Source organism: Streptomyces sp. NPDC048254, assembly GCF_043201895.1.
GTDB lineage: Bacteria > Actinomycetota > Actinomycetes > Streptomycetales > Streptomycetaceae > Streptomyces.
Genome location: NZ_JBICZJ010000003.1, coordinates 55,987 through 112,590, shown reverse-complemented (window position 1 = coordinate 112,590; position 56,604 = coordinate 55,987). Strand labels below are relative to the sequence as shown.

Sequence of the window (56,604 nt, the reverse complement as noted above, 5' to 3'; positions counted from 1 at the left end):
GCGACGCCCCGGCCCTTGCGGGTGCGGGCGAGGATCACGGTGGGCTGTCCGGCGGTGGCCGCGGCCTCGGCGCAGGCGCGGTCGACGGCGTCCACGTCATGGCCGTCGATCTGTACGGTGTGCCAGCCGAACGCCTGGAAGCGGCGGGCGTAGGCGTCCAGGTCGTGGCCGTGCCGGGTGGGGCCGCGCTGGCCGAGCCGGTTGACGTCGACGATCGCGGTGAGGTTGTCGAGATGCTCGTACCCGGCGTGTTCGGCGGCTTCCCACACGGATCCCTCGGCCAGCTCGCTGTCCCCGCACAGCACCCAGGTCCGGTACCGGCCGTGCTCCAGCCGCTTCCCGGACAGCGCGATGCCGACGCCGACCGGCAGACCCTGGCCGAGGGAGCCGGTGGCGGTCTCCACCCAGGGCAGCCGACGCGGGGTGGGGTGCCCCTCCAGATGAGAGCCGAGCTTGCGGAAGGTGAGCAGTTCGGCGTCGTCGATGGCGCCGGCCGCCTTGTAGGCGGCGTACAGCAGGGGCGAGGCGTGGCCCTTGGAGAGGATGAGACGGTCGTTGCCGGGGTGGGCGGGCCGGTCGAAGTCGTAGCGCAGATGGCGGGCGAGCAGGACGGCCATCAGATCGGCGGCGGACATCGACGAGGTCGGATGCCCGGACTCGGCCGCGGCCGCCGCCCGCACGCTGTCCACGCGCAACTGCTGGGCGAGTTCGACGAGTTCGGCGGTGTTCATGAGACTCCTTCGGAGGGAGTGTCCGTAGCGGTTCCGGAGGCCTTCAAGCAGCTGCCTGCGAGTCCGTGCCCAGCGGCCCCGGCCAGGACGGTACGAGGCTCGACGAGGGCGGACACGGAAAGTGGTCGGTGGGGGGCGGGCGGAGTGACGGCGGCACGGTGCCGGGCCGGCCGCGCGAGGACGGGGGCGGCGCGGCACCCGGCGAAACCGGCGCCGACGGTCACGGTCCGGGGTCGACGGCTCACGGTGCGCCTCCGGGCATGCGTCTGGGTTCCGAGGCTTCCCACGTAACCGTAGGCGGGTCGGCCAAACGCCGCCCGCCGAAGACGTCTCCGCCCGGGGTGCGCGGAACCGCGCGACCGGCCGCACCCGCACGGGCGGCCGACGGCACGGCCGGTGTCCGCCTCACGATCGAGGGTGCGGCGCCTCCTGGCCGGATTCGGGCGTCAGGGGCGTGACCGGAGTGACGGGCGGGACCGGCGGCCTGGAAGGCATCGGCGGATACGCGAGTTCCGGCCCGCCGGGCGGCCCTGCGGGCGCAGGCCCGCCGATGGCCGGGTGGGGAGCGTGCGGCCTGCTGGGCCGGCCGGCCTCCCGCAGCAGACCGGCGACCGCGCCCAGGATCACCGCGGTGACCAGCGCCGCGGCCCACCCCGGCAGCACGATCGCCAGCGCCAGGCCCACGGCCGCCGCCACCGCCGCCCCGGCGTAACAGGCGACCGCACCGGAGGCGCCGTACAGCAGGGCGGCCCGTCGCCGTTTCCGGCCCTGCTCGCGCAGCTCATCCCGTACGGTCTCGCGGGCGACCTGCGCCAGTTCGTCGACGAGGTCCTTGTCCAGATGTTCGAGATGATCCAGATGTGCCATGCGGGCCGGGTACCCGGACGCGAAAAGCCGTAACAGGAGATCACCGGAGGTGGCCTCTTCCCGTCCGCTGCCAACTAGGCTCGTCGCATGGAGATTCTGGGCGCCTCCCTGCGCATCTGCGTCGACGACCTCGAAACCGCGATACCGTTCTACGAACGCCTCTCCGGCGGCAGAGCCCTCCGCTTCGAACGCGGGGGCGTCCAGGTCGCCGCGGTCGGCTCCTTCCTCCTGATGAGCGGCCCGGAGGCGGAGCTGGAGGTGCTGCGCAAGGTGACCGCGACGATCGCGGTGCAGGACGTCGACGCGGCCCACCGGTTGCTGGACGACCTCGGCGCCCACATCCTCGCGGGGCCGGTGCCCACCCCCGCCGGCCGCAACCTGCTCGCGATGCACCCGGACGGCTCGGTGTTCGAGTACGTCGATCAGCACCCGGCCTGATCAGGGGTTCCGCGGCCGCATCCGGAAGTCGTACCGACCAGGCAGCGGCTCGTCACCGAGCCGCTCCCACAACCTGCCGACGGCATCGTCCCCTTCCCGCAGGTCCGCGACCTCGAACCCGTCCTCGAACACGGCCCGGGCCGCTTCCCGGCGCCCCTCGGCGAGCAGCAGCTCGGCCGCCAGGAGCCGGAACCGGCCGCGTTCCCGGGTGGCCGGCGGCAGCGCCTCCCAGACAGTACGGGCGTCCGCGACCCGCCGTACCCGCAGCAGCGCTTCGAGGGCCTCACGGCCCAGCGCGGCGGCGGCCGCCGTCCAGGCCTCGCCGTCGTCGGTGGGGGTACCTCCCACGCCGTTCAGGCAGTGGGGGAGCTCGCGGCACAGGTCGTCGAAGGCGTCGGCGTACCTCTCGGCGGCCCGCTCGTGATGCCCGTACTCCTGGTCGGCGACGGCGAGACAGCGCAGCAGCGGCCACAGGGACGGCGCGAGCGGGAGGGCCCGCTCCCAGCTGCGGGCGGCCTGGGCGCGGTCGCCGGCGTGCCACTGGGCGACGCCGAGGTGGTACTCGGTGTGCGGGGTCACGGGGGCCGTCTCCAGCATGTCCCGCCAGACCGGCGCGACCAGGGTGGGTCCCGGCGGCCGGACCCGGCGGGGTTCGGGCAGCGTGCCGGTGTGCAGCAGTTCCACCCAGGGCGCCTGCTCCTCGCCCAGCGTCGACTCGGCGAACGGCGTGCCGGGCAGCTTCCAGTCCGTGCGCAGGACTTCGAGGGCGCCCCAGCCGGAGCCGGTGGCGAGGATCTCGCCGGGCGCGGTGTCGGCGCAGGGCTGCCAGGCCGCGTACGCGGCGTCGACCGCGGTGCGGGGCAGAGCCTCCTCCAGCCGCTCCGCCACCGCCGCGGGCTCCGGCTCCGGTTCCGGCGAGGCGGACAGCGGCCCGTACGCCTCCAGCCAGGAGACCTCGCTCTCCGGCTCCAGCCGGACGTGCTCCAGCTGGGTGCGGGCGAGCCCGGCCTGGATCTCGCGGTAGCCGCCGGTGCCGGGTCCGCCGAGCCATTCCTGCCAGCGCCGGCCACCGGGACCCGAGCCCCACACGAACAGCTTCCGGCCGCGCAGTTCGTCGGTCGAGGTCTGCACCAGCCCGTGCCCGTCCGCGTCCAGCGCGGCGATCCAGCGGCGCCGGCCGTCCGGTATGTCGTAGAAGTAGTCGGTGGCGTAGGGGTGTTGGGTGTCGTACGACGGGACGGGCGTCCGGCGCAGCCGGCGTTCGGGCCCAACGGACGCCGCGGAGCGGCTCGTAGCCGAGCTGCCGGGCCGTGTCGGCGGGGAATTCGTCCCGTTCGCGCTCGTCGACGCGGTGGAGCTCGTCGAGGGGGCGGAGCTGGGGCAGCGGGTTGTCCGGGCCCAACTCCGCCGCGGGCAGGGTCAGTACCTCACGTCGGATCCTCGTCACGATCGCCATGGAACCCGGCGCGGGACGAGCTGACCAGGGGAGCTGCCGGTCAGGATTCCGCAAAGGCCGGACAGTGCCGGAATCAGCGCATCTCCGCCGTGATCGCCCACCGCTCGTGGTCCCGCCAGGCCCCGTCGATGTAGATCATGTTCGGCGAGAAGCCCTCCAGGCGGAACCCGGCGCCGCGCGCGAGCGCGATGGACGCGGCGTTGCCGGGCTGGGCGTTGATCTCCAGCCGGTGCAGCCGCATCGGCCCGAAGGCGTAATCCACGACCAGCCCCATCGCCTCCCGCATCAGCCCGCGCCCGGCGGCGTGCGCGAACACCCCGTAACCGAGGGCACCGCACTGGAAGCCGCCCTCGACGATGTTGTTGATGTTGATGAACCCGGCGATCGCCCCGCCGTGCTCTCCGCCGTCCTTCTCGCACACCAGGAACCCGGCCTTGGTGCGGTCCTCGATCAGCCGGCCCGCGTAGCCGGCGTAGGCCGCGTCCGTGGTGGGCGGGAACAGCCAGGGCTGGTGGAGGTCCTTGCTCTCCCGGGCCCGGGCGATGAACTCGGCGCCGTCCTCGTAGCCGAAGTGGCGGATGCCCACGCGAGGGCCCTCGGCGAGATAGCGGGAAGCGATGTGCGGCATTCGGCCACCCTACGCAAAGCCGGCCACGGCGTTGCACGAAATCGGCCCCGCGCCCCGCGCCCCCGCCCCGCGCCCCGCCCCGCACGGCGAGCGCGGCCGGCCGTGCGGCCTCAGCGCAGCGCCGGTTCCCGCAGCGTGAGCGTGCCCGCGTCGGCGTCCAGCTCCGCCGCGACGCCGAGCGGGATGGTCAGGGCCGACTCGCAGTGCCCGAAGCCGAACTCCTCCACCACCGGTACCCCGAGCCCGCCGAGCCGGTCGGCGAGCACAGCCCGCACGCCGTCGTACGGCCCGCACCGGTCCCAGGACCCGAGCAGGATCCCGGCGACGCCGTCGAGCCGGCCGGAGCGCAGCAGTTGCGTGATGCTCCGGTCGAGGCTGTACGGCTGCTCGCCCACGTCTTCAAGGAGGAGCAGCCCGCCGCGCGCGCCGGGGTGGGTGTGCGGGGTGCCGATGCCGGTCGCGAGCAGGCGCAGGCAGCCGCCGACCGTGACGCCCCGGGCCCGGCCGGGCACCAGCGCGCCGCCCCGGCCGGTGATCGTGCGGACCGTCTCCGGGGCGAACAGGGTGGCCCGCAGGTGCTCCTGCGCCTCGGTGCTCTTGACGAAGTCGGCACCCGCGGCCACCGGCCCGTACAGGGTGGCGAGACCGAGCCGGGTCGCGAACGCGTCGTGCAGTACGGTCCCGTCGCTGAAGCCGACGAAGGCCTTCGGCCCGGCGGCCCGCATCGCCTCCCAGTCGAGCAGGTCGACCAGGCGCTGGGCGCCGTAGCCGCCGCGCGCGCAGAGCACGGCGGACACGGACGGGTCGCACCAGGCCCGCTGGAGGTCGGCGGCCCGGTCGGCGTCGGAGCCCGCGAGGTAGCCCAGGTTCCCGTCCTTGGCGAGCACATGAGGTGCCGGCACGGGGTCGAGATCCCAGCCGCGCAGGATGTCGAGGCCTGCCTGGAGCCGCTCCTCCACCACCGGACCGCTCGGCGCCACCACAGCGACCCGATCTCCGGGGGCGAGCCTCGACGGCCGTACCAGCTCTGTCACTTCACCAGCTCCAACTCGGGGATGCCGGGCACGTTCAGCCCGAACACCTGTGCGTACAGGGCGAGTTCGGCCTCCAGGGCGCGAACCATGGTATCGGCGCGGCGGAAGCCGTGGCCCTCGCCCGCGAAGGTGAGGTAGGCGTGCGGCACGCGCCGTCCGTCGAGGCTGGCGAGGAAGCGTTCGCACTGCGCGGGCGGGCAGATCACGTCGTCCAGGCCCTGGAGCAGCAGGAAGGGCGCGGCGAGCCGGTCGGCGTGCGTGCTGGGCGAGCGTTCCACGTATCGCTCGGGGACCTCGGCCAGCGGTCCGATCAGCGACTCCAGGTACTGGGACTCGAAGTCGTGGGTCTCCCCCGTGCCCCAGCTGGTGAGGTCGAGGACGGGGTAGGAGATGGTGCCGCAGGCGTAGACGTCGGTTCCGGTCAGCGAGGCGGCGGCGGTCCAGCCGCCGGCGCTGCCGCCCCGGATCGCCAGCCGCTTGCGGTCGGCGGTGCCCTCCTCGGCGAGGGCGAGGGCGACGGCCGCGCAGTCCTCGACGTCGACCACGCCCCACTGCTCGCGCAGCCGGTTGCGGTACTCCCGCCCGTACCCGGTGGAGCCGCCGTAGTTGACCTCGGCGACCCCGATGCCCCGGGAGGTGAAGTAGCCGATCGCCAGGTCGAGGACGAGGGGCGACCGGCTGGTGGGGCCGCCGTGTGCCCACACGACGTACGGCGGCAGCTCGCCGTCGGGGGCGGTGTGGCCGGGGTGGTGGGGCGGGTAGATGTGGGCGTGCACGTCGCGGCCGTCCGGGCCGGTGAAGGTGCGGACCCGCGGTTCGGGGTAGTAGGCGGGGTCGACCGGGTCGTGGTGGGGGGTGCCGACGACCCGGGCGCGGCCGCTCGCGGTGTCGAGTTCGATCACCTCACCCGCGGTGCGCGGGCCGGCACCGACCGCGACGACGCGGGTGCCGTGCGCCGCGAGGGTGGGGGCGAACTCGGTCCAGTGTCCGGCGGCGTCGACGAGTTCACCGGACTCCGGGTCGAGTATCCCGAGAGCGGTCGCCCCGCGGCCGTGGACGACGGCGATCAGCCCGTTGTCCAGCGGTGCGAACCAGCGCTGGCCGAGCCTCCAGAGCGGCCCGGCGAACTCCTCCTCGCGCGGGCACAGGGGGGTGCCGTCGCGGTAGAGGTTCCACCAGCCACTGCGGTCGCTCGCGTACAGCAGGCGGTCGTCCGTCGACCATTCGACCTGGGCGATGGACTCCTCGGGCCCGCCCGCGACCGTGCGGACCTCGTGCAGCACACCGTCGTCGCCGACCTCGCCGACCAGCAGCTCCGTGCCGTCCCAGGGCATCCGCGGATGGTCCCAGGCCAGCCAGGCGGCCCGCCGCCCGTCGGGCGAGAGACGCGGCCCGGTCACGAACCGGTGCCGTTCGGCGGTGAGTTCGCGTACGGCGGCCCGGTCCTCGGCGGCCGAGCCGTCCAGCGGTACGGCGGCGAGCACCCGCCGGACATCGCCGGGGCCGTCCCCGGTGAACTCCTCAAGAACGCACCACACTTCGCCACGGTCGAGCAGCAACCGCGGTTCGGCCCAGCGGAGTCCGGGCGGGGTCAGCGGGCGGGGCTCGGTGCCCGGCTCGTACCGGTACAGCCGCTGGTCGTCGAAGTGGACGAAGACCAGCAGTGGTTCGCCACCGGCGGGCACCGCACCGGCCCAGGGCTGTCCGCCGTACTCGATGACCCGGCTGCGGACGTTCCACGGCGCGGGCAGCACGGACTCCCGGGTGCCGCCCCGCACCAGGGTCCGGCGCCCGCCCTCCCGTGGGCGGGGTTCGGTCCACCATGTCTCGTCGCCGACGAAGCCCACCCATTCGGGGCTGCCGTCGTGCGCGGCGGCCAGGGCCGCGTCGATGGGCGAGGGCCAGGAGCCGTACGGCTTCGTCTCCACGATGTCTCCTATGCCGTGCGCAGGAAGCGGTCCAGGACCCGGACGCCGAAGTGCAGGGCCTCGACGGGGACGCGTTCGTCGACGCCGTGGAACATGGCCTGGTAGTCGTAGCCCTCGGGCAGCCGGAGCGGTGTGAAACCGTAGCCCGTGATGCCGAGCCGGGAGAACTGCTTGGCGTCGGTGCCGCCCGACATGCAGTACGGCACCACATGCCCTTCGGGCGCGAACTCCTCGACGGCGGCGCGCATCCGGGCGTACGTCGGTGAGTCGAGCGGCGCCTGGAGGGCGACCTCGCGGTGGAGGAACTCCCAGTCGATGTCGGGCCCGGTGAGCCGGTCCAGGGTGGCGCGGAACTCGTCCTCGGTGCCGTACAGATGGCGTCCGTCGACGAAGGCGACGGCCTCGCCGGGGATGACGTTGACCTTGTAGCCGGCGTTCAGCATGGTCGGGTTGGCGCTGTTGCGGACGGTGGCCTCGACCAGCTTGGCGGCCGGGCCGAGCTTGTCGAGGAGCAGGTCGACCTCGTCCAGGTCGGGCTCGATGCCGTAGAGGGCGGCGAGTTCGGTGAGGGCGGCGGTGACCGTGGGGGTGAGCCGGGGCGGCCAGGTGTGTTCGCCGATGCGGGTGACGGCGGCGGCGAGCCGGGTGACCGCGTTCTCCTTGTTGACCTTGGAGCCGTGTCCGGCCCGGCCGCGCGCGGTGAGCTTCAGCCAGCCGGTGCCGCGCTCGCCCGCGGCGATGGGGTAGAGCCGGCGCCCGGTGCCGTCGTGGAAGGTGAAGGCGCCCGACTCGCTGACGCCCTCGGTGCAGCCCTCGAACAGCTCGGGGTGGTGGTCGGCGAGGAAGCCGGAACCGTCCTCGGCGCTGGCCTCCTCGTCGGCGGTGAACGCGACGACGATGTCCCGGCGGGGCCGCACCCCCTCCCGGGCCCAGGCCCGCACCACGGCCAGGATCATCGCGTCCATGTTCTTCATGTCGACGGCGCCCCGGCCCCACACGACCCCGTCGCGGATCTCCCCGGAGAACGGGGCGACGCTCCAGTCGGCGGCCTGCGCGGGGACCACGTCGAGGTGACCGTGGACAAGGAGCGCGTCGGCCGACGGGTCGGTGCCCTCGATCCGGGCGACGACGTTGGTGCGGCCCTCGGTCCGCTCCAGGAGGATCGGCTCCAGACCCGCTCCCGCCAGCTGTTCGGCCGCGTACTCGGCGGCGGGCCGCTCCCGGCAGTCGCCGCCGCCGAAGTTGCTGGTGTCGATCCGGATCAGCTCGGAGGTGAACCGGACCACCTCGTCCAGCGCCTGCTCGTCAGCCATACTGCTCCTCCACAGCGGCCGAGACGATCGTGGTGACCGCCTTGAAGGTGCGGATGCCGTCGTACATGGTCCCCTCGGTGTACGCCACTTTCCGCTCGCCGGTCCGCTCCACGCCCGGGACGACGGTGGCGGAGAGGGCGAGGTGCTCGGCGTCGAACTCCAGGGCGACGGTGAACGGCCCGCCGGTCACGGGTTCGTGCCGCACGGCCAGCCCGGCCGCGTCCTTGGCGGCGGCGCGAATGTCCGCGGCGGTCCTGGCCGGGGTACGGCAGACCGCCGCGTACCTCGACACATGGTCCTTGACGGCGACCTTGAGCGCCTCGGGGGCGTAGCCGAGGGCGTCCTCGCACGCCAGGTCGTCGCCGGTGACGAGGACGACCGGGACACCGTACTCGGCGACGACATGGGCGTTGAGCAGGCCCTCGCTGGCGCGGACGTCGTTGAGCCAGACGCCGGTGATGGAGTTGGCGAGGTAGGTGTGGGCGAGGACGCCCTCCATGCCGGCGCCGGTGTGGTAGCCGACGAAGGCGATGCCGTCGACGTCACCGTGCTGGACGCCCTCGACCATGGAGAGGGTCTTGTGACGGCCGGTGATCATCTCGGCGCGGTCGTCGAGCTGCTCCAGGAGCAGGTTGCGCATGCTCCAGTGCGCCTCGTTGATGAGGACCTCGTCGGCACCGCCGTCGAGGAAGCCGAGGACGGCGGCGTTGACGTCCGAGGTGAACATCGACCGGCACCGCTCCCACTGCGGCGTTCCGGGCAGTACGTCGCCGGGCCAGGTCACCCCGGTGGCGCCCTCCATGTCGGCGCTGATGAGGATCTTCATGGTGCGCCACGTTACGCGTCCGGGCGGCCACCGGCCAGGAAGCGTGCCGCCGTTCTCCCTCGCACCCGGCCGGCCCCGCACAGCCGTCCGCCCCTCGGCCGACACCACGCCGAGGGGCGGACCGGCACTGTCCACGGAGGTCAGTTCGCGCGCCCCGCCACCAGCCACTTCGACGGCAGCACGATCCGTTCGCCGTCCGGGGTGAACTCCGTTGTCGTCAAGGGCAGTTCGCCGCCGGCCAGGACCGTGAGGCCGGCGTTGCGCAGGTACTCGGGTACCGCGTCGTCGGCGACCTCGCCGGGGGCGATGCCGTGCCGGAAGACCGGGGCGAGCTTGGGCGGCGGGCCGGACGGGCTCTGGGCGAGGCCGCCGAGGATGGGGCGGGCGGCCTCGGAGAGCTCGACGAGGAAGGCCCGGCCGCGATCGCCGACGAGCGTGGCGACGGCGTCGGTCAACGGCTGCCGGTCGTCGGGTTCGCACTGGTGCAGAACGCCCCGCACATAGACGTTGACGTCACCGAGTTCGGCGTGCAGGGCCTCGGCCTCGCTCTTCTCGGCCGCGTCCAGCTGACGGTAGCGGGCCAGTCCGGCGGGGTCGGCGTGCCGGGCGTGTTCCAGGGCGGCCTCGGCGATGTCGGTGCCCAGCACGCGCGGGAAGCGGCCGGCGAGGAAGCGGGTCTGGGTGCCGTTGCCGCAGCCGAGGTCGACCAGCGGCAGACCGGGGTCGGTGAGGTGGGGCTCGAAGAGGGCGACATGGACCGAGGCGGTCACGCCCGGCTCCGCGTCCCAGAACACCGCCCCCGTCTCGTCGGGCGCCTCGCGCCAGAAACCCTCCCAGGCGTCCCGGTATCGACTCGTCACGCTCATGCCCAACTCCCCAGGGTGTGACCGCAGAAGGCCGCCGTATGTGACGGGCCAGTACGGTTTACCCTGCGCCGGTTTCGGCCACAAGCGCCCGGCGCGTTCCTTCACCCCACTTTCGACGAACGTGCGCCCCTCGGTCAGCGGAGCCGTGAGGTCAGCGGCGCCGTGAGGTCAGCTCGAACCAGACGGTCTTTCCGGCGGTCGTACGGCTGGTGCCCCACTCCCGGGCCAGTGTGCTGACCACCCGCAGTCCGCGTCCGGCGGTGGCGCCGGGTTCCGCGCTGAGCAGGGTCGGCAGGGCGTGGTCGTCGTCATCGACCTCGCACAGCAGGGTCTCGCCGCGGATCAGCCGGAGCTGGACCGGACGGCTGTGGGAGTGCCGCAGGGCGTTGGTGACGAGTTCGCTGACCATCAGCTCGGCGGGGTCGGCGAGCCGGGCCAGGCCCCAGTCGTGGAGTTGTTCGCGGACGACGGCGCGGGCGCGGCGGACCTCGGCGGGGTCGAGGGCGAGCCGCCATTCGGCGACGTCGTCCGGTTCGATGCCGTTGAGGCGGGCCATCAGCAGGGCGACGTCGTCCTTGCGGTCGCCGTGGCCCGCTCGTGAAAACGCCGCGGCGAGGGCGCGGATGATGGTGTCGCAGGCGTCGTCCATGGAGGCGGCCGGGTGGGCGGCGGACTCGCAGAGGGTGGCGAGGCCGACGCCGATGTCCTCGCCGCGCATCTCGACGAGTCCGTCGGTGCACATCACCAGCCGGTCGCCGGGGTCCACGCGCACCCGCAGCGACTCGAAGGCGACCCCGCCGACGCCGATGGGCGCCCCGGTGGGCAGGTCGAGGAGTTCGCTGCGGCCGTCGACGGCACGGACCAGCACGGGCGGGATATGGCCCGCGTTGGCGAGGTGGAGTTCGCTCTCGATCGGGTCGTAGACGGCGTACAGGCAGGTGGCGAGGTAGCCGTCGCCGAGGCGCTGGGCCAGGTCGTCGAGGTTGCGCAGGAGTTGGGCCGGTGGCAGGTCCAGGGCCGCCATGGTCTGGACGGCCGTCCGCAACTGACCCATCATCGCGGCCGAGTTGAGGCCGTGGCCCATGACGTCGCCGACGACCAGGGCGGTGCGGGCGCCGGGGAGTTTCACGGAGTCGAACCAGTCGCCGCCGATGCGTCCGAGCAGGGTGCCCGGCAGATACCGGGTGGCGATGTCACAGCCCGCCATGCGCGGCGGTATGTGCGGCAGCATGCTGTCCTGGAGGGTCTCGGCGACGCTCTCCTGGAAGGTGTACATGCGCGCGTTGTCGAGCACGAGGCCCGCGCGGGCGGCGAGTTCCGCGCCGGTGACGCGGTCCATGTCGTTGAACATCTCGCGCTCGGGGTGGCGCAGCAGGATCATGAAGCCGAGCACGACGTGGCGGGCCTTGAGGGGCACGACCAGCATCGAACGGCCGGTGATCAGGGGCCGGATGTCCCGCTTCTCGAACTGGGAGGCGATGGCGTGGCCCATCTCCACGCTGATCCGCGGCACCAGGACCGGCTCGCCGCTGGTCATGCACTGGAAGAACGGGGTGTGCGCGGGGAACGGCATGGCCTCGCCGACCGGGACGACGTCGTCCCAGCGGCCGGGTTCGTCGGTGTGCTCGAGGGCGACCCGGTGCCACATGGTGGTGGTGTCGGGCACGCCGTCCGGGAACCCCTCGCCCGCGACGACCTGTTCGCGCAGATAGGTGCCGGCGACATCGGTGAAGCGGGGCACGACGGCTCTGCTGACCTCGACGATCGTGCGGGCCAGGTCGAGGGAGGTGCCGATCTTCCCGCTGACCTCGTTGAGGAACTCGAGGCGCTCGCGGACGGCCGCGTACTCCAGGTCCTCGCCCTCGTCGTCGGTGAGGTCGGCGGGCACCGGCAGGCCCTGGGCGGCCACCCGGGCGGCGCGCTCCCGGCGGGCCTTGCGCTCGGTGCGCCGGGCGACGCCCCAGTCGGGGGTGACCGGAACCCGGTCGTTCTGGCTGAACTCCAGGATCGGATAGCCGAGTTCGAGGACCTGGGCGACGATCCGGGCGCTCTCGTCGACGCTCATGCTGGGCAGGATCTCGGGGAGCCTGCGGGCGAGTTCCTCGGCGCCGGGGAAGTCGGTGTGCAGGGCGAATCCGGGCGCGATGCGCTCGAAGGCCACGTCCTCGGCGTGCTCGGACCGGCGGAGCCGCTCGGCGTCGGCGGCGAGCACCAGCAGCCGCTCCTCGCCGGGGCCGACCAGCGGATACGCCCACCACAGCACGTCGACGCGGGCGCGGTCCGGCACGGTGAGCCGGGCGCGGCCCGCGGCGGGGAAGTTCAGCCGTCCGTCGAGGGAGGACTCCAGGTCGGGGCCGAGTCCGTCGTAGGCCGCGTAGGCGCCGTACGGAGTGATCTCGTCGTCCTCGGGGAGCGCCCCGGAGACCGGCAGCAGGTCGAGGACGGGGTGGCCGATCGCCTGTTCCCTGGCGGCGCCGAACAGCCGGCGCGCGCCGGTGCTCCAGTGGGAGACCCGCCCCTCGCGGCCGACGACGACCACGGCCAGCGGGATCCGGCCTGCCGTGTCCTCCCCGGCACCGAGGCCGGGAGGCGTGTCCCGCTCGCTGCCATGGTCCATGGCCCAGGCCCTCTCTCCCCACGGCTCCGCGAAAGATCTGTGCCGCCCGCCACTACCGTACGGTGGCCGTCGGTTGCGATGTGTGGCATTCCTGGAATTGGTTTCACCGGAGCACACCGACGCGCAGGTCCGCGCCGTCGCGACCCCGTCCGGTCAGTCCTCGTGCCCCAGTTGGAGATCGCGTTCGGTACGGCCGCCGCCCGCGACCTGGAGCACGGTGGCGACCGGCGGGTAACCGGCGGCGATGACGGTGTACTCGCCGGAGGACAGGTCGACGAACCGGAACGTTCCGTCGGGACCGGTGGTGAGGGTGTCCACGACGTTCCCGGCGGCGTCGAGCAGGGTCACGCGCGCGTCCTCGACGGGCCGCCCGCCGCCGGCCCGGACGGTGCCCTTCAGCACGGCGCCGCCGGCGAGTTCGACGTCCTGCCGGGTCTCCCGGGAGGCCTGGACGGTGACCGGGAGGGCGGCCGGGCGGAAGGCGGGGGCGCTGCCGGCGAGGGTGTACTCGCCGGCCACCAGCTCGGTGATGACGTAGCCGCCCTCGCGTCCGCTGCGGGTGCTGGCGACGACCTCGCCCTGCACGTTGGTGAGCGTGACGGTGGCGTCGCGGACGGGCGTGCCGTCGGCGGTGCGGACGGTGCCCGCGAGGCGTCCGGCGCCGCCGAGGACGACGTCGAGTTCGACGGGCCGCTCCCCGACGGTCACGGTGACCGCCTGCGGCTGGTGGCCGCCGGCGGCGGCGATCAGGACGTACGACCCGGAGCCGGGCGTGGACAGGGCGTACCGTCCGTCGTCGCCGCTGGCGCCCCGGCCGATCTGCCGGCCGACGGCGTCGATGAGGGTGAGTGCGGCGCGGGGCACCACGGTCCCGTCCGGGTGCTGCACCGTGCCGCAGACCGGGATCCCGGCGCCGGTGTACGGCGAACGGGCTTGCGGGATAGGGGCGTTCACGGGGATGGACTCGGTATCGGCGGTGTTGTGGGACACCAGCGGTTTCTCCTTGAGGAAGCAGGCGATGAGCAGACCGAGGACGAGCAGCGGGACCAGGTAGAGGAAGATCCGTGGCATCGCGTCGGCGTAGGCGCGGATGTAGGCGTCACGCAGCGCCGGGGGCAGCGCGTGGACGAGCTGCGGGGTGAGGGACTCGGGGTCGGGCAGCCGGGCGCCGGCGTGGGCGGGGAGACGCTGGTGCAGGGCGTCGGTGAGCCGGTCGGCGAACAGGGTGCCGAAGACGGCGGCGCCGACGCTGCCGCCGATCTGCCGGAAGTAGTTGTTGGCGCTGGTGGCGGTGCCGAGGTCGGCGGGCGGTACGGAGTTCTGCACGGCGAGGATGAGCACCGGCATCACCATGCCGATGCCGGCGCCGAGCACGGCCATCCAGATGCTGTACTGCCAGCGCGGGGTGTCGACTTCGAGCCGGGAGAGGAGCCACATGCCGAGCACGGACAGCGCCCCGCCGAGCACCGGGTAGATCCGGTAGTGCCCGGTGTGGCTGATGAGCTGGCCGGCCACGATCGAGGCACCGACGATCCCGCCCATCATGGGCAGCATCAGCAGCCCGGACTCGGTGGCCGAGGCGCCGTCGACCATCTGCAGGAAGGTCGGCAGATAGCTGGCGGCGCCGAACAGCGCGACGCCGACGACCAGTCCGACGAGTCCGGTCACGTTGAAGACGGAGTCCCGGAACAGCCGCAGCGGGATGAGGGGTTCGGCCGCGCGGTGCTCGGCGAACAGGAACAGTGCGGTGGCGGCCACGGCACCGGCCCCGAGCCCGAGGATGACCCGCGAGCCCCACTCGTGCTCCGTGCCGCCCCAACTGGTCAGCAGCACCAGGCAGGTGGAGGCGGCGGCCAGCAGCAGGGTGCCCAGGACGTCGAAGCGGGCCCGGACCCGGGGTTTCGGCAGCTTCAGTACGGCGGTGATGACGGCCAGCGTGACCAGCCCGAAGGGCACGTTGACGTAGAAGCACCAGCGCCAGGAGAGGTGGTCGGTGAAGTAGCCGCCGAGCAGCGGCCCGGCGACGGAGGCGAGGCCGAAGGCGGCACCGATCAGCCCCATGAAGCGGCCGCGCTGCCGGGGCGGCACGATGTCGGCGATGATCGCCTGGACACCGATCATCAGCCCGCCGGCGCCGACGCCCTGCACCGCGCGGAAGGCGATCAGCTGGTCCATGCTCTGCGCCCGTCCGGCCAGCGCGGAGCCGACGACGAAGACCAGGATGGCGAACTGGAAGACGCTCTTGCGGCCGATGAGGTCGCCGAGCTTGCCGTAGACCGGGAGGCCGATGGTGGAGGTGAGCAGGTAGGCGGTGATCGCCCAGGACATCCGGTCCAGGCCGTGCAGCTCGCCGACGATCCTCGGCAGCGCGGTGGCGACGATCATCTGGTCCAGGGCGGCCAGGAGCAGGGCGAGCATCAGCCCGCAGAACACCAACCGGGTGCGGCGCGGCCCGAGTCCGGGGGCCGGGGCGGGTTCCGGCGCGGGGGCGTCGGCAGGCGCCGCGGCCGGCTCCTCGTACTGCACCAGAGTCGTCCCCACGTACCGCTCCCCTCGTCGCGCCTGCGCACAGTTGCCGCCTTGTGTCCCGTAGGGCGACAACTGTGGACAAGCACGACGAGTTACGGCACGAGACCGACCGGACCGGAGATCCACCCGAACCGGTGAGAGCCGGCCATAGGGGTCAACACCCCCTGTTCATCCGGCGGTTACCTGCTGCCGTGGACCGGGCTACTTCTCGACCTCGGTGGCGAGCTTGTCGAGCACCTCGTCGTAGATCCGGCCGAGGCCCTTGGGGGCGAAGGTCTTCTCGAAGAAGCCGCCGATGCCGCCGGCCCCCTGCCAGGTGGTGTGGACCACGACCCTGGAGCCGCCCTCGCCGGCCGGGGTGACGCGCCAGGTGGTGACCATGGAGGAGTTGCGGTCCTTCTCCACCAGTTCGCCGTCGGTGGGCTCGCTGACCTCCAGGAGGCAGTCACGGACGCGCTTGCTGGTGGCCTGGAGCTTCCAGTGGACCAGGGTGCCCTCGCCGTCGCCGCCCTCGCGCACCTCGTACTCGCTGAAATGCTGGGGCAGCAGCTTCGCGCGCGTGCCGCTGTAGTCGGCGAGCGCGTCGAACACCGTCTCCGCGTCCGCCGCGACGACCCGCTCCGTAGTGGCCTCGACCTGCGCCATTGACTTCCTCCAGCACCTGGGTTCTCGGGGATCGGGGCAAGCCAACCACCCCGGCGCCCGGCCGCCCAAATCGGGGTGCCGGAAGCGGTCGGAAACGGTGTCCGCGCGGTCTCCACATATCGTTCGCACGATCATGGGAACAGATGTTCTATTCTGGGGGCAGTGCTACCGAGGAGGCGTCATGCGCTGGGAGAACCTCACCGAGGAGGCCGAACACGGCCGGGCCGGCACCGCGCTGTTCGGCGCGGACGCGGTCACGACCCGCACGTTCGACACGCCTGAGTTCCGGGGAATCACGTTCCACGAGGTGCGGGCACGGTCGATCATCAACCGGGTGCCGGGCGCCTCGCGGATGCCGTTCGAATGGACGGTGAACCCGTACCGGGGCTGCTCGCACGCGTGCGTCTACTGCTTCGCACGCAAGACGCACAGCTATCTGGACCTGGACACCGGGATCGGCTTCGACACCCAGATCGTGGTCAAGATGAACGCCCCCGATCTGCTCCGCCGCCAGCTGGGCTCACGGCGCTGGCTGGGCGACCACATCGCGATGGGCACCAACGTCGACTGCTACCAGCGCGCGGAGGGCCGCTACCGGCTGATGCCGGGGATCATCTCCGCCCTCACCGAGCACGCGAACCCGTTCTCGATCCTCACCAAGGGCACCCTGATCCTGCGCGACCTCGACCTGCTGCGCCGGGCGGCGGACGTCACGGACGTCGGCATCTCGGTCTCGGTCGGCTTCGTCGACCCCGAGCTGTGGCGCACCGTGGAGCCGGGCACCCCGGCCCCCGAGCGCCGCCTGGACGCCGTGCGCGCCCTCGCCGAGGCCGGTATCGGGTGCGGGGTCCTGATGGCGCCCGTGATCCCCTTCCTGGGCGACCACCCGACCCAACTGCGGGCCACCGTGCGGGCGATCGCGGCCGCCGGGGCCACCTCCGTGACCCCCCTGGTGCTGCATCTGCGCCCCGGCGCCCGCGAGTGGTTCATGAGCTGGCTCGCGGCCCACCACCCGCACCTCGTCCGGCGCTACGAGCGGCTGTACGCGGAGGGCGCCTACGCACCCAAGTGGTACCAGCGCCGGATCACCCGTCAGGTGCACGAGCTGGCCGAGGAGTACGGCATCGGGCCGAACCGCGCCGGCACCCCCCGCCGGATGCCGGTGCCGACGGCGGAGGAGGAGCCCGCGCTGCCGGAGCCGACACAACTCACGCTGCTCTGAGAGCGTTCGCGACCGAGGCGTTCACAGCTGAGAGCGTTCGAGCGCAACCCTCGGCCCAATTGGGTCAATAATCGTCAGAATAGGTTCTTCCGGGTGCTGTTCCCGGGACGATGCGGCGAGGACCGTGACACGTGCGGTCCGCGACACCTCCGTCCTGGGAGGACCCCATGCGAACACGCGCAGCCGTGCTGTGCGCCGCCGCCGCTGTCGTGGCCGGGTCGTTCACCGCCCTGCCCGCCGGCGCCACCGCCCGAGCCGCCGTCCAGGCACCCTCGGTGACCTGGAAGAAGTGCGGCACCACCGACTATCCGACGCTGCAGTGCGGCACCGTCAAGGCGCCCCTCGACCACCGGGACCCGGGCGGGAAGCAGATCACGCTCGCCCTCTCCCGCGTCCCGCACACCGCGTCCACGTACCAGGGCCCGCTGCTGGTCAACCCCGGCGGCCCCGGCGGCAGCGGGCTGAACCTCGCGGGCTTCGTCGCCTCCACGCTGCCGAAGAAGGTGGCGGCCCAGTACGACGTCATCGGCTTCGACCCGCGTGGCGTGGGCAAGAGCACTCCGGCGATCGACTGCGCGCCCGGCTACTTCGCCCCGGTGCGCCCCGACTCGGTGCCGGCCACGCCCGCGCTGGAACAGGCGAACCTCAAGCGCGTGCAGTCCTTCGCGGCGGCCTGCGGCAAGAAGTACGCCGACCTGCTGCCGTACCTCGACACGGTCAGCGCCGCACAGGACATGGACTCCGTCCGCCAGGCCCTCGGCGCCGACCGGATCAGCTACTTCGGCTACTCGTACGGCACCTACCTGGGCGCCGTGTACGCGAAGCTGCACCCGGAGCGGATCCACCGCCTGGTCCTGGACTCGATCGTGAACCCGACGGGTGTCTGGTACGACGACAACCTGGGCCAGGACTACGCGTTCAACGACCGCCACCGCGCCCTGATGGCGTGGATCGCGAAGTACGACTCCACCTACCGGCTCGGCACCGACCCGAAGCAGGTCGAGGCCAGGTGGTACGCCATGCGGGCGGCGCTGGCGAAGAAGCCGGCGGGCGGCAAGGTGGGCGCCGCCGAGCTGGAGGACACCTTCATCCCGGGCGGCTACTACAACGGCTACTGGCCCTACCTGGCGGAGGCGTTCTCGGCCTACGTCAACGGCAAGAAGACGGCGGCGCTGGTCGAGGCGTACCAGAACTTCGCCGCCGTCGACACCACGGGCGAGAACGGCTACAGCGTCTACGCGGCCGTCCAGTGCCGGGACGTCTCCTGGCCGCGGGACTGGAACCAGTGGCGCAAGGACAACTGGGCGGCCTACGAGAAGGCGCCGTTCATGGTCTGGAACAACGCCTGGTACAACGCGGCGTGCACCTCCTGGCCGACATCCGCCCTGAAGCCGCCGGACATCGCCAACGGCGAACTCCCGCCGGCCCTCCTCTTCCAGGCCACGGACGACGCGGCCACGCCCTACCAGGGCGGCGTCACGGCCCACCGGCTGCTGGCCGGCTCCAGCCTGGTCGTCGAACAGGGCGGCGGCAACCACGGCATCACGCTGAGCGGCAACACCTGCCTGGACGACTACCTCGCCGCCTATCTGACCGACGGCAAGGTCCCGCACGGCGACGGCACCGCCGACGCGGTCTGCCGGAAGACCCCGGACCCGAAGCCCCTGAGCACGAAGGCGGCGTCGACGTCGTCCCGCGGCTCGACCCTGCACGGGTTGCTGGGCTTCCGCGGCTGAACCGGTCCTGACGAACCGTCGGGGGCGTTGTCAGACCCATGGTCCACCATGGACGCATGACTGACCCGACCCGCATCACCGCCCCCGACGGCGTCGCCCCGGCCGCCCAGTACAGCCATGTCGTGGCGGCCACCGGCCGGTTCGTCGCCGTCTCCGGCCAGCTGCCGCTGGACGAGGAGGGCAGGCTCGTCGGCGAGGGCGACCCGGCCGCCCAGGCCCGCCAGGTCTTCGAGAACCTGCGCCGCTGCCTGGCGGCCGCCGGCGCCGGCTTCGAGGCCGTCGTCAAGCTCACCTACTTCGTCACGGACATGGCCCATCTGCCGGCCGTCCGCGAAGCGCGCGCCGCCCACATACCCGACGACCGCCTCCCGGCGTCGTCCGCGATCCAGGTGGCCGCACTCGTCGCGCCCCAGTTCCTGATGGAGATCGAGGCCTTCGCGGTGGTGGCGACGGACTGAGCGAAACACCGGGCGACCGGACCCGTCCGCTTCCTAGGGTGCCGTCATGACCGACGACTCCCTCCGCATCCGACCGATGGCCCTCGACGACTGCGACCGTGTCTCGGAGATACGCGTCCGGGGCTGGCAGTACGCCTACCGGGGGCTCATGCCGCAGCCGTTCCTGGACGGGCTCAGTGTCGAGCGGGACGCCGAGCGGCGGCGGGCCCGGTTCCGGGACGGCGAGGACGGGGTGACGGACCTGGTCGCAGAGCGTGGCGGCGAGATAGTCGGCTGGGCGGCGCACGGACCCTACCGGGACGGGGAAGTACGCACCGGCGACGCCGAGTTGTACGCGATCTACCTCGACCCGGCGCATGTCGGCACCGGGGCCGGGCGGCGGCTGCTGGAGACGGTGCTCAGGCAGTGCGCCCGGCAGGCGCGCGTGTACCTGTGGGTACTGAAGGGGAACGCGCGCGCCCGGCGGTTCTACGAGACGGCTGGCTTCCGGCCCGATGGCACCGAGGAGCCGTACGAGGTCGACGGGGTGCCCGTGCCCGAGGTGCGGTACGTCAGGGACCGCCGCCTCACCTCTGCCTAGGGATGTGGGACAGGGCCTGGACCGCGGCCTCGGCGAGGGTGGGGTGGGCCAGTGCCTCGCTCAGGACGCGGCGGGCGCGGGTGTCGCCGAGGGTGCCGAGGCCCTCCACACAGGCGAGGGCGACCTTGCGGTAGGGGTCGTGGGGGCGCAGCCGGCGCTCCAGGGTGGTGATGAGGGCCGGCACGGACTCCGGGGCGCGCAGCACGACCAGGAGACGGACCGGCTGCAGGGCGTAGGCGACCCGGAGTTCGTTGGTGGCGAGGGCGGCGGCCGCGCGGGCGGTGCGCGGGTCCTGGAGGCGGGCCAGGGCGTGCGCGGCGGAGGCACAGCGAGGTGGGTCGCGGTGGTTCAGGAGGAGGACCAGGGTTTCGAAGGCGCGCCGGTCCCCGGCCGTCCCCAGGCGGTACGCCGCCAACTCCCTGGCCCACAGGGGCTGTCCGGCGGCGGTGAGCACCTCCGCCAACTCGTCGTGGTCCTCGGTGGCCAGGAGCCGGTCGTAGGCGGCCGTTCCCTGCGACTCCTGGCGCAGACGCTCCGTGAGTGATCGCAACTCTTCGTCCACGAAGCCCAGCGTAGAGGGGTTGCGGGAGCCGAGGGACGTACATCACAAAGTCGGGGGGCTGGCGCGCTCGTTACCCGCCGGTTAAGCTCAATCGAGCGAGTCACCCACTCGCACCAACGCTCATTCCGGTTTGGTGACGCAGCCGTCATGAGCATCCGGTTCGGTACCTCGTACCGTACGTACGACTCGGCTCCGGGACAGGGCCGGTCGGGATCAGCCGCTCCCAGGCGTGTGCGCGCCTGCGGCGACGGCACCGGGCGTGTGCGCCAGCAGCCCGGCAACACCCGCATTCACGCAGCTCTCCTGCAGCTCTCTCCGCACCCGGTGCGCCTCTTCGGCGCACCCGGGGGCGTTTCCAGTCGTCACCCTCATTCCTGGAGTCCCGCGATGGCCACTCCCCAGTCCGACCCCTCCCTGTCCCCGCTCAGGACCGTCGCCGTCGTCGGCCTCGGCACCATGGGCACCGGTATCACCGAGGTCCTCGCGAAGGCCGGCCGCGAGGTGATCGGCATCGACGTCAGCGAGTCCCAGGCCGCCGGCTCCCTCGCCGCCCTGGAGGCCTCCACGGCCCGTGCCGTGGCCCGTGGCAGGCTGACCGAGCAGGAGCGCGCCGGCGTCCTGGCCCGGGTCCGCACCGGCACCGACCTCACGGCAGCGGCCGACGCCGACCTCGTCATCGAGGTGGTTCCGGAGTCGTACGACATCAAGCACCAGATCTTCCGCGAGCTGGACGGCATCGTCCGCCCCGAGACGATCCTGGCCACCGGCACCAACGCGCTCTCCGTGACCCGGCTGGCCGCCGACTCGGCGCGTCCCGAGCGCGTCCTCGGCCTGCACTTCTTCAACCCGGCCCCGGCGATGAAGCTGGTCGAGGTCGTCTCCTCGGTGCTCACCGCCCCGAGCGCGGTCGCCGCGGTCACCGACCTCGCGCTGGAACTGGGCAAGGAGCCGGTCGCGGTCGGCGACCGCCCCGGGTTCGTCGCGGACGGGCTGCTGTTCGGCTACCTGAACCAGGCCGCCGCGATGTACGAGGCGAAGTACGCCTCCCGCGAGGACATCGACGCGGCCATGCGGCTCGGCTGCGGCCTGCCGATGGGCCCGCTCGCCCTGCTCGACCTGATCGGCATCGACACCGCGCGTACCGTCCTGGAGGCCATGTACGCCGAGTCCCGCGACCGGCTGCACGCCCCGGCCCCCATCCTCAAGCAGCTCAGCGAGGCGGGCCTGACCGGCCGCAAGTCCGGGCGCGGCTTCTACACCTACGAGGCCCCGGGCTGGGGGCACCACCCAGCGGTAGCTGGGGGAGCCACCGTCGTCCGGGACGCGCTCACCCCGCTGGACGGCGCCGCCCTCACCCCGGGCCGCACGGTCCGCTCGGTCGGGGTGGCCGGCTCCGGCACCATGGCCTCCGGTATCGCCGAGGTCTTCGCCAAGGCCGGCTACCAGGTCGTCCTCGCCGCCCGCAGCGAGGACAAGGCCCAGGCGGCGAAGGCCAGGATCGGCAAGTCCCTGGACCGCTCCGTCGGCAAGGGCCGGATGACCGCCGAGGCCGCCGCGGGGACTCTGGACCTGATCACCGCGGCGGGTTCGTACGACGCCTTCGCCGACGTCGACCTGGCCGTCGAGGCGGTCGCCGAGGACCTGGAGATCAAGCAGCAGCTGTTCGCGACGCTGGACAAGGTCTGCAAGCCCGGCGCGGTCCTGGCCACCACGACCTCCTCGCTGCCGGTCGTGGCCTGCGCCCGGGCCACCTCGCGTCCCCAGGACGTGATCGGCATGCACTTCTTCAACCCGGCGCCGGCCATGAAACTGGTCGAGGTCGTCCGTACCGTGCTGACCGCCGAGGACGTCCACGCGACCGTCCGCGAGGTCTGCGCGAACATCGGGAAGCACGCCGTCGACTGCGGTGACCGGGCCGGATTCATCGTGAACGCACTGCTGTTCCCGTACCTCAACAACGCGATCAAGATGGTCGAGGAGCACTACGCCTCGCTGGACGACATCGACGCGGCGATGAAGCTCGGCGGCGGCTACCCGATGGGCCCGTTCGAGCTCTTGGACGTGGTCGGTCTGGACGTCTCGCTCGCGATCGAAAAGGTCCTGCACCGGGAGTTCCGCGACCCCGGCCTCGCGCCCTCTCCACTCCTTGAGCATCTGGTGGCCGCGGGCTGCCTCGGCCGCAAGACCGGCCGTGGCTTCCGCGAATATGCCCGCCGCTGAGGGCCACGGCGACCGGTTCCGGGACGAGCGGGAGTGGGGCGGGCTGCTCGACCCGGGCGGCCCGCCCCCACCCACCCGGCACAGCCCTCCCCCGCCCACCCGGCACAGCCTTCCCCCACCCACCCGACCCGGCGGCCCCCCGCCCCGCACAGGCGGGGGAAACCCCGGACATGCCCATCAAGCTGCGCACATGCAGTACGTTCGGGTCATGCCCCAGTCCGCCAGGTCCTCACGTACACCAGCCACGCCCGACGCGCCCGAAAGTGCCGCGGGCAGTCGCGCGGCCGCCCAGCGGCTCAAGATGCGCCGAGAACTGGCGGCCGCCGCGATGGAGCTGTTCGCGACCAAGGGGTACGAGGCGACCACCGTCGACGAGATCGCGGCCGCGGCCGGGGTCGCCCGCCGCACCTTCTTCCGCCACTTCCGCTCCAAGGAAGAGGCGATCTTCCCGGACCACGACGACACCCTGATCCGCGCGGAGGCCGTGCTCAACGCGGCCCCGGCGCACGAGCACCCGCTCGACACCGTGTGCCGTGGCATCAAGGAAGTCATGAAGATGTACGCGGCCCGGCCGGACATCTCGGTCGCCCGCTACAAGCTCACCCGCGAGGTGCCCACCCTCCGCGAGGCCGAGATCGCCTCGGTGGCCCGCTACGAGCGCCTCTTCACCCGCTATCTCCTCGGCCACTTCGACGAGCACGCGCACGCGGACGACGCCAACGACGACCCGCTGCTGGCCGAGGTCGCCGCGTCGGCGGTGGTCACCGCCCACAACCACGTGCTGCGGCGCTGGCTGCGGGCCGGCGGGCAGGGCGACGTGGAGGCGCAGCTCGACCACGCCTTCGCGATCGTGCGCAAGACGTTCGGGACGGGCATCGGAGCGGGCCGGGAAACCCCGCCCCGGTCCACCACGCCGGCCACCGTGGCCTCGCAGGGCGAGGTGCTGGTGACGGTGGCCCGGACCGACGCCCCGCTCGACGAGGTGATGCGCACCATCGAGCAGGCGCTGAAGGAGCGTTGAGCGCCTAGAGGGCGGAGCCGCAGAGCGATAGCCCCGCGCCCCTCTCGGGGCGCGTCAACGCCTGGCCGGTGAAAATCCCGCTGCCACGTCACGGGGAGGCGTTCCCTGTCACCCGATCGGCCCACGGGGGCCGGTTCCAGCCGCCGCACGCGATGGCACTGCGTGCCGGGTCACCGCTCGAACCGGGCGGTGACCCGCTCTGACATCCGGACGACTTCCACAAGTCGGTGCACCGTACCCTACCCAGCGGTAGCTTTGATCGATCATCGCTCATTTGTTACGTAAAGATTTCATCTGAGAGCAAGTTCTGGCACTCAGTGCCTTGCCACCTGACACGCGGTGTCATACGTTGATGGGTGTCCGGCCTGTCCCGGCGAGCCCACCAGCCCGCCCGCCGGACGCCTGCGTCACAGGCAACCTCCCGCGCCACAAAGCGCTGCCGAAGCACCACCCACGCCGAACCGACGGCACCTTCCCAAAACCCTCAGCAGCACCCGACGTACCCCTCAGCGCCCCTTCCCTCAGGGGCGTACACCGCCGGAGGCAACACCGTGACCACTCAGGCCATTCTCGACGCGATCCAGTCGCCGGACTCGACGCCGGCCGACTTCGCCGCCCTGCCCCTCCCGGAGTCGTACCGCGCGATCACCGTGCACAAGGACGAGACGGAGATGTTCGCGGGCCTGGAGACCCGCGACAAGGACCCGCGCAAGTCCACCCACCTCGACGAGGTGGTCCTGCCCGAGCTGGGCCCGGGCGAGGCCCTGGTGGCCGTCATGGCATCGAGCGTCAACTACAACTCGGTCTGGACCTCGATCTTCGAGCCGCTGTCGACCTTCGGGTTCCTGGAGCGCTACGGCAGGCTCTCCGAGCTGACCAAGCGGCACGACCTGCCGTACCACATCATCGGCTCCGACCTCGCGGGCGTGGTCCTGCGCACCGGCCCTGGCGTCAACGCCTGGAAGCCCGGTGACGAGGTCGTCGCGCACTGCCTGAGCGTGGAGCTGGAGTCGTCCGACGGCCACAACGACACCATGCTCGACCCCGAGCAGCGCATCTGGGGCTTCGAGACCAACTTCGGCGGCCTCGCCGAGATCGCGCTGGTCAAGTCCAACCAGCTGATGCCGAAGCCGAACCACCTGAGCTGGGAGGAGGCCGCCGCCCCGGGGCTGGTCAACTCCACCGCGTACCGGCAGCTGGTCTCCCGCAACGGCGCCGGCATGAAGCAGGGCGACAACGTGCTGATCTGGGGCGCGAGCGGCGGACTCGGCTCCTACGCCACCCAGTTCGCGCTGGCCGGCGGGGCCAACCCGATCTGCGTGGTGAGCAGCCCCCAGAAGGCGGAGATCTGCCGGTCGATGGGCGCCGAGGCGATCATCGACCGCAACGCCGAGGACTACAAGTTCTGGAAGAACGAGCACGAGCAGGACCCGAAGGAGTGGAAGCGCTTCGGCAAGCGCATCCGCGAGCTGACCGGCGGCGAGGACGTCGACATCGTCTTCGAGCACCCGGGCCGCGAGACCTTCGGCGCCTCGGTCTACGTCACCCGCAAGGGCGGCACGATCGTCACCTGCGCCTCCACCTCGGGCTACAACCACGAGTATGACAACCGCTACCTGTGGATGTCACTGAAGCGGATCATCGGCTCCCACTTCGCCAACTACCGCGAGGCCTGGGAGGCCAACCGGCTGATCGCGAAGGGCAAGATCCACCCGACGCTGTCGAAGGTCTACTCCCTGGAGGAGACCGGCCAGGCCGCCTACGACGTGCACCGCAACCTCCACCAGGGCAAGGTCGGCGTCCTCTGCCTCGCCCCCGGGGAAGGCCTGGGCGTGCGCGACGAGGAGATGCGCGCCAAGCACCTCGACGCCATCAACCGCTTCCGCAACATCTGAGACACCCGAGGTCATAGATGACTGAGCGTCAGATCGCCGACGGCGGGCGGGATTCCGTGCCGCAGGCGCCGAGGGAGAAGGACCGGCCGTGGCTCATGCGCACGTATGCCGGGCACTCCACGGCCGAGGCGTCCAACGAGCTGTACCGGCGCAACCTCGACAAGGGCCAGACCGGCCTGTCGGTGGCGTTCGACCTGCCGACGCAGACCGGCTACGACCCCGACCACATCCTCGCCCGCGGCGAGGTCGGCCGGGTGGGCGTACCCGTCTCGCACCTCGGTGACATGCGCCGGCTGTTCCAGGACATCCCCCTGGAGCAGATGAACACCTCGATGACGATCAACGCCACCGCCATGTGGCTGCTGGCGCTCTACCAGGTCGTCGCCGAGGAGCAGGGCGCGGACATCACCCAGCTCCAGGGCACGACCCAGAACGACATCGTCAAGGAGTACCTGTCCCGGGGTACGCACGTCTTCCCGCCGGGCCCCTCGCTCCGGCTGACGACGGACATGATCGCGTACACGGTCTCCCACATGCCGAAGTGGAACCCGATCAACATCTGCAGCTACCACCTGCAGGAGGCGGGCGCCACTCCGGTCCAGGAGATCGCGTACGCGATGTCCACCGCCATCGCCGTGCTGGACGCGGTCCGCGACAGCGGCCAGGTGCCGCAGGAGCGCATGGGCGATGTCGTCGCCCGCATCTCCTTCTTCGTGAACGCGGGCGTCCGGTTCGTCGAGGAGATGTGCAAGATGCGGGCGTTCGGCCGCATCTGGGACAAGGTCACCCGCGAGCGGTACGGCATCGAGAACCCCAAGCAGCGGCGCTTCCGGTACGGCGTCCAGGTCAACTCGCTCGGCCTGACCGAGGCGCAGCCGGAGAACAACGTCCAGCGGATCGTCCTCGAGATGCTCGCCGTGACGCTGTCGAAGGACGCCCGCGCGCGTGCCGTACAGCTCCCCGCCTGGAACGAGGCCCTCGGCCTGCCCCGGCCCTGGGACCAGCAGTGGTCGCTGCGCATCCAGCAGGTGCTCGCCCATGAGAGCGACCTGCTGGAGTACGAGGACATCTTCGAGGGCTCGCACGTCATCGAGGCGAAGGTCGCCCAGCTGGTCGAGGACTCCCTCGCCGAGATCGACCGGATCCAGGAGATGGGCGGCGCGATGGCCGCCGTCGAGTCCGGCTATCTCAAGTCGCAGCTGGTCGCCTCGCACGCGGAGCGCCGGGGCCGGATCGAGTCCGGGCGGGAGAAGATCGTCGGCGTCAACATCTTCGAGACGACCGAGCCCAACCCGCTCACCGCCGACCTGGACACCGCGATCCAGACGGTCGACCCGGCGGTCGAGGCCCGGGTGGTGACGGCGATCGGCCGCTGGCGCGCCACGCGCTACCAGCCGCCGTTCAACCACCCGCGGCCCTGCAAGGCGCTGGACCGGCTGAAGGAGGCCGCCAAGGGCACCGGCAACCTCATGGAGGCCACCCTGGAGTGCGCCCGCGCCGGGGTCACGACCGGCGAGTGGGCGGGCGCGCTGCGGGAGGTGTTCGGCGAGTTCCGGGCGCCCACCGGAGTCTCTTCGGCACCGGTGGCCGTGCCCGCCGAGGCCGGGTCGGCGATGGCCGAGGTGCGGGCCAGGGTGGACGCCACCGCCCGCGACCTGGGCAGCGGCAAGCTCCGCTTCCTGGTCGGCAAGCCGGGTCTTGACGGGCACTCCAACGGCGCCGAGCAGATCGCCGTACGGGCCCGGGACGCCGGCTTCGAAGTGGTGTACCAGGGCATCCGGCTGACGCCCGAGCAGATCGTGGACGCGGCCCTGGCCGAGGACGTGCACGCGGTCGGCCTGTCGATCCTGTCCGGCTCGCACGCCCAGCTGGTCCCGGACGTCCTGGAACGACTCCGTGTGGCCGGTGCCACAGATATACCCGTCATCGCCGGTGGCATCATCCCGAATGGTGACGCCGAGCAGCTCAGGGAAGCCGGAGTGGCCGCGGTCTTCACCCCGAAGGACTTCGACATCACCGGAATCATCGGCCGCATCGTCGACGAGATCCGGAAAGCGAACAAGCTCGACCCCCTGGAGGTCCCCGCATGACCGCCCGCCCGTCGCCCGCCACCACCCCTCCAACGAGCGGCTCCGCCGCACACCTTCCCTCTGTCAACCGGCTCCGCCCGCGGCGCTCCTGCCTGGCCGTGCCCGGCTCGAACCCCCGCTTCCTGGAGAAGGCCCAGGGTCTCCCGGCGGACCAGGTCTTCCTGGACCTGGAGGACGCGTGCGCGCCGCTCGCCAAGCCCGAGGCGCGGCACACCATCGTGAAGTTCCTCAACGAGGGTGACTGGACGGGCAAGACGCGGGTGGTGCGCGTCAACGACTGGACGACCGAGTGGACGTACCGCGATGTCGTCACGGTCGTCGAGGGCGCCGGCCAGAACCTCGACTGCATCATGCTGCCGAAGGTGCAGACGGCCCAGCAGGTCGTCGCGCTGGACCTGCTCCTCACCCAGATCGAGAAGACCATGGGCTTCGAGGTCGGCAAGATCGGTATCGAGGCGCAGATCGAGAACGCGCAGGGCCTCAACAACGTCAACGAGATCGCCACCGCGTCCCAGCGTGTCGAGACCATCATCTTCGGCCCGGCCGACTTCATGGCGTCCATCAACATGAAGTCGCTGGTCGTGGGCGAGCAGCCGCCCGGCTACCCGGCGGACGCCTACCACTACATCCTGATGAAGATCCTGATGGCCGCCCGCGCCAACAACCTCCAGGCGATCGACGGCCCCTACCTCCAGATCCGCAACGTGGAGGGCTACCGCGCGGTCGCCCAGCGCGCTGCGGCCCTCGGTTTCGACGGCAAGTGGGTGCTGCACCCGGGCCAGGTCGAGGCGTCCAACGAGATCTTCTCGCCGTCGCAGGAGGACTACGACCACGCCGAGCTGATCCTGGACGCGTACGACTACTACACGTCCGAGGCGGGCGGCAAGAAGGGCTCCGCGATGCTCGGCGACGAGATGATCGACGAGGCCAGCCGCAAGATGGCCCTGGTCATCTCCGGCAAGGGCCGGGCCGCCGGCATGAAGCGCACGTCGACGTTCGAGATCCCGGAGGCGTGAGCGCGATGCAGTTCGGACGCACGTACGAGGAGTTCGAGGTCGGGGCGACGTACAAGCACTGGCCGGGAAAGACGGTCACCGAGTACGACGACCACCTGTTCTGTCTCCTCACCATGAACCACCACCCGCTCCACATGGACACGAACTACGCCGAGAAGACGACGGACTTCGGCAAGAACGTGGTGGTCGGGAACTACATCTACTCGCTGCTGCTCGGCATGAGCGTGCCGGACGTCTCCGGCAAGGCGATCGCCAACCTGGAGATCGAGTCGCTCAAGCACGTGGCGCCGACCTTCCACGGCGACACCATCTACGGCCAGACGACCGTGCTCGACAAGTGGCCCTCCAAGTCGAAGAACGACCGCGGGATCGTCTACGTCGAGACCAAGGGCTACAAGCAGGACGGCACGCTGGTGTGCGTCTTCCGCCGCAAGGTGATGGTGCCGACCGAGACGTACATCAAGGAGCGCGGCGGCGAGCAGCCGGGCCGCCCGGAGCTCAGGGAGCAGGAGAAGTAGCCATGGCCCGTCTCGCCCAGACCGCCGGTCTGACCGACGTCCAGCAGGAGATCCTCTCCACCGTCCGCGACTTCGTGGACAAGGAGATTCTCCCGGTCGCCACCGAGCTGGAGCACCGCGACGAGTACCCGCAGCAGATCGTCGACGGCCTCAGGGAGCTCGGCCTGTTCGGCCTGATGATCCCCGAGGAGTACGGCGGCCTGGGCGAGTCCCTCCTGACGTACGCGCTCTGCGTCGAGGAGATCGCCCGGGGCTGGATGTCCGTCTCCGGGATCATCAACACGCACTTCATCGTGGCGTACATGCTCAAGCAGCACGGCACGCAGGAGCAGAAGGACCACTTCCTGCCGCGCATGGCGGCCGGCGACATCCGGGGCGCGTTCTCGATGTCGGAGCCGGGCCTGGGCTCGGACGTCTCGGCGATCACCTCGAAGGCGGTGCGGGACGGCGAGGAGTACGTCCTGAACGGCCAGAAGATGTGGCTCACGAACGGCGGCACCTCGTCCCTCGTGGCCGTACTCGTGCGAAGTGACGAAGGCCACTCCCCTGAAGAGGCAGCCGCCAAGCCCCACAAGTCGATGACGACCTTCCTGGTCGAGAAGGAGCCCGGCTTCGGCGAGGTCCGCCCCGGCCTCACCATCCCGGGCAAGATCGACAAGATGGGCTACAAGGGCGTCGACACCACCGAGCTGATCATGGACGGGCTCCGGATTCCGGCCAATCGGGTGCTCGGCGGGGTCACCGGCCGAGGTTTTTACCAAATGATGGACGGAGTCGAGGTCGGCCGCGTCAACGTGGCGGCCCGTGGCTGCGGTGTCGCGCAGCGTGCGTTCGAACTGGGTGTCCAGTACGCCCAGCAGCGTCACACTTTCGGCAAGCCGATCGCCCAGCATCAGGCCATCCAGTTCAAGCTCGCCGAGATGGCCACCAAGGTCGAGGCCGCGCATGCCATGATGGTGAACGCCGCACGCAAAAAGGACTCCGGGGAACGAAACGACCTTGAGGCCGGGATGGCGAAGTACCTCGCCTCCGAGTACTGCAAGGAGGTCGTGGAGGACGCCTTCCGGATCCACGGCGGGTACGGATTCTCCAAGGAGTACGAGATCGAACGTCTCTACCGTGAGGCGCCGATGTTGCTGATCGGCGAAGGTACCGCCGAGATCCAGAAAATGATCATCGGGCGAAGGTTGCTCGAAGAGTATCGATTCCAGGGCTGATTGTCCGGGTACGGGGTGTTTTCTTCGAGAAGAAGATCACACCCCGTCAGCGGTCTTCGGCCGCCGACTCGGCTTCCTGGCTTGCCCAGTTGCAGCCCCCGACCGGTACGATCCCGGAAAGCCGCCGTCCCCATTTCCCGCGCGGCATCATCCGCTACGAAGGTCATCCATGCCCCACAGCCAAACCTCTGCACATCGAGACAGCCTGGCCGGCGTACGCCTCGCGCGCGGAGCATCGCCGTGGCTTCTCCCGACCGTCGCCACCGCAGCCGTCAGCCTCCTCCGCGCCCGTCGCTCCGGCGCCGCGAAGGCCGTCGCCCTGCCCGCCACCGCGCTCGCGGCGGGCATGCTGTGGTTCTTCCGCGACCCCGAGCGTGAGATCGCCCAGGGCCGTGTCATCTCCCCCGCCGACGGTGTGGTGCAGAGCATCATGCCGTGGAAGGACGGCCGCACCCGCGTCGCGATCTTCATGAGCCCGCTCAACGTCCACGTCAACCGGGCGCCGCTGTCCGGCGAGGTGACGTCGGTGGAGCACATCCCCGGTGGCTTCGTTCCCGCCTTCAACAAGGAGAGCGAGAACAACGAGCGCGTAGTCTGGCATTTCGACACCGAACTCGGCGACATCGAGATGATCCAGATCGCCGGCGCGGTGGCCCGTCGCATCGTGCCCTACGTCCCGCAGGGCACGAAGGTCGAGCAGGGCGACCGCATCGGTCTGATCCGCTTCGGCTCGCGCGTCGACATCTACCTGCCCGAGGGCGTGGAGGTCGCGGTCGAGGTCGGGCAGAAGACCGTGGCTGGGGTGACTCGCATTGACCGTGATTGATCCGGAGACCCAGGCGGGCTGGGTGCCCGAGGCCGACGAGGTCGGCGACGACGAGGAGGAGATGCCGCTCTCTCTCCGCCTCTCGATAGCGGACACCCTCACGCTGGGCAACGCCACGTGCGGGTTCATGGCGGTGTACTTCACCACCACCGGCATCCTGATCCCGCATCTCACCGGGGACGACCAGTCGGCGGGCATGGCGCGGCACAGCGCCGCCACCGCGGTCATCCTCATGCTCTGCGCGGCGGTCTTCGACCTGTTCGACGGCCTCGTCGCGCGCAAGCTGCGCTCCTCCCCCATGGGCGCCGAGCTGGACAACCTCTCGGACCTGATCAGCTTCGGCCTCGCGCCGGCGTACTTCGTGCTCGTCTACGGCATGGTGGCCGACGACGCGTACCAGAAGGTGGCCGCGGTCGGAGCGGTGGTGGTCCTGCTGGCGGTGGTGCTGCGGCTGGCGCGCTTCAGCTGCGTGACGCCGCCGAACGGCATGTTCCAGGGCATGCCGTCGCCGTTCGGTGCGCTGACGGTCGTCTCGATCGTCCTCCTGGAGCTGCCCTTCTTCGCGACGCTCCTGGCGATCCTCGGCACGGCCTGGCTGATGGTGAGCCGGGTCGAGTACCCGAAGCCGCGCGGGCGTCTCGCCGGGGCGATGCTGGCCTGGATCGTCCTCTCCATGGGGCTCCTGGCGGCGTGGGCCTTCGACGCCCCCGGCGGCCAGCTCCTCCTCCAGACCGGCTGTGCGCTGCAGCTGGTGATGGGTGCGGTGATCCCCCTGTTCGCCACGGCCCGCCGGGTGAACAACATCCGCGACAACAGGCGCGAGGCACGGGCGGCGCAGCTGCCCTGAACCTCGTGACGACCCGAAACGGGTGTGCCCGAGCCTGCGAGGCTCGGGCACACCCGTTTCGGGTTCAAGGGCATACGGCGTTTGCCTTTGACCGGTCAACCACCCCCGGCCGGGGCCGAGTTGCACAGGGCGAGACAGGGGAGGACGGTGGAATCGGGCTGAACTTTACGGGGATTTGTCCCTATTCGGGGATGGGGATCGCCCCCTCTTTCGAATAGGAGGACAGCCATGGCCTCACTCACGGTCAAAGACCACTCCGTGCCGCACATCTCGACGATCCCGATGGTTCCGGCGAATCCGGGACAAACAGTACAGCTGTTCGTGCGCGAATACCGGAAGAACGGTGGACCCCAGCCGCCCCCCGTGTTGATGCTGCACGGCCGGAGCGTGCCCGCGGTCGCGGGTTTCGACCTCGTGGTCACCGGTTCCGGCGGCTCCGACATCCGGTACAGCTGGGCACAGCAGCTGGCCCAGCACGGCTTCGACGTGTTCTTGATGGACCTCCAGGGCAGCGGACGGACACCACGGCCGCTGCCCATGGACAAGCCCTGCAACGCCAATCCGGCCCAGCAGGAGTCGGTCCTCGTGCCCAACCCGCTCCCGGCCAAGTGCGCACCCCGGTACGGGTACCAGCTCGGCAACTCCGAGAGCGAGGAGGCGGAACTCGACACGGTGGTCAAGTTCATCAAGGCCCAGACCGGTACGACCGGCCCGATCGACTTCGTCGGCTGGTCCGCCGGCGCCCTTGTCATGGGCCCCTACACACTCAAGCACCCCGAGAACGTCAAGAGCCTGTTCCTGCTCGCCCCGATCTTCCCGCCCGAAGGCCGCTGGTCCGGCAACGCCACGAAGCCGTTCGGACGTCCTGCGGAAGTCACGACACTGCCCATGTCCACGCCTGCCCTCACGTTCGGTTTCCCGATGCACGTCGCCAGCAAGACCGGTTTCAAGATCGGCTGGGACAAGGAGCAGGCCAGCCCGCTCCAGCGGGAACCCGGCATGGGAGACATCGTGTGGGACGCCATGATGGCCAACGACCCCCTGGGCAGCACCTGGGGACCGATACAGCCGTCGGGTGGCGCCGAGGGCGTCCTCCGGTACCGGAACACCTACTGGTGGGGCTGGAACAACCACACCGTTCCGCTCAAGGACGCCGCGGGCCGGTACATCCTCGGTGACCGGGTGCCCGTGATGATCGTCTACGGCGAGATGGACCGGACGGCCAACACCCCGCCGAGCCCACCGATGCCGGCGATCCTGAACTTCTCCGTCCCTGCCCTGTACAAGGCGATCCCGGGACCGAAGAAGCTGATGTTCGAGCTGGCCGACGCGGGACACTCCATGGTCTGGGAGCGCCCCGCCAAGGTCGTCCACCACATGTCCCAGCAATGGTTCGACAAGCACCGCGCGGAGGACCAGACGACCGGCAGCTTCTACCGGGACGACGACGGACTGCTGACCCAGCTGGAGTAGCCCGGCTCAGCTCAGGAAATCCCGCGCGATCTGCTCGGCGACCCGCTCCAGGATCGGCCCGGCGTCCGCAATGCACTTCACCACGTCCGGCTCCACCTCGGTCAGCGGGTAGGCGCGGCGGATCCCGGCCCGGCCGAGGGCCGCCGGCGGCAGGGCGAGGCGGCCGCACACCGCCACGACCTCCTTGTCGGCGGCGCGCGCCGCGGCCGCCACTCCGGCCGGCGCCTTCCCGTGCAGGGTCTGCTCGTCCAGCGACCCCTCGCCCGTGATCACCAGCGAGGCCCGTTCCAGCGCGGGCGCGAAGCCCAGGACGTCGAGCATGACCTCGATACCGGGCCGGAAGCGGGCGCCGAGCAGCAGGGCGCCGTATCCGATGCCCCCTGCGGCCCCCGCGCCCGGCGCGGCCGCGTACTCGACGGCGCGCGGGCCGGTCTCGGCCTCCAGGACGTCGACGAAGTGGCTCAAGGCCTCGTCCAGGGCCGCCACGTCGTCCGGTGAGGCCCCCTTCTGCGGGCCGTACACGGCGGGCGCGCCCTTCGGGCCGGTGAGCGGGTTGTCGACGTCGCTGGCGAGGACGAGGTCTATGCCGGACAGGCGCGGGTCCAGGCCGGACAGGTCCACGCGGGCCAGGTCGGCGAGGCCGCCACCGCCCGGCGGCACCGGCTCGCCGTCCTCGTCCAGGAACCGCGCCCCGAGCGCCGACAGCATCCCGGCGCCACCGTCGGTCGTGGCGCTCCCCCCGACACCGAAGACGATCGTGCGCGCACCCGCGTCCAGCGCGGCCCGCAGCAGCTCTCCGGAACCGTACGTGGAGGCCGTCAAGGGCGCGAAGACACCGGACGGCAGCCGTTGCAGGCCACTCGCCTCGGCCATCTCCACCACCGCGGTGTCGCCGCGCAGCGCGAACGCGGCGGTGACCTCCTGCCCCAGCGGCCCGGCGACCAGCCTCTCGTGCCGTTCGAAGCCGGCGGCGACCGCGGCGGCCACGGTGCCGTCGCCGCCGTCCGCGACGGGCAGCGCCTCGACCTCCAGGCCGGGCACGACCCGCCGGAGCCCCGCAGTGACCCGTTCGGCGACCTCCACGGCCGTCAGCGAGCCCTTGAACTTGTCCGCGGCGATGAGCACGCGCTGTGTCACCTGTATCCCCTTGCTCTCCGGGCCTCGCACATGTCAAGGCCAGTCGCGCCGCTGTGACCTTAACCGGAGGACACCCTCGCCGTCATTCCCCGACCGAAGCCTGGGAAGGGCCTGGGAGCCACCTGGGAAATCGGGTAGACCACAGCCATGGGCAACGACGGCACCGCCGGCCCGGACCTCGCCGACCGGGTGCTCGGCGGCTGGGTCGGCCGGATCGCGGGCAACATGCTCGGCAAGCCGGTCGAGCGGGGTGACGTGTGGACCAGGGAACGCATCGACCGCTACCTACGACGGGCCGCCGCGCTGCCGCTCACCGACTACCTCCCCGAGCCCGCCGACGAGAGCGACGGCGACGCGCTGCGCCCGGAGTGGCGGCAGTGCGTGCGCGGCCGTATCCACGGCAGCTGCCGTGACGACGACGTCGACTACGCGATCCTCGGCCTGCACCTCCTGGAGACCCACGGCTTCGGTTTCAGCACCGAGCAGGTCGGCGAGCTGTGGCTGCTGCGGCTGCCGTACCTCCAGACGTTCACGGCGGAGCGGGCCGCCTACCGCAACCTCGCGAGCGGACTGAAGCCGCCCCTCACCGCCACCTACGACAACCCCTACCAGGAGTGGATCGGCGCCCTGATCCGCGCCGACATCTACGGCTGGACCTGCCCGGCCGACCCGCACCGGGCCGCCGCCCTGGCCCGCCGGGACGCGGTGCTCTCCCATGCGGGCAACGGTGTGTACGGCGCGATGTGGGCCGCCGCGCTGATCTCGGCGGCGTTCACCGCGCCGACCGTGCGGGAGGCGATCGACAGCGCGCTCACCGTCGTACCCGCGGGCTGCCGGCTGGCCCGGACCGTGCGCCGGGTGGTCTCCCTGCACGAGACCCGGATGAGCTGGGAGGACACCCTCACCACCGTCTCCGCCGAGACCGCGGGCCTCGGCTGGATCCACACCGTCCCCAACGTGGCCGTGCTCACCGCCGGGCTGCTCTACGGCGCCGGCGACTTCACCCGGACCATCACCCTCACCGTGCGCGGCGGCCTGGACACCGACTCCAACGGTGCCACGGCGGGGTCGGTGGCCGGGGTGCTGACCGGCGCGGCGGCCGTCCCGGACCAGTGGAAGGACCCTCTGGAGGACACGGTCCGCAGCGCGGTCTTCGGCTTCGACGGGGCCCGCATCAGCGACCTGGCGGAGCGCACCGTGCGGCTCGCCCGGACGGGCCCCGCGCCCGCGCTGGTTACCCTTCCTGGGTGACCACGACTGACGACTACGCCGCGTACATCGCGAGCCTCCCCCGGATCCTCGCCGGGGCGGCCGCGCTCTTCCGGGACGCCGAGGGACGGGTGCTGCTGGTCGAGCCCAACTACCGGGAGGGCTGGGCGCTGCCCGGCGGGACCGTCGAGTCCGACGACGGGGAGACCCCGCGCCAGGGCGCCCGCCGGGAGACCCTGGAGGAGATCGGCCTGGACCGGGAGATGGGCCGGCTGCTGGCGGTGGACTGGGTGCACGGCACGGGCCGGCCGCCGGTCGTCGCCTATCTCTACGACGGCGGTGTCGTCACCGACGCCGACCTCGGGGCGATCCGCCTCCAGGAGGAGGAACTGCTGTCCTGGCGGCTGGTCCCCCGCACGGAACTCACCACGTATCTGGCGGGCTCCCTGGGCCGCCGCGTCCTGGCCGCGCTGGACGTGCTGGACGAGGCCACGGGCACCGCCGAGCTGGAGAACGGCCACCGCGCGGGGTGACCCCGGGCGCGGGCGACAACCGTTCGCCACCCGCACCGGGCCCGTCCCGCCCTCGAACACACGACCAAGCCCCGCGTCGCCATCCTCGGCGGCGCCGGCATCTCGACCCACAGCGGGATTCCGCCTCCCGTACGCAGGGCTTCGGCTGACAGGGACAGGGCGCAGGTGGACAAGTCGGTGGCAGGCTGACCGCCGGTAGGGGACGATCACGACGGGCACGCCTCGCCGCTGTCCGGGGTGGCAGCCGTCCGGGAAGCGGCATGGACGCTGGGAGCGACCAACCCTGTCGCACATCACGTCACCAACGTCGTCGTAACGGCATGGGCGGACGACTCCTGCGGTTCCGTCTCCTACGACGACACCGCCGTACGCATCGCCGACGGCTGGCGGATCAGCCATCGCAGGGTGTCGCCGCGCCGGACTCCCTTGGGAGGGATGACACAGCCCGGCTAGAACCAGGCACCTGTGGCCGGCACCATCCGAACGCAGCATCACAACTCAGCCACATCTCTTACACATAATCCGGCCAACGTTCATGATCGTCGGCATGAGAAAGACCCTCACCCTCGCCGCAGCGGCCACCGTCCTCGCGGCCGGTCTCGCGGGCTGCGGCAATAGCGACTCCGGCAGCAGCGACGCAGTACCCGCCAACGCCGCCTCGCCCAAAGCCACAGCAGCACAGACCACGTCCCGGACCGCGCAGACCGCGTTCACCAAGGTCTCCACCAGCGTGAGCACGGCGAAGCTTTCCGGAACCGTCACCGCGGAAAACGACCCGAACCACCTGCTGGGCCGCCCGAATCAGTACACGTCGAAGGTCACATTCGATGACACGCGGATCTCGGCCGGCGACGTCAGCGGCACCGACAAGGGTGACGTCGAACGCGGCGGCGCCATCGAGGTGTTCGGCAGCGCGGCCGACGCGCAGGCTCGCGCGAAGTACATCCAGTCCGTCACCAAGTCGATGCCGATGCTCACCGAATACGACTACGTCCACGGCGCGGCCCTTGTGCGGGTGTCCCACTACCTGACCCCGAAGCAGGCTGCCGACTACAAGACCGCCGCCGACAACCTCGGCTGAAAGGAACCGCCTCGCGATGGTTCGCCCCGCGTTCCTTCAGCTACTTCGCCGTACGCCCGCCAGCGGGATTCGGTCGGAGCGGTGCGCTGATATCCGTTCGCCTCCGTCCGCACAGGCGTCCTAGTCTCGGCCCATGAACAAGCCTCTCGTCGCCATCCTGAGTGGCGCAGGCATCTCCACCGATTCCGGGATTCCTGACTATCGCGGTCCCAACGGGCTGTGGCGGAAGGACCCCGAGGCCGAGAAGCTCGTGACGTACGAGTACTACATGGGCGACCCGGAGATCCGGCGCCGCTCATGGCAGATGCGCCGCAGGAACCACACACTCCAGGCCGAGCCGAACGCCGCGCACCGGGCGGTGGCCGACCTGGAACAGTCCGGCGTGCCGGTCAGGGTCATCACACAGAACGTGGACGGACTGCACCAGCTCGCCGGCATGCCCGCCCGAAAGGTGCTCGAACTGCACGGCTCGGCACGCAGTGTCGTGTGCACCAAGTGCCATGCGCGGGGGCCGATGGTGGACGCGATCGCCCGGGTCGAGGCCGGCGAGGAGGATCCGCCGTGCCTGGCGTGCGGCGGGATCCTGAAATCGGCGACCGTGATGTTCGGCGAGAGCCTCGACCCGGTCGTCCTCGGTGAAGCCCTCGCCATCAGCAAGGCCTGCACCGTGTTCATCGCCGTCGGCAGCAGCCTCCAGGTACAGCCCGCGGCCGGCCTCGCGGGGGTGGCCGCCGACCACGGCGCCCGGCTGGTCGTCGTCAACGCCGAGCCGACGCCGTACGACGACCGGGCCGACGAGATCGTCCGGGATCCGATCGGGACCGCGCTGCCGAAGCTGCTCGCGGAGCTGCGGGCCGGCTAGAAGAGACCCGCGCCCCGCTCGAAGTCCAGCAGGCGCTGTTTGCGGGGCAGGCCGCCGCCGTAGCCGGTGAGGCCGCCGTTCGCGCCGATCACGCGGTGGCAGGGGATGATGATGCCGACGGGGTTCTTCCCGTTGGCGAGGCCGACCGCGCGGGAGGCCTGCGGATTGCCGAGGGCGTCGGCGAGTTCACCGTAGGTGCGGGTCTCGCCGTACGGGATCCTGGTCAGCTGGTCCCAGACGCTGCGCTGGAACGGGGTACCGGTCAGGCGCAGTTCGAGGGTGAACTCCTTCAACTCGCCCGCGAAGTAGGCGGCGAGCTGTTCCTCGGTCCCGGCGAAGAGGTCGTCGTCACGGGCGCCGAAGGTCTCCTCGGGCGGGCGGTGGCGTTGGTCCTCCATGTAGAGGCCGCAGAGGGTGCCGTCCTCGGCGACCAGGGTGAGGGGGCCGTAGGGGCTGTCGGTGACGGTGTGGTTCTTCACGGCAAGGTCCTTACACGGGAAGGAAGTTGATCGGGTGGCTGTCGGTCGCCCACAGGTACTGGACCGCGTAGGCCCGCCAGGGGCGCCAGGCGGCCGCGCGTGCGGTGAGGGCGGCCGGGGTGCCGGGCAGGCCCAGCTCCTGGGCGGCGCGGCGGATGCCGAGGTCGGTGGGGAGGAAGGCGTCGGGGTCGCCGAGGGCGCGCATGGCGATGACGTCGACGGTCCAGGGGCCGAAGCCGGGGAGTTCGAGGAGCTTGGCGCGGGCCTCCGCCCAGTCGCTCTCCACGCCCAGGTGGAGGGTGCCGTCGGCGAGTTGGCCGACCAGGGTGGTGAAGGTGGTACGGCGGGTGCGGGGCATCGCCAGGGACTCGGGGGGCAGTTCGGCCAGCGCCTCGGGGGTCGGGAAGAGGTGGGTGAGGCCGCCCTCCGGGTCGTCGACCGGGGTGCCGTGGGCGGTCACCAGGCGGGCCGCGTGGATGCGCGCGGCGGCCGTGGAGACCTGCTGGCCCAGTACGGCCCGGACCGCGAACTCCGCCTCGTCGACGGTGCGGGGCACCCGGCGGCCGGGCGCCTTGTCCACCAGCGGAGCCAGGACGGGGTCGGTGCGCAGCTGGTCGTCGACCGCGACCGGGTCGGCGTCCAGGTCGAGCAGCCGCCGGCAGCGGCTGATGGCGACGGGCAGGTCCCGCAGATCGCTGAGGGTGAGCCGGCAGGCGATGTGATCGGGCTTCGGGGTGAGGGCCGCGATGCCATGGCCGTACGGCAGCCTCAGGGTCCGCCGGTAGGCGCCGTCCCGCCACTCCTCGACGCCGGGCACGGCGGTGGCCGCGAGGTGGCCGAAGAGGTTGTCGGGGTTGAGGGGGGCACGGAAGGGCAGCCGGAGGGTGAGCACGCCCGGGGCGAGATGCGCCGAGCGCGGGCGGCGGTCGCGCAGCTCGCTCGGGGACAGCGCGAAGACCTCGCGGACGGTGTCGTTGAAGGTGCGGATCGAGGAGAAGCCGGCCGCGAACGCGATCTCCGCCATCGGCAGGGCGGTCGTCTCGATCAGCAGGCGGGCGGTCTGGGCGCGCTGGGCCCGGGCGAGGGCCAGCGGGCCGGCGCCGAGTTCGGCGAGGAGCTGGCGTTCGACCTGCCGGGGGCTGTAGCCGAGGCGGACGGCGAGGCCGGGCACGCCCTCGCGGTCCACGACTCCGTCGGCGATGAGCCGCATGGCGCGGGCGACGAGGTCGGCGCGCTGGTTCCACTCCGGGGAGCCGGGGCTGGTGTCGGGGCGGCAGCGCTTGCAGGCCCGGAAGCCGGCCTGCTGGCAGGCGGCCGCGCTCGGGTAGAACGTCATGTTCTCGGGCTTGGGCGGAACCACCGGGCAGCTGGGCCGGCAGTAGATGCGGGTGGTCAGGACGGCCGTGAAGAACCAGCCGTCGAACCGTGCGTCCTTCGACTGCACGGCCCGTACACAGTGCTCTCGGTCGAGGTTCGTCCCTTTCTGCATGGGTCCAGCATCGACCACCGGGAGGGGCCGGTGCTGGCGGAAATCCGACACGTAGGTGAGCGGGCCTGCGGCTGCGTGACCGCCCCTCGGCGAAGGCGCGACCGCAGGCCGGGCTCACTCCGTCCCGTCCCGCCGGGCGCCCCGCACCGACCGCACCCGCTCCGCCGCCACGCTGAATCCGACCATCGCCCCGCCCCCGGCTCGCCGGGCCGCGGACACGGTTCCCCCGTGGACCCGCGCCACCTCCCGCACGATGGCCAGGCCGAGCCCCGAACCGGGCAGGCCGCGGGCCGTGTCGGCGCGGTGGAAGCGGTCGAAGACACGGGGGAGGTCGGCGGTGTCGATGCCGGGCCCCCGGTCGGAGACGACGACCGCGCCCGCCCGGATGCGCACCTCGATCGGCTCGCGGCCGTCGGGATCGAACTTGGCGGCGTTCTCCAGGAGGTTCCCGACGGCCCGTTCGAGGGCGTACCGCAGGCCCTGGACCACCGAGCCGTCGGAGTCGACGTGCACCAGCCGTCCGGTGCGACGGTACACACGCCGTGCCCCGCGTCCGGCCAGCTCGGCCAGGTCCACGGGCTCGTCGGGCTCGTCCCGGCTCCCGGCGAGGGCCAGTTGGACGAGTTCGTCGACGAGGAGTCCGAGCTCGCGGGTCTCGCCCTCGACGTCGTCGAGGAGCCGGGCGTGGGCGTCCGGGGCGAGTTCGGTCGCCCTGCGCAGCACGGTGGCGTTGGTGAGCAGGCTGGTGAGGGGGGTGCGGAGCTCGTGGGCGGCGTCCTGGACGAGCTGTTCCTGTGCCTCTCGTGCGGCGGTGAGCCGGGCCAGCATGCGGCTGAACGACTCCGACAGCCGGCCCACTTCGTCCCGGCCGCCGGCTCCGGCGATCCCGCCTCCCGGGCCGGCGGCGTCGGCTTCCCGGGTGAAACCCGTCCCGTCGAGGCCGGCCAGGCTCTCCGTGCTGACCTGCTCGGCGGTCCGGGCCAGCTGTTCCAGGCGCCGGGCGAGGCGCCGGGCGAGCAGCCAGCCCGCGCCGGCCGCGAGGAGGGTGACGGTGAGGGACGCGCCGGCCATCTCCCGGGCCATGCCGCCGAGCACGTAGTGCGTCTGGTCGATCCGCACGGCGACCTGGAGGGCGCCACGGTTGCCGCCCAGGGCGGTGGTCAGTCCCCGGTAGGTGTGGCCGCCCACGGCGGACTCGGCGGTGTCGGTCCGGCCGGGCGCGCCCGAGGCGGCGAGGCCGCGTACGGCGCCGGACACCGGAAGCTCGACGGGCGGTCCCCCGAGGTGGCTGGTCGTGCCGTCCGGAGCCACGGACCGCACGACGAGCTGCCGTTCCTTCTCGTCGCCGGGGCCAGGCAGGTCCGGCCCGGGGTAGAGCGCGGGGCCCCGGGTCATCGCGTCGACGACGGCGAGTGCCCCGGCCCTATCCCGTACCACGGCCACCGTGGTGGATTTCAGGGTGCGGTCGGTCTCCGCGAGGACGCGGTCGGAGGCGGCACGGTAGCTGAGCAGCCCGACCAGGGCGGCCACCACGGCGCCGACCGCGGCGAAGGAGAGGGCGAGGCGTGCGCGCAGGCTCATGGGCGGCGCACCGCGTAGCCCACCCCGCGCACGGTGTGGATCAGCTCGGGCGCCCCGGCGTCGGCGAGCTTGCGCCGCAGGTAACCGACGTAACCGGCCAGGTTCCTGGCGTCGACTCCGGCGCTCTCCCCCCAGACCCGGTGGTAGAGGGTGGCGTGATCGAGGACCAGGCCCTCGTTGCGTACGAGCAGTTCCAGCAGATCGAACTCGGTTCTGGACAGGGCCAGTTCGCACTCCGCCCACCAGGCCCGGCGTTCGGCGGGGGCGACCCGCAGGGCGGCGACCCGCAACGCGGAGGGGAAAGGCGCGGGGTCCGGTACCGGAGATCTCCTGAGCAACGCGCGTAAACGGGCGAGCAGTTCGGGTACCTCGAACGGCTTGCACAGGTAGTCGTCGGCCCCGGCGTCCAGGCCGGCCACCCGCTCCCGGGTGCCCGCTCTGGCGGTGAGCAGGAGAAGCGGGGTGCGGTCGTCGTCCGCGCGCAGCACGCGGCACACGGCTACGCCGTCGACGTGCGGCATCATCACGTCGACGATCAGCGCGCTGAAGACGTCCCGGCGGGTGCGGGCCAGGGCCTGCACTCCGTCGGTCGCGGTGACGACGTCGTACCCCTCCAGCTCCAGGGCGCGCGCCAGGGACTCACGCACCGCGCGATCGTCGTCGACGACCAGGACCCGGTCCGCCGCACGGCCAACTCCAGTCGATCCAGGCGTAGTTCGCAATCCGTTCACAGGACACCCTCCGGGCTCTCACGCAACGCGGAACTCATTTCTTACCCGACTCCCGATCCCCTCCCGCAACCCTCTGAGACCGGACGCCCACCATGAGTGCCGTCGTCCCCCCACACCTGGGAGTCCCATGAACTCCGTCAGACTCGTGCGCCCCGCCGTGGCCTTCACCGCCTGCCTGAGCCTCGGTGTCACCGGCTGTGCCGCGCTCAACTCGGCTTCGTCCGGCGCGGAGTTGGCCACCATCAAGGCGATCCCGGCCTCCGCGAGGCACTTCGGGGCCGGTGGCGCCAACACCGCGCAGGTGGTCAAGGCCGCCAACGCCTTCCTGGCGACCCTCTCCGACGAGCAGCGCGACGCCGCGCTCTACAGCTTCGACGACCCGGTCAAGAAGACCGGCTGGTCCAACTTCCCGATTCCGGTCGTACAGCGCAACGGCCTCAAGCTGGGCGACCTCACCGACGAGCAGCAGGCGGCCGCCCTCAAGGTGATGAGGGCGGCGCTCAGCAAGCAGGGGTACCAGGAACTCGTCGACATCCGCACGTCCGACGACTATCTCGCCTCACTCCCGAACACCGGCCCCGGCGGCGGTGGCGGTGGCGGTGGCGGTGGCGGTGGTCCCACGGGTACACCCACGGGTACGCCCACAGGCACGCCCCCCACCGGCACACCCACGGGCGGTCCGACGGGTCGTCCCGGTGGTGGCGGCGCGAGCTTCGGCTCGGAGTGGTACTACCTCTCCTTCTTCGGAAAGCCCAGCACCAAGGGCGAGTTCATGGTCCAGTACGGCGGCCACCACGCGGCGTACAACATCACGTACGCCGGCCGGAACGTGACGATGTCCCCGACGCTGACCGGCGTCGAGCCGATGGAGTTCGACCAGGACGGCGTGCACTACGCCCCGCTCGCGGACAAGCGGGCCGCGAGCATCGCCGCCGTCCAGTCGCTCACCGCCGACCAGCTGGCCGCCGCCGAGATCGACGGCAGCTTCGACGACCTGTATCTCGGCCCGGGCCACGACGGCCCCTTCCCCACGCCCCAGGGCGTACGGGTGAGCGACCTGTCCAGGAAGCAGCGGCACGCGGTGACGAAGATGCTCGCCACCTGGGTGGACGACCTCAACGAGAAGGCGGCCCGGCGGCTGCTGGCCAAGTACGTCTCCGAGTACGACGAGACGTACCTCGGCTGGAGCGGGGGCACCACCCTCGACAACAACCAGACCTACGTCCGCATCGACGGTCCGTCGGCCTGGGTCGAGTTCTCCAACCAGCCGGGCGCGTCCACCTCGGGAGTCCACCAGCACACGATCTTCCGGGACGAGACCGCCGACTACGGCTGGGAGTGACGCGTGCGCCGACTGCTGCTCGCGCTGCTGGTCGCCGCCGTAGTGCTGGTCGCCGGTCCCGTGCCGGCGGCCGGCGCCCACCCCATGGCGACCTCGGCCGTCCTTCTGGACGTCCACGACGACAGGGTCACCGGCGAGGTCGAACTGCCCCTCGACCGGCTCTCGGTGGCCGTACACCGCGATCTCACCCCGGCCGCCGTCCTCGGGACCGACCGGGCGTACCTGCACGGGTACGCCGCCCGGCACATCGGCGCCACCGGTGACGACGGGAGGGCCTGGACGGTCACCCTCGGCAGGGGGACGGTCCGCACGATCGACGGAATCCTCCACCTCGTCTACCCCCTGACGATCCGTCCGCCGGACGCCCGTGTCACCGGCTTCCGGCTGCGCTACGACGTCATCGTCGAGGAACTCCTCACCCACCAGGGCATCGTCACGGTCGGCTACGACCTGAAGCAGGGCGTGGCCACGTCCGCCGACGCCCGCACCCTGGGCGTCTTCGACTGGGACACCAAGTCCCTGGAGGTCCCCTCGGGCCGCCGGTCCTGGCTGCGCGGCTTTCTGAGCGCCGCCGGGCTGGGCATCAAGCACGTCGGTGCGGGCGCCGACCACCTGCTGTTCCTGCTGATGCTGCTCATTCCGGCCCCCCTGCTGGCCGCCGGGGGCAGCTGGCGCACGGCCGCTCCTTCGGCGCGGCGCAGTGTGGTGCGGGTCGTGCACGTGGTGTCGGCGTTCGCGGTGGGGCACTCACTCACGCTGGCGCTGGCCGCCACCGGGCTCGTCCATGTGCCGTCCCGGCCGGTCGAGACTCTCATCGCCCTGTCGATCGCGGTGTCCGCGCTGCATGCCGTACGCCCCCTGGTGGCGCGCGGCGAGGTGGTGATCGCGAGCGGGTTCGGGCTGGTGCACGGGCTGGCGTTCGCCTCCCTCATCGGCGAGCTGGGGCTGGACCGGGGTTCCCTGGTGACCACGCTGCTCGGCTTCAACCTGGGCATCGAGCTGACCCAGCTGCTGGTCGTCGCCCTGCTGATGCCGTCGTTGCTGGTGCTGGCCCGCACCACCGTCTATCCGGCGTTCCGGATCGGGATCGCCGTGGTCGGCCTGGTGTTCTCGGGGTCCTGGATGCTGGAACGGGCGGCACTGACCCCGGCCGACCCGTTCGAGAGCCTCCAGACCTGGCTGGTCGGCCATCCCCTGCTGGTCGCCGGGGTGTTCGCGGCGCTGGCGGGGGTGTCGTGGGGCTTGGCACCACGGCCACCGGAGGCCACGGGGACGGTTCGCAGAGCCGGGGCCGCCAGGACGCCCCAACGGGCCGGCACCGCCGGGTCCAACAGCTGACTCCGGGGCGCCGCGAGGGCGGAGGCCCCGGGGGCGGGGGGACGGGGGCGCCGGTTGGCCAGTGGGCCGTCGGCGCCCCCGGGCAGCGCGGGTGCGGGGCTCAGCCGCCGAAGTAGTGGTCCTGGTCGAGGTCGGCCAGCAGCCCCGGCCGGTCGGGCCGCCAGTCGTAGCGCTCCCGCGTCGCGGTGCTCGACGTCGGGTTGTCGTTGCCGGCGAAGCGGATCATCCACCCGAAGTGGGCGGCCGCCTCCTCCGGCGCGAGGGACGCCACCGGCAGGCCCAGGCGGCGGCCGATGACCGCGGTGATGTCGCGGAGCGGTACGCCCTCCTCGGCCGCCGCGTGCAGCACGGCACCGGCCGGGGCGGTCTCCAGAGCCTTGCGGAAGAGGACGGCCGCGTCCAGGCGGTGCACGGCCGGCCAGCGGTTGGCGCCGTCGCCCGGGTAGCCGGCGACGCCCTTGTCCCGGGCGAGGTCGATCAGGTGCGGGACGAAGGCGTGGTCGCCGGCCCCGTGCACGGAGGCCGAGAGCCGGATCGCGGAGACCCGTACTCCGCGGTCGGCCAGGGCGAGGGCGGCCCGCTCCGACTCGCCGCGGTGTGCACCGGGAGCCGCGGGGTCGGGTCCGTCCGTCTCGGTGCCGAGGCGGCCCGGGGCGAGCAGGCCGGTCACGGAGCTGATGACCAGGGGGCGGCCGGAGTCGGCGAGGGCGTCGCCGAAGGCCGCCAGGGCCGCGAGTTCGGTGCGCAGGGCACCCGGCAGGTCGGAGAAGTCGTGGTTGAAGCCCGTGTGGACCACCCCGTCCGCCGCCTGCGCCGCGACCCGCAGCCCGTCGACGTCGTCGAGGTCGCCCCGGTGCACCTCCGCCCCCGCCTCCTTCAGGGCCGCCTCGGCCGCGTCCGAGCGGGCCAGGCCGAGCACCTGGTGCCCGGCGCCGAGCAGTTCGCGGACGACCGCGCTGCCGATGAACCCGGTGGCGCCGGTGACGAACACACGCATGAGAAATCACCTCACGGAGAGTGAATGTGCTGGGATGACTCCAGCCTGCGTCCGGCCCGGGTCCGGGGTCCAAGACCCGTTCCGCACCCGGTGATGTCTGTCCGGTCATGACCGCAGCTCACGGCGGCGGGAGTAGAGTCGAGGGGTGCCCGATTCCTTCGTACCGCAGGTGGACCTGGAGCTGCGCCTGGTGCGCTACTTCACCGTGGTCGCCGAGGAGTTGCACTTCGGCCGGGCGGCCGACGCGCTGCATCTGGCCCAGCCGTCGCTGAGCCGGCAGATCCGGCGTCTGGAGCGGGAGCTGGGCGTCCGGCTGCTGGATCGCACCCCGCGCGGCACCCGGCTCACCGAGGCCGGCGAGACCTTTCTGCCGCAGGCCAGGGAGCTGCTGCGCAGTGCCGCCCGGGCTGCCGCGAGCGCGCGCTCGGCCGCCGCGCACGGACCGTTCACGGTCGGGTACACCACCCACCAGATCGTCACCCCGGCCGTCCGGGAGGTCCGCCACCGCCACCCGGAGGCCGACGTCCGCACCCTGCACGTGGACTGGAACGAACCGCGGGACGCGCTGCTCGACCACCGGGTCGACGTGGTGGTGACCCGGTTCCTGTTCACCGCCGACGACCTGGACATCGCGGTGCTGTACGACGAGCCGCGCGTGCTGCTGGTCCCGCTCGGCCACCGGCTGGCGGGCAAGGAGTCGGTCACGCTCGCCGACTTCGCCGACGAGCCGCTCCCCCGTTTCACCGGCGCCGACCGGATCGGCGCGAATCCCGCCGGTCACACCAACCTGGGCGCCTTGGTGGACACGCTGGAGGACAAGCTGGAGCTGGTCGCGAGCGGTGAGGTGGTGTCGCTGGCGCCGGCCGGCTTCCGGGGCAACCTGCGGCCGGACATCGTCGTCGTCCCGGTCGTGGACGCGGACCCCGTCCAGGTCGTCCTGGCCACCCGGGCCGGCGACCGGCATCCCCTGCTGCCGGCGTTCCGGCGCGCGGCCGAGGCCCATCTGGTCCCCGCCGGCGCGGCCCGCACCGAACGCCCGCGCACGAGCATCGGGGTGGAGTGATGGGTGGGTCCAGGAGAGTCACGCTGAACGACGTGGCCGCCGCCAGCGGTGTCTCGCGTGCCACGGTCAGCTTCGTCCTGAACGACGACCCGAGCCAGTCCATCTCGGCCGCCACCCGCGACCGGGTACGGCAGGCGGCGCGCGACCTCGGCTATGTCCCGCACGGGGTGGCCCGTGCGCTGCGCGAGGGCAGTTCCCGGGTGGTCGTCCTCGACCTGGACCGGGGTCTGGAGGGCAACTACTCGCGCAGCTATGTGCGCGGCCTGGACGACGAACTCGCGGCCCACGGGCATGTCCTGCTGGTGCGGCACGGGCAGCACTCGGCGGAGGCGACCCGGCAGGTGCTCGACGCGATCGCCCCGCGTGCCATGATCCGGTTCGCCGAGCCGTATCTGACCGGTCACGACCTGGAGGACCGGGGCGGCGGCTGGAAGGACGGCCTCGCCGCGCACGCGGCCCTGCAGATCCGGCATCTGGCCGAGCACGGGCACACCCGGATCGCGCTGGCCCTCCCCGAGGAGGACTCGGCGCCGGCCCGGGCCCGGCGCCGGTTCGCCGAGCACACCGTGCACAGCCTCGGCCTGCCGCCCCTGGTCCCGGTCACGGTGCCGCGCCCGAGGCGGGCGGGCACCGGCGCGGTCGCCGGGCTGCGCGAGGCCCACCCGGACGTCACGGCGGTCGCCGCTTTCGACGACGACCTCGCCCTGCGCACCCTGACCGCCCTGCACGACCTGGGCCTGGCCGTCCCCGGCGACATCGCGGTGATCGGGTACGACGACACCGGCTACGGCGAGCTGAGCACCCCCGCCCTGACCACCGTGCACATCGACGCGGAGGCCCATGGCCGGCTGGCGGCGCGCACCGCGCTGGGGCTGGACTCGGCGGGGCTGGTGCCGGTGCCGGCACGGATCATCGTCAGGGACTCGGTGTGAGCCCCCGCTCTCAGGTCAGCTGCGCGGCGAACGCCTTGTAGGCCCGCTCGTCGAAGAGCACGAACCGGACCTCCTCGACGGCCGTGTCCGCGTCCCGGACGGTCGCCACGGCGATCCGGGCGCCGTCGTCCAGCGGCCAGCCGTAGATCCCGGTGGAGACGGCGGGGAACGCGACCGTGCGGGCGCCGAGTTCGTCGGCGCGTTTCAGGGACTCGCGGTAGCAGGAGGCGAGCAGCTCGGAACGGTCCTCGCTCGGGGAGTGGACGGGTCCGACGGTGTGGATGACCCACTGGGCGTCGAGTTCGCCGGCGGTGGTGGCGACCGCGTGGCCGGTGGGCAGGCCCTTGGCGAAGTGCCCGGCGCGGAGCTTGCGGCAGTCCGCCAGGATCGCCGGGCCGCCGCGCCGGTGGATGGCGCCGTCGACACCCCCGCCGCCGAGCAGGGAGGAGTTGGCCGCGTTGACGATCGCGTCGGCGGTCTGCTGCGTGATGTCGCCCTGGACGAGCGTGATGCGGGTCATGACTGTCTCAGCCTCCTCCACACGGCCTTGGCCGCGTTGTGCCCCGACATGCCGTGTACCCCTGGACCGGGCGGGGTGGCCGACGAGCAGATGAAGACGGCCGGATGCGGGGTGCCGTACGGGAACAGGGAGAGTTTGGGGCGCAGCAGGATCTGCAGGCCGGAGACCGCGCCGGTGCCGATGTCGCCGCCGACGTAGTTGGCGTTGCGGGCGGCGAGTTCGGCGGGGCCGGCGGTGGCGCGGGCCAGCACGCGGTCGCGGAACCCCGGGGCGAAGCGCTCCAGTTGACGTTCCATCACGTCGGTGAGGTCGCCGGTCCAGCCGTTGGGCACATGGGCGTACGCCCAGAAGACCTGCTTGCCCTCGGGGGCGCGGGAAGGGTCCACGACCCCGGGCTGCACGGTGATCATGAACGGCCGGTCGGGGGCGCGGCCCTCGCGGGAGGCGGCGCGCAGAGCGGTGCCGATCTCCGCGCTGTCCGCGCCGATCTGCACGGTACCGGCCCGGCGGGCCTCCGGCGCCGTCCACGGAACCGGCCCGTCCAGCGCATAGTCGATCTTGAAGACGCCCGGGCCGTACCGGTAGTCCTCGTAGTAGTTGCCGAGGCCGGCGATACGGGCGAGTGCGGTCGGCGAGGTGTCGAAGATGTACGACCGCGCGGGCGGCAGGTCGTCGAGGCGCTTGACCTCGTAGTCGGTGTGGATCGCGCCGCCGAGGTCCTTGAGATAGGCGGCGAGCGCGTCGGAGATGGCCTGCGAGCCGCCCCGGGCCACCGGCCAGCCGCGGGCGTGTGCGGCGAGCGCGAAGACCAGGCCGACGGCGCCGGTCGCGATGCCGCTGAGCGGGGCCATGACATGGGCGACGAGGCCGGCGAAGAGGGTTCTGGCCCGTTCGTCGCGGAAGCGGTGCAGGAGCAGGCCGGCGGGCGGCAGCCCGACCAGGCCGAAGCGGGCGAGGGTGACCGGGTCACGGGGCAGCGCGGTCAGCGGCAGGGACATGAAGTCCCGTACCAGGGTGTCCCACTTGGGCAGGAACGGCTCGACCAGCCTGCGGTAGGTGCCCGCGTCGCGCGGTCCGAAGGAGGCCGCCGTCTCGGCGACCGAGCGGGCCAGTACGGCGGCCCGGCCGTCCGGGAAGGGGTGGGCCATCGGCAGCTCGGGGTGCAGCCACTCCAGGCCGTAGCGCTCCAGGGGCAGGGCGCGGAACGCGGGCGAGTTGATCCCGAGCGGGTGCGCCGCGGAGCACGGGTCGTGCCGGAAGCCGGGCAGCGTGAGCTCCTCGGTCCGGGCCCCGCCGCCCACGGTGTCGCGCGCCTCGAAGACGGCGACGGAGAAGCCGCGCCGGGCCAGCTCCACGGCGGCCGTCAGGCCGTTCGGCCCCGCCCCCACCACGACCGCATCGAGCATCGACGGCACCTTCGCACCCCTTCGTCAGCCGATTGGCCACTCGGGTTCAGGATATGCCGGAGGACTGACACCGCCCTCGTCCGGGGTTACCAGTGGGGGTTCTGCAGCAGGTCCACCACCCGGTGGGCGGTGGCCGCGTCGCGGGCCGCGGTGAACGGCAGGGTGTTGCCGCCCGTGATCCGGAACGGCTCGCCGGCCAGGGTCAGGTGGGCACCGCCCGCCTCCTCGACCAGCAGCAGCCCGGCCGCGTGGTCCCAGGCGGCCTCCCAGGAGAACGCGGTCGCGTCCAACTCCCCCCGGGCGACGGCGAGATACTCCAGGCCCGCCGAGCCGCAGGCGCGCGGGGTGACGCCGTCGACCCACAGGGCGATCAGCGCGCGCTTCTGCGCATCGGTCGTGTAGTCCGGGTGGGAGGTGGCTATCCGCAGGTCCCGGCCCTCCGCGGGCGACCCGGCGTGCAGCCGTACGCCGTCCAGGAAGGCGCCCTTTCCCCGTACCGCCGTGGCGAGTTGGCCGCGGGCCGGGGCGAAGGTCCAGGAGGCGAGCAGGACGCCCCGGTGGGCGAGCGCGACCAGGGTGCAGAAGCCGTCCTCGCCGCGCACGAACTGGCGGGTGCCGTCGACCGGGTCGACAATCCACACCGGCACGTCGCCCTGGAGCGCCTCGTACGTCTCCGGGTCCGCGTGCACCGCCTCTTCGCCGACCACGACGGAACCCGGCAGCAGGGCGCCCAGCGCCCCGGTGAGGTACCTCTCGGCGAGCCGGTCGGCGTCCGTCACCAGGTCGTGCGGCCCGCTCTTCTGGTCGACCTCGTGGTCGGCGAGCCGCCGCCAGCGGGGCAGGATCTCGGTCCGGGCGGCCTTGCGGATGGCGTCCTCGACGTCACCGGCATGCTGAAGGAGAAACTCGTCGATGGTCTCCGTTGCTTCGATCATGCCTCCATGAGAGCACGCGTCACTGACAATCCCCGCCGCTCGGATGTACGGGAGGTGGAATACGGACGAACAGCCGGTGCCGACGATCAGCGGGCCGTCGACGGACGCGCCAGGTCAGCGCCCTGACGTCAGCACATCGGCGTCAACGCCCCACCGCGTACCCCTGCATCCCGCGCGGATTCGCCCCCGCGGACAGCACCCCGGTCCCCGGGTCCCGGGCCACCGCGCACAGCCGCCCCTCCGACCAGCCCGGCCCGACCGTCACGTCGTGACCGCGCCGCCGCAGCTCCGCCACCACCCCGGGGTCCGTCCGCGACTCGACGGTCACGCTTCCGGGGCGGCGTCCGCGCGGGTAGAAGGAGCTGGGGAAGCTGTCGTTGTGCCAGTTCGGGGCGTCGATCGCGCCCTGGAGGTCGAGGCCGCCGCGCACCTCGCCGCGCAGCGCGACGGCCAGGAAGAAGTGCAGTTGCCACTGGTCCTGCTGGTCGCCGCCGGGCGTGCCGAAGGCCAGCACCGGGACCCCGTCGCGCAGGGCGATCGACGGGGTGAGCGTGGTCCGGGGACGGCGGCCGGGGGTGAGGGAGTTCGGCAGGCCCTCCTCCAGCCAGGCCATCTGGAGCCGGGTGCCCAGCGGGAAACCCAGCTCGGGGACGACGGGGTTGGACTGGAGCCAGCCGCCACTGGGGGTGGCCGCGATCATGTTGCCCCAGCGGTCGACGACGTCCAGGTGGCAGGTGTCGCCCCGGGTGGTGCCGTCGGCGGCGACCTGCGCGACCGTCGGCTCGCCCGCGCCCAGCGGGTCGAAGGCGGTGCTCCTCGCGGCCTCCACGCGCGCGTGCCCGGGCAGCCGGGGCGCCCGCCCGCCGGGGCTGCCGGGCCGCAGTTCCTCGGAGGCCTTGGCGCCGACCAGGCCGCGCCGCCCGGCGTTGTACGCGTCCGAGAGCAGTTCGGCCAGCGGGACCTCGGCCGCGTCGCCGTACCAGGCCTCGCGGTCGGCCATGGCGAGCTTGCAGCCCTCGATCAAAAGGTGCAGGTAGTCGGCGGAGCCGTACCCGGGCAGATCGGACAGCTCGGGCGGCAGCAGGGCGAGCTGCTGGAGGAGGGCCGGGCCCTGGCTCCAGGGGCCCGCCTTGCACACGGTCCAGCCGTTCCAGTCGTACGACACCGGGGGCTCGTAGCTCGCGGACCAGCCGGCCAGGTCGGCGGCGGTGAGGGTGCCGGTGTGCCGCTCGCCGCTGGTGTCCATGGTGGGGCGGGCGGCCTGCCGGACCAGGGCCTCGGCGACGAAGCCGGTGCGCCAGACCTCGCGGGCCGCATCGATCCGCGCCTCCCGGTCCCCGGTGCCCGCGGTCTCGGCGAGCAGGCGCTTCCAGGTGACGGCCAGGGCGGGGTTGCGGAACAACTCGCCGGGCCGGGGCGCACGGCCGCCGGGCAGGTACAGCTCCGCCGACGAGGTCCACTCGGTCTCGAACAGCTCCCGCACGCTCGCCACGGTCGCGCCGACGCCCTCCACGGGCGGATGCCCGTGCTCGGCGTACCCGATGGCGTACGCCAGGATCTCCTCCAGCGGCTTGGTGCCGTGGTCGCGCAGCAGGAGCAGCCAGGCGTCGAAGGCGCCGGGGACGGCCGCGGCCAGCGGGCCGGTGCCGGGGACCAGGTCCAGGCCGAGCCCCCGGTAGTGGGCGACCGTGGCGCCGGCCGGGGCCACGCCCTGCCCGCACAGCACGCGCACCTCACCGCCGGCCGGGGCGAGCAGGATCGGTACCTCGCCGGCGGGCCCGTTGAGGTGCGGCTCGACCACGTGCAGGACGAACGCGCCCGCGACGGCCGCGTCGTAGGCGTTGCCACCGTTCTCCAGGACCGCCATCGCCGACTGGGAGGCCAGCCAGTGTGTGGAGGACACCATGCCGAAGGTGCCCTGGAGGGTGGGTCGGGTGGTGAACATGTGGGCTCTCACCTCGCTGTTACGCACGTCGGCCGATCGGATCCGCACTCAGGACACTACCGATCGCCCTGGGCCCCTTCCGACGCTCCGGCCGGCTGAAGGGGCCCGGCCGCGCACCGGCCGCCCGCGGTCACGGACTTGAGCGCGTCCAGTGCCTCCCGCATCAACAGCGACAGCTCGCGTTCCTCGTCCGCCGCGATCCAGCGGTGGAAGCCGACCTTGAAGAGGGCGACCCCCGCCTCGGCGGCCAGGCTCGCGTCCGGTTCCGCGACGCCGTGCCGGCGCAGGGCGTCGGCGAGCGCGGCCGAGGTCGCGGCGAGCTTGATCAGGTCGCGCTCCTGGAGTTCGGGGTTCGACATGATCACAGCCTGCCGGGTGCGTACGAAATCGCGTTGGCCGGCGAGCATCTCGGCGATCTCGTCCAGACCCACGGCCAGGGCGTCGATCGGCGCCACGGACTCCAGGGCGCCGGAGACCGCCCCCACGAACCGGTCCTGGAACTCGCCGGCGGTGGCGAACAGCACCTCGCGCTTGTCGGCGTAGTGGTTGAAGAAGGTCCGCTCCGTGAGCCCGGCGTGCCTGGCGATCTCCGCCACGGTGGTCTGCTCGTATCCGCGCTCGCTGTAGAGCTCCAGCGCCGCTGCCGCCAGGCGCCCGCGTGCGTTCGGCTGCCATCTACCCATGGGCGGATCCTACGTGACTTCAGTGACTGCAATCAGATGTTTATGTCGATTGCAGTCACTGAAGTCAATGGTTGGGGTTTCTCATGCGCATCTTTGTGACCGGCGCGTCCGGCTTCATCGGCTCCGCTGTCGTTCCCGAGCTCATCGGCGCGGGGCACCAGGTCGTCGGGCTCGCCCGCTCCGACGCCTCCGCCGCCGCGCTCACCGCCGCCGGCGTGGAGGTCGTCCGCGGCACCCTCGACGACCTTGAGGTGCTGCGGGACACGGCCGCCGCGTCGGACGGGGTGATCCACCTCGCCTTCAACGGCGAGCGCGCGTTCACCGGCGACTACCAGGGCGCCGCCGACGCCGATCGCCGCGTCGTCGACACCTTCGGCGACTCGCTCGCCGGCACCGACCGCCCCCTTGTCCTCGCCACCGGTTTCATCGGCTTCCCGACGGGGCGCGCGGTGACCGAGCAGGATGCGCCCGCCTCTCCGCCTACCTCGGTGACGGCGCCAACCGCTGGCCGACGGTCCACCGTCTGGGTGCCGGCGTAGGGCACGCGCCCTACGGCAGTTCGGTCAACAGCCGGAGCGGACGGCGCCCGGGTTCCGGGGCGAGCGGGTGACGGGCAGCCCATGGGTGCCGGGCCGCGTCGATGAGGCGGGCGTTGCCCTGCCGGCAGGAAACGCCGCCGACAGGGCGGCCATTCACTCCCCCCGGCGCCCGGCGCCCGGCCGGCCGCGCACGACGGCGTATCCCCCCGCGGCCAGTCCCAGCACGCCCACGATCAACCCGGCGCTGCCGAGGCTCCGGGCCGTCGAGTCACTGCCGGCCGCGGTCGAGGCGGAGGTGTCGGCGCTCTTCGGGGCCGCGGCCGGTGCGGTCGAGGCCGTGGCCTCGTCCCCCGCCGTCAGCTTGATCGTCGGCGCCGGGTTCTCCGGCTCCTCGCCTCCGCTCCCGGCCTCCTCGATCCAGCGCACGACCTTGCCGTCGGAATACGTCTGCAGGGTCTTGAACGTCAGCTGACCGGTGTCCTCGGGCAGCTGACCGAAGGCCACGTCGAAGTCCTCGAACTGCCCCGCCCCGATCTTCCCACCCGTCCAGGTGATCTCGGAAGCAGCCTCGGTGATGGTCCCGTCATCCGTCTTCACAGGCGTCTTGAGCTTGGTCGTGGTCACCTTCGCCGTCCAGCCGTCCCGCGGGGACACCAGAACACCCAGAACCGGATGATCGGTGGGCAGGAACACCTGCACCTTCGTGGTGGAAGCCGTGTCCTCCTCATTGGGCACACGGAACGTCAGCACACCGTCCGTGGCCCCCTTGGCATAACTCTCGGGATGAACGGTGACATGCGCGGAGGCGACACCGGCGGCGACGAGGAGCCCGGCGGCGGTCAGGGCGGTGACGGCGCCGGCACGGCGCAGGGTGGTGCGTGTCGTGGACATGAGTGAGTGATCTCCGTGCTGAGGAAGGGATGTCGGGGTCGGACGGCGTACGACATCCCCGTCGGCGGCCCGCGCCGGTGCACGGCGTACCGCAGCCGCGTCGGCCGCGTCCTGTCGGGGGCGGCCCGGACCATCGCCGGAACCGGCACCGGCTGCCCGCCCCACAGCCCGCGCTCCACCTGCCACCAGGCGACGAGCCCCGGCACGAGGACGACCGCCCGCCGCAGCAGCGACCACAGAGCGGCCTCCCCGCGCCACAGCCACCAGGTCAGCAGCAGGGCCGCGCCGAGGTGAGCGGCGGTCGAGTGCGGGGTGAGCGCGTGGGCGTGGGCATGGACGTAGGTATGGGCGTACGGCGCCATACGCATGCCGTGCATGCCGTGCATGGCCGTCCCGGTGTGCGGCCGTACCGCGTCGAACGCGAGGTGCAGCCCGCCCTGCGCGGCCAGCGTCCCGCCTCCGATGCCGGCCAGCGACCGCTCCCGGCCGCTCAGCAGACAGCCGGTCACGAAGACCGGCACACCGCCGGCGACCTGCGTCCACACCGGCGGCGCCCCGCCCATGGCCAGCACATGTGCCCCGACGGCCAGCAGCACGCACAGCACGGCGAACACCGCCGCGCGCAGGCTCCGGACCGGGAGGGACACGGTCATGCTCGCCGATGCCGGCACGCGGTCCGAGGACCTCTCGCCCTGCGCCCGCATGTCATCACCGCCCGCGTCCTACCTGGTCGACCTGCCTCCTCCATACGAGTCGGATGCGGGCGCCGTTCAGTTCCCGGGCTCTTCCCCGAAAGGGGAGCAAGGGTGCTGTGGAGAGCGGGACGGGTGGTGACCCGCATCTCCCCCTTGCCCTATCTTGTCCTGTCCCGCTTGCCCTATCCCTCGTCCGAGTCGGGCTTGCCGCTCGCCGCCGCGTACGCCTGGGCCGGTGTCATCGCGACCCCGTTGAGGCTGACGGTCTTGTAGGGGCTGACCTTGGCGCAGGTCTTGGAGTCGTCGGCGGTCGAGGCGTTGGCGTTGGAGACGGCGGCCTTGGTGTCGCCGGAGCTGGCCGGGTAGCTGGTGCCGGTCGTCCAGTCGCTGCCGATGACGAGGGTCACGCCGGTGCCGGTGCCCTGCTTGATGTGCGAGCTGGGCACGTCCAGGGCCTTGGCGACGGTCTGCGCCTCGGCCTTGTCGCCGCTCCCGTAGGTCACGGTGGTCGTGGTCGCGGAGCTGGGCGCGTTGGCTGTGGTGGTACCGCTGCTGAAGCCCTGCGAGATCAGCGAGGTCGCGATCGCGGAGGCGCGGCCCGTGATGCCGGTGCCGTTCTCGACGGTCACGGCGATCTGGGCGGCGGGCACGGTCGAG

Annotated in this window: 50 protein-coding genes and 2 pseudogenes (2 of these 52 cut by a window edge); 25 read left to right on the top strand and 27 right to left on the bottom strand. The window is 72.0% G+C overall.

Annotated features, from left to right (window positions below):
* Both ACGFZQ_RS10350 and ACGFZQ_RS10345 read right to left on the bottom strand, forming a co-directional pair.
* Window positions 1–731: the start of a transketolase gene (locus ACGFZQ_RS10350; RefSeq protein ID WP_393839964.1), read on the bottom strand. The gene continues 1,117 nt to the left of window position 1, outside the view; only the first 731 of its 1,848 coding nucleotides appear in the window; the start codon lies at window positions 729–731; its stop codon lies beyond the left edge, outside the window.
* A gap of 405 nt (window positions 732–1,136) precedes the next feature.
* Window positions 1,137–1,598, bottom strand: a complete 462-nt coding sequence (locus tag ACGFZQ_RS10345; RefSeq protein ID WP_393839963.1) for a phage holin family protein — start codon at window positions 1,596–1,598, stop codon at window positions 1,137–1,139.
* 87 nt (window positions 1,599–1,685) lie between these two features.
* On the opposite strand from ACGFZQ_RS10345, the gene ACGFZQ_RS10340 reads away from it, so the two are divergent.
* The gene (locus ACGFZQ_RS10340; RefSeq protein WP_351730296.1) at window positions 1,686–2,036 is read left to right on the top strand and encodes a VOC family protein; all 351 of its coding nucleotides are present in this window, start codon (window positions 1,686–1,688) and stop codon (window positions 2,034–2,036) included.
* On the opposite strand, the pseudogene ACGFZQ_RS10335 reads toward ACGFZQ_RS10340, so the two are convergent.
* The 10 genes and pseudogenes from ACGFZQ_RS10335 to ACGFZQ_RS10290 form a co-directional block, all read right to left on the bottom strand.
* Window positions 2,037–3,492 (bottom strand): annotated as a pseudogene (locus ACGFZQ_RS10335) (hypothetical protein).
* A 73-nt stretch (window positions 3,493–3,565) separates the two neighbouring features.
* Window positions 3,566–4,120: a GNAT family N-acetyltransferase gene (locus ACGFZQ_RS10330; protein WP_393839962.1), complete on the bottom strand. Its 555-nt coding sequence runs from the start codon at window positions 4,118–4,120 to the stop codon at window positions 3,566–3,568.
* Window positions 4,121–4,230: 110 nt separating this feature from the next.
* The gene (locus tag ACGFZQ_RS10325) at window positions 4,231–5,154 is read right to left on the bottom strand and encodes an LD-carboxypeptidase (RefSeq protein ID WP_393839961.1); all 924 of its coding nucleotides are present in this window, start codon (window positions 5,152–5,154) and stop codon (window positions 4,231–4,233) included.
* Complete coding sequence (locus ACGFZQ_RS10320; RefSeq protein WP_393839960.1) at window positions 5,151–7,082, bottom strand: LpqB family beta-propeller domain-containing protein; 1,932 nt, start codon at window positions 7,080–7,082, stop codon at window positions 5,151–5,153. The genes ACGFZQ_RS10325 and ACGFZQ_RS10320 overlap by 4 nt, the downstream gene beginning before the upstream one ends.
* Window positions 7,083–7,090: 8 nt before the next feature.
* Window positions 7,091–8,395 carry a M20/M25/M40 family metallo-hydrolase gene (locus ACGFZQ_RS10315; protein ID WP_393839959.1) on the bottom strand — a complete coding sequence of 435 codons (1,305 nt, stop codon included), beginning with the start codon at window positions 8,393–8,395 and terminating at the stop codon, window positions 7,091–7,093.
* Complete coding sequence (locus ACGFZQ_RS10310) at window positions 8,388–9,221, bottom strand: M55 family metallopeptidase (protein WP_393839958.1); 834 nt, start codon at window positions 9,219–9,221, stop codon at window positions 8,388–8,390. Before ACGFZQ_RS10310 ends, ACGFZQ_RS10315 begins: the two co-directional genes overlap by 8 nt.
* A gap of 140 nt (window positions 9,222–9,361) precedes the next feature.
* Window positions 9,362–10,087, bottom strand: a complete 726-nt coding sequence (locus ACGFZQ_RS10305; RefSeq protein WP_351730279.1) for a class I SAM-dependent methyltransferase — start codon at window positions 10,085–10,087, stop codon at window positions 9,362–9,364.
* 151 nt (window positions 10,088–10,238) lie between these two features.
* A complete protein-coding gene (locus ACGFZQ_RS10300; protein ID WP_382545260.1) occupies window positions 10,239–12,704 on the bottom strand; it encodes a SpoIIE family protein phosphatase in 2,466 nt (821 codons plus the stop codon).
* Window positions 12,705–12,857: 153 nt separating this feature from the next.
* Entirely contained in the window at window positions 12,858–15,245 is a 2,388-nt protein-coding gene (locus ACGFZQ_RS10295; protein ID WP_393839957.1) for an MFS transporter, read from the bottom strand.
* Between the two features lie 189 nt (window positions 15,246–15,434).
* Window positions 15,435–15,878: an SRPBCC family protein gene (locus ACGFZQ_RS10290; RefSeq protein WP_351698968.1), complete on the bottom strand. Its 444-nt coding sequence runs from the start codon at window positions 15,876–15,878 to the stop codon at window positions 15,435–15,437.
* A 181-nt stretch (window positions 15,879–16,059) separates the two neighbouring features.
* On the opposite strand from ACGFZQ_RS10290, the gene ACGFZQ_RS10285 reads away from it, so the two are divergent.
* From ACGFZQ_RS10285 to ACGFZQ_RS10270, 4 genes are all read left to right on the top strand, one after another.
* Entirely contained in the window at window positions 16,060–17,100 is a 1,041-nt protein-coding gene (locus ACGFZQ_RS10285) for an Rv2578c family radical SAM protein (protein ID WP_393839956.1), read from the top strand.
* A 167-nt stretch (window positions 17,101–17,267) separates the two neighbouring features.
* On the top strand, window positions 17,268–18,836 hold the full coding sequence (locus ACGFZQ_RS10280) for an alpha/beta hydrolase (protein ID WP_393839955.1): 1,569 nt from the start codon (window positions 17,268–17,270) through the stop codon (window positions 18,834–18,836).
* Window positions 18,837–18,892: 56 nt separating this feature from the next.
* On the top strand, window positions 18,893–19,294 hold the full coding sequence (locus tag ACGFZQ_RS10275) for a RidA family protein (RefSeq protein WP_393839954.1): 402 nt from the start codon (window positions 18,893–18,895) through the stop codon (window positions 19,292–19,294).
* A gap of 46 nt (window positions 19,295–19,340) precedes the next feature.
* Window positions 19,341–19,874, top strand: coding sequence for a GNAT family N-acetyltransferase (locus tag ACGFZQ_RS10270; RefSeq protein ID WP_393839953.1), 534 nt, complete (start codon window positions 19,341–19,343; stop codon window positions 19,872–19,874).
* On the opposite strand, the gene ACGFZQ_RS10265 is transcribed toward ACGFZQ_RS10270, so the two are convergent.
* On the bottom strand, window positions 19,861–20,436 hold the full coding sequence (locus ACGFZQ_RS10265; RefSeq protein ID WP_393839952.1) for an adenylosuccinate lyase: 576 nt from the start codon (window positions 20,434–20,436) through the stop codon (window positions 19,861–19,863). The genes ACGFZQ_RS10270 and ACGFZQ_RS10265 overlap by 14 nt on opposite strands.
* Before the next feature lie 387 nt (window positions 20,437–20,823).
* Here ACGFZQ_RS10265 and ACGFZQ_RS10260 point away from each other — a divergent pair, with 387 nt between their 5' ends.
* The 10 genes from ACGFZQ_RS10260 (at window position 20,824) to ACGFZQ_RS10215 (ending at window position 33,559) form a co-directional block, all read left to right on the top strand.
* Window positions 20,824–22,656 (top strand): 3-hydroxyacyl-CoA dehydrogenase family protein, encoded by a 1,833-nt coding sequence (locus ACGFZQ_RS10260; RefSeq protein ID WP_393839951.1) that lies wholly within the window; start codon window positions 20,824–20,826, stop codon window positions 22,654–22,656.
* A gap of 190 nt (window positions 22,657–22,846) precedes the next feature.
* On the top strand, window positions 22,847–23,677 hold the full coding sequence (locus ACGFZQ_RS10255; protein WP_351730258.1) for a TetR family transcriptional regulator: 831 nt from the start codon (window positions 22,847–22,849) through the stop codon (window positions 23,675–23,677).
* A gap of 551 nt (window positions 23,678–24,228) precedes the next feature.
* Window positions 24,229–25,572, top strand: a complete 1,344-nt coding sequence (gene ccrA / locus ACGFZQ_RS10250; RefSeq protein WP_393839950.1) for a crotonyl-CoA carboxylase/reductase — start codon at window positions 24,229–24,231, stop codon at window positions 25,570–25,572.
* Window positions 25,573–25,589: 17 nt separating this feature from the next.
* Window positions 25,590–27,662 (top strand): protein meaA, encoded by a 2,073-nt coding sequence (locus ACGFZQ_RS10245; RefSeq protein ID WP_393839949.1) that lies wholly within the window; start codon window positions 25,590–25,592, stop codon window positions 27,660–27,662.
* Window positions 27,659–28,678, top strand: a complete 1,020-nt coding sequence (locus ACGFZQ_RS10240; RefSeq protein WP_393839948.1) for an HpcH/HpaI aldolase/citrate lyase family protein — start codon at window positions 27,659–27,661, stop codon at window positions 28,676–28,678. The genes ACGFZQ_RS10245 and ACGFZQ_RS10240 overlap by 4 nt, the downstream gene beginning before the upstream one ends.
* A 5-nt stretch (window positions 28,679–28,683) precedes the next feature.
* Window positions 28,684–29,196, top strand: coding sequence for a MaoC family dehydratase (locus tag ACGFZQ_RS10235; RefSeq protein WP_351730250.1), 513 nt, complete (start codon window positions 28,684–28,686; stop codon window positions 29,194–29,196).
* 2 nt (window positions 29,197–29,198) lie between these two features.
* Window positions 29,199–30,413 (top strand): acyl-CoA dehydrogenase family protein, encoded by a 1,215-nt coding sequence (locus ACGFZQ_RS10230; RefSeq protein WP_382545294.1) that lies wholly within the window; start codon window positions 29,199–29,201, stop codon window positions 30,411–30,413.
* 169 nt (window positions 30,414–30,582) lie between these two features.
* Window positions 30,583–31,239, top strand: coding sequence for a phosphatidylserine decarboxylase (locus tag ACGFZQ_RS10225; RefSeq protein ID WP_351698945.1), 657 nt, complete (start codon window positions 30,583–30,585; stop codon window positions 31,237–31,239).
* A 22-nt stretch (window positions 31,240–31,261) separates the two neighbouring features.
* A complete protein-coding gene (pssA, locus tag ACGFZQ_RS10220) occupies window positions 31,262–32,086 on the top strand; it encodes a CDP-diacylglycerol--serine O-phosphatidyltransferase (RefSeq protein ID WP_351730949.1) in 825 nt (274 codons plus the stop codon).
* A 228-nt stretch (window positions 32,087–32,314) separates the two neighbouring features.
* On the top strand, window positions 32,315–33,559 hold the full coding sequence (locus ACGFZQ_RS10215) for an alpha/beta fold hydrolase (protein ID WP_393839947.1): 1,245 nt from the start codon (window positions 32,315–32,317) through the stop codon (window positions 33,557–33,559).
* Between the two features lie 6 nt (window positions 33,560–33,565).
* On the opposite strand, the gene ACGFZQ_RS10210 is transcribed toward ACGFZQ_RS10215, so the two are convergent.
* Entirely contained in the window at window positions 33,566–34,684 is a 1,119-nt protein-coding gene (locus ACGFZQ_RS10210) for a glycerate kinase (protein ID WP_393840369.1), read from the bottom strand.
* Between the two features lie 159 nt (window positions 34,685–34,843).
* On the opposite strand from ACGFZQ_RS10210, the gene ACGFZQ_RS10205 reads away from it, so the two are divergent.
* The 5 genes from ACGFZQ_RS10205 (at window position 34,844) to ACGFZQ_RS10185 (ending at window position 38,381) form a co-directional block, all read left to right on the top strand.
* Window positions 34,844–35,947 (top strand): ADP-ribosylglycohydrolase family protein, encoded by a 1,104-nt coding sequence (locus tag ACGFZQ_RS10205; protein WP_393839946.1) that lies wholly within the window; start codon window positions 34,844–34,846, stop codon window positions 35,945–35,947.
* The gene (locus ACGFZQ_RS10200) at window positions 35,944–36,438 is read left to right on the top strand and encodes an NUDIX domain-containing protein (RefSeq protein ID WP_393839945.1); all 495 of its coding nucleotides are present in this window, start codon (window positions 35,944–35,946) and stop codon (window positions 36,436–36,438) included. The genes ACGFZQ_RS10205 and ACGFZQ_RS10200 overlap by 4 nt, the downstream gene beginning before the upstream one ends.
* Window positions 36,439–36,675: 237 nt before the next feature.
* On the top strand, window positions 36,676–36,891 hold the full coding sequence (locus tag ACGFZQ_RS10195; protein ID WP_393839944.1) for a hypothetical protein: 216 nt from the start codon (window positions 36,676–36,678) through the stop codon (window positions 36,889–36,891).
* 94 nt (window positions 36,892–36,985) lie between these two features.
* Window positions 36,986–37,519, top strand: coding sequence for a hypothetical protein (locus tag ACGFZQ_RS10190; protein WP_393839943.1), 534 nt, complete (start codon window positions 36,986–36,988; stop codon window positions 37,517–37,519).
* A 133-nt stretch (window positions 37,520–37,652) separates the two neighbouring features.
* On the top strand, window positions 37,653–38,381 hold the full coding sequence (locus tag ACGFZQ_RS10185; protein ID WP_393839942.1) for an NAD-dependent deacetylase: 729 nt from the start codon (window positions 37,653–37,655) through the stop codon (window positions 38,379–38,381).
* Here the strand turns inward: ACGFZQ_RS10185 and ACGFZQ_RS10180 are convergent.
* The 4 genes from ACGFZQ_RS10180 to ACGFZQ_RS10165 all read right to left on the bottom strand — a co-directional run bounded on the left by ACGFZQ_RS10180 (window position 38,378) and on the right by ACGFZQ_RS10165 (window position 42,652).
* A complete protein-coding gene (locus ACGFZQ_RS10180; RefSeq protein ID WP_351730201.1) occupies window positions 38,378–38,860 on the bottom strand; it encodes a methylated-DNA--[protein]-cysteine S-methyltransferase in 483 nt (160 codons plus the stop codon). The genes ACGFZQ_RS10185 and ACGFZQ_RS10180 overlap by 4 nt on opposite strands.
* Before the next feature lie 10 nt (window positions 38,861–38,870).
* Window positions 38,871–40,349, bottom strand: a complete 1,479-nt coding sequence (locus tag ACGFZQ_RS10175) for an AlkA N-terminal domain-containing protein (protein ID WP_393839941.1) — start codon at window positions 40,347–40,349, stop codon at window positions 38,871–38,873.
* Between the two features lie 114 nt (window positions 40,350–40,463).
* Window positions 40,464–41,930 carry a sensor histidine kinase gene (locus tag ACGFZQ_RS10170; RefSeq protein ID WP_393839940.1) on the bottom strand — a complete coding sequence of 489 codons (1,467 nt, stop codon included), beginning with the start codon at window positions 41,928–41,930 and terminating at the stop codon, window positions 40,464–40,466.
* Window positions 41,927–42,652, bottom strand: coding sequence for a response regulator transcription factor (locus ACGFZQ_RS10165; RefSeq protein WP_393840368.1), 726 nt, complete (start codon window positions 42,650–42,652; stop codon window positions 41,927–41,929). Before ACGFZQ_RS10165 ends, ACGFZQ_RS10170 begins: the two co-directional genes overlap by 4 nt.
* A 136-nt stretch (window positions 42,653–42,788) precedes the next feature.
* On the opposite strand from ACGFZQ_RS10165, the gene ACGFZQ_RS10160 reads away from it, so the two are divergent.
* Both ACGFZQ_RS10160 and ACGFZQ_RS10155 read left to right on the top strand, forming a co-directional pair.
* The gene (locus ACGFZQ_RS10160; protein ID WP_393839939.1) at window positions 42,789–44,003 is read left to right on the top strand and encodes a DUF3500 domain-containing protein; all 1,215 of its coding nucleotides are present in this window, start codon (window positions 42,789–42,791) and stop codon (window positions 44,001–44,003) included.
* Window positions 44,004–44,006: 3 nt separating this feature from the next.
* Window positions 44,007–45,341, top strand: coding sequence for a HupE/UreJ family protein (locus ACGFZQ_RS10155; RefSeq protein WP_393839938.1), 1,335 nt, complete (start codon window positions 44,007–44,009; stop codon window positions 45,339–45,341).
* Window positions 45,342–45,441: 100 nt separating this feature from the next.
* Here the strand turns inward: ACGFZQ_RS10155 and ACGFZQ_RS10150 are convergent, their stop codons facing one another.
* Window positions 45,442–46,338 carry an SDR family oxidoreductase gene (locus ACGFZQ_RS10150; protein WP_393839937.1) on the bottom strand — a complete coding sequence of 299 codons (897 nt, stop codon included), beginning with the start codon at window positions 46,336–46,338 and terminating at the stop codon, window positions 45,442–45,444.
* Window positions 46,339–46,483: 145 nt separating this feature from the next.
* Between ACGFZQ_RS10150 and ACGFZQ_RS10145 the strand changes: the two genes are divergently transcribed.
* Both ACGFZQ_RS10145 and ACGFZQ_RS10140 read left to right on the top strand, forming a co-directional pair.
* Complete coding sequence (locus ACGFZQ_RS10145; RefSeq protein ID WP_393839936.1) at window positions 46,484–47,401, top strand: LysR family transcriptional regulator; 918 nt, start codon at window positions 46,484–46,486, stop codon at window positions 47,399–47,401.
* Between the two features lie 32 nt (window positions 47,402–47,433).
* A complete protein-coding gene (locus ACGFZQ_RS10140; RefSeq protein WP_393839935.1) occupies window positions 47,434–48,333 on the top strand; it encodes a LacI family DNA-binding transcriptional regulator in 900 nt (299 codons plus the stop codon).
* A gap of 10 nt (window positions 48,334–48,343) precedes the next feature.
* On the opposite strand, the gene ACGFZQ_RS10135 is transcribed toward ACGFZQ_RS10140, so the two are convergent.
* The 5 genes from ACGFZQ_RS10135 to ACGFZQ_RS10115 all read right to left on the bottom strand — a co-directional run bounded on the left by ACGFZQ_RS10135 (window position 48,344) and on the right by ACGFZQ_RS10115 (window position 53,822).
* A complete protein-coding gene (locus tag ACGFZQ_RS10135) occupies window positions 48,344–48,853 on the bottom strand; it encodes an O-acetyl-ADP-ribose deacetylase (RefSeq protein WP_393839934.1) in 510 nt (169 codons plus the stop codon).
* Window positions 48,850–50,259 (bottom strand): phytoene desaturase family protein, encoded by a 1,410-nt coding sequence (locus ACGFZQ_RS10130; RefSeq protein WP_393839933.1) that lies wholly within the window; start codon window positions 50,257–50,259, stop codon window positions 48,850–48,852. Before ACGFZQ_RS10130 ends, ACGFZQ_RS10135 begins: the two co-directional genes overlap by 4 nt.
* Before the next feature lie 86 nt (window positions 50,260–50,345).
* Window positions 50,346–51,194 (bottom strand): inositol monophosphatase family protein, encoded by an 849-nt coding sequence (locus tag ACGFZQ_RS10125; protein WP_393839932.1) that lies wholly within the window; start codon window positions 51,192–51,194, stop codon window positions 50,346–50,348.
* 142 nt (window positions 51,195–51,336) lie between these two features.
* Window positions 51,337–53,139 carry a gamma-glutamyltransferase family protein gene (locus ACGFZQ_RS10120; RefSeq protein ID WP_393839931.1) on the bottom strand — a complete coding sequence of 601 codons (1,803 nt, stop codon included), beginning with the start codon at window positions 53,137–53,139 and terminating at the stop codon, window positions 51,337–51,339.
* A gap of 56 nt (window positions 53,140–53,195) precedes the next feature.
* A complete protein-coding gene (locus tag ACGFZQ_RS10115; RefSeq protein WP_393839930.1) occupies window positions 53,196–53,822 on the bottom strand; it encodes a TetR/AcrR family transcriptional regulator in 627 nt (208 codons plus the stop codon).
* An 83-nt stretch (window positions 53,823–53,905) separates the two neighbouring features.
* Here ACGFZQ_RS10115 and ACGFZQ_RS10110 point away from each other — a divergent pair.
* Window positions 53,906–54,328, top strand: a pseudogene (locus ACGFZQ_RS10110) (NAD-dependent epimerase/dehydratase family protein); the annotation flags it as partial.
* 186 nt (window positions 54,329–54,514) lie between these two features.
* Here ACGFZQ_RS10110 and ACGFZQ_RS10105 read toward each other — a convergent pair.
* From ACGFZQ_RS10105 to ACGFZQ_RS10095, 3 genes are all read right to left on the bottom strand, one after another.
* A complete protein-coding gene (locus ACGFZQ_RS10105) occupies window positions 54,515–55,252 on the bottom strand; it encodes a YcnI family protein (protein ID WP_393839929.1) in 738 nt (245 codons plus the stop codon).
* Window positions 55,201–55,905, bottom strand: coding sequence for a hypothetical protein (locus tag ACGFZQ_RS10100; RefSeq protein WP_393839928.1), 705 nt, complete (start codon window positions 55,903–55,905; stop codon window positions 55,201–55,203). The genes ACGFZQ_RS10105 and ACGFZQ_RS10100 overlap by 52 nt, the downstream gene beginning before the upstream one ends.
* A 224-nt stretch (window positions 55,906–56,129) precedes the next feature.
* Window positions 56,130–56,604, bottom strand: partial view of an LCP family protein gene (locus ACGFZQ_RS10095; RefSeq protein ID WP_351730158.1) — the 3' end only. It continues 1,229 nt past the right edge of the window; the window shows 475 of its 1,704 coding nt (coding positions 1,230–1,704); the start codon falls outside the window, past its right edge; its stop codon occupies window positions 56,130–56,132.

Coding starts and splice junctions, on each gene's coding strand:
- ACGFZQ_RS10345 (WP_393839963.1), bottom strand. CDS start 1,598: ATGGCACATCTGGATCATCTCGAACATCTGGACAAGGACCTCGTCGAC.
- ACGFZQ_RS10340 (WP_351730296.1), top strand. CDS start 1,686: ATGGAGATTCTGGGCGCCTCCCTGCGCATCTGCGTCGACGACCTCGAA.
- ACGFZQ_RS10330 (WP_393839962.1), bottom strand. CDS start 4,120: ATGCCGCACATCGCTTCCCGCTATCTCGCCGAGGGCCCTCGCGTGGGC.
- ACGFZQ_RS10315 (WP_393839959.1), bottom strand. CDS start 8,395: ATGGCTGACGAGCAGGCGCTGGACGAGGTGGTCCGGTTCACCTCCGAG.
- ACGFZQ_RS10310 (WP_393839958.1), bottom strand. CDS start 9,221: ATGAAGATCCTCATCAGCGCCGACATGGAGGGCGCCACCGGGGTGACC.
- ACGFZQ_RS10305 (WP_351730279.1), bottom strand. CDS start 10,087: ATGAGCGTGACGAGTCGATACCGGGACGCCTGGGAGGGTTTCTGGCGC.
- ACGFZQ_RS10300 (WP_382545260.1), bottom strand. CDS start 12,704: ATGGACCATGGCAGCGAGCGGGACACGCCTCCCGGCCTCGGTGCCGGG.
- ACGFZQ_RS10290 (WP_351698968.1), bottom strand. CDS start 15,878: ATGGCGCAGGTCGAGGCCACTACGGAGCGGGTCGTCGCGGCGGACGCG.
- ACGFZQ_RS10285 (WP_393839956.1), top strand. CDS start 16,060: ATGCGCTGGGAGAACCTCACCGAGGAGGCCGAACACGGCCGGGCCGGC.
- ACGFZQ_RS10280 (WP_393839955.1), top strand. CDS start 17,268: ATGCGAACACGCGCAGCCGTGCTGTGCGCCGCCGCCGCTGTCGTGGCC.
- ACGFZQ_RS10275 (WP_393839954.1), top strand. CDS start 18,893: ATGACTGACCCGACCCGCATCACCGCCCCCGACGGCGTCGCCCCGGCC.
- ACGFZQ_RS10270 (WP_393839953.1), top strand. CDS start 19,341: ATGACCGACGACTCCCTCCGCATCCGACCGATGGCCCTCGACGACTGC.
- ACGFZQ_RS10260 (WP_393839951.1), top strand. CDS start 20,824: ATGGCCACTCCCCAGTCCGACCCCTCCCTGTCCCCGCTCAGGACCGTC.
- ACGFZQ_RS10255 (WP_351730258.1), top strand. CDS start 22,847: ATGCAGTACGTTCGGGTCATGCCCCAGTCCGCCAGGTCCTCACGTACA.
- ACGFZQ_RS10245 (WP_393839949.1), top strand. CDS start 25,590: ATGACTGAGCGTCAGATCGCCGACGGCGGGCGGGATTCCGTGCCGCAG.
- ACGFZQ_RS10240 (WP_393839948.1), top strand. CDS start 27,659: ATGACCGCCCGCCCGTCGCCCGCCACCACCCCTCCAACGAGCGGCTCC.
- ACGFZQ_RS10235 (WP_351730250.1), top strand. CDS start 28,684: ATGCAGTTCGGACGCACGTACGAGGAGTTCGAGGTCGGGGCGACGTAC.
- ACGFZQ_RS10230 (WP_382545294.1), top strand. CDS start 29,199: ATGGCCCGTCTCGCCCAGACCGCCGGTCTGACCGACGTCCAGCAGGAG.
- ACGFZQ_RS10225 (WP_351698945.1), top strand. CDS start 30,583: ATGCCCCACAGCCAAACCTCTGCACATCGAGACAGCCTGGCCGGCGTA.
- ACGFZQ_RS10215 (WP_393839947.1), top strand. CDS start 32,315: ATGGCCTCACTCACGGTCAAAGACCACTCCGTGCCGCACATCTCGACG.
- ACGFZQ_RS10205 (WP_393839946.1), top strand. CDS start 34,844: ATGGGCAACGACGGCACCGCCGGCCCGGACCTCGCCGACCGGGTGCTC.
- ACGFZQ_RS10190 (WP_393839943.1), top strand. CDS start 36,986: ATGAGAAAGACCCTCACCCTCGCCGCAGCGGCCACCGTCCTCGCGGCC.
- ACGFZQ_RS10185 (WP_393839942.1), top strand. CDS start 37,653: ATGAACAAGCCTCTCGTCGCCATCCTGAGTGGCGCAGGCATCTCCACC.
- ACGFZQ_RS10175 (WP_393839941.1), bottom strand. CDS start 40,349: ATGCAGAAAGGGACGAACCTCGACCGAGAGCACTGTGTACGGGCCGTG.
- ACGFZQ_RS10170 (WP_393839940.1), bottom strand. CDS start 41,930: ATGAGCCTGCGCGCACGCCTCGCCCTCTCCTTCGCCGCGGTCGGCGCC.
- ACGFZQ_RS10160 (WP_393839939.1), top strand. CDS start 42,789: ATGAACTCCGTCAGACTCGTGCGCCCCGCCGTGGCCTTCACCGCCTGC.
- ACGFZQ_RS10150 (WP_393839937.1), bottom strand. CDS start 46,338: ATGCGTGTGTTCGTCACCGGCGCCACCGGGTTCATCGGCAGCGCGGTC.
- ACGFZQ_RS10135 (WP_393839934.1), bottom strand. CDS start 48,853: ATGACCCGCATCACGCTCGTCCAGGGCGACATCACGCAGCAGACCGCC.
- ACGFZQ_RS10130 (WP_393839933.1), bottom strand. CDS start 50,259: ATGCTCGATGCGGTCGTGGTGGGGGCGGGGCCGAACGGCCTGACGGCC.
- ACGFZQ_RS10125 (WP_393839932.1), bottom strand. CDS start 51,194: ATGATCGAAGCAACGGAGACCATCGACGAGTTTCTCCTTCAGCATGCC.
- ACGFZQ_RS10120 (WP_393839931.1), bottom strand. CDS start 53,139: ATGTTCACCACCCGACCCACCCTCCAGGGCACCTTCGGCATGGTGTCC.
- ACGFZQ_RS10115 (WP_393839930.1), bottom strand. CDS start 53,822: ATGGGTAGATGGCAGCCGAACGCACGCGGGCGCCTGGCGGCAGCGGCG.
- ACGFZQ_RS10105 (WP_393839929.1), bottom strand. CDS start 55,252: ATGTCCACGACACGCACCACCCTGCGCCGTGCCGGCGCCGTCACCGCC.
- ACGFZQ_RS10100 (WP_393839928.1), bottom strand. CDS start 55,905: ATGACCGTGTCCCTCCCGGTCCGGAGCCTGCGCGCGGCGGTGTTCGCC.